57 protein-coding genes, 1 tRNA gene and 1 pseudogene (2 of these 59 only partly in view) are annotated in these 57,671 nt (G+C 33.9%); 29 read left to right on the top strand and 30 right to left on the bottom strand.

The window, feature by feature from the left end; all coding sequences use genetic code 11:
• The 12 genes from pyrF to H4O20_RS04930 all read right to left on the bottom strand — a co-directional run.
• A protein-coding gene (gene pyrF, locus H4O20_RS04985; protein ID WP_185098475.1) for an orotidine-5'-phosphate decarboxylase crosses the window boundary here: on the bottom strand, positions 1 to 461 show its 5' portion. The gene continues 361 nt to the left of window position 1, outside the view; only the first 461 of its 822 coding nucleotides appear in the window; its start codon is at positions 459 to 461; its stop codon lies off the left edge, out of view.
• Between the two features lie 128 nt (positions 462 to 589).
• The gene (prfA, locus tag H4O20_RS04980) at positions 590 to 1,666 is read right to left on the bottom strand and encodes a peptide chain release factor 1 (protein WP_139855050.1); all 1,077 of its coding nucleotides are present in this window, start codon (positions 1,664 to 1,666) and stop codon (positions 590 to 592) included.
• 124 nt (positions 1,667 to 1,790) lie between these two features.
• On the bottom strand, positions 1,791 to 2,795 hold the full coding sequence (locus H4O20_RS04975) for a DUF3078 domain-containing protein (RefSeq protein ID WP_185098474.1): 1,005 nt from the start codon (positions 2,793 to 2,795) through the stop codon (positions 1,791 to 1,793).
• A 10-nt stretch (positions 2,796 to 2,805) separates the two neighbouring features.
• On the bottom strand, positions 2,806 to 3,984 hold the full coding sequence (locus H4O20_RS04970) for an AIR synthase related protein (RefSeq protein WP_185098473.1): 1,179 nt from the start codon (positions 3,982 to 3,984) through the stop codon (positions 2,806 to 2,808).
• A 76-nt stretch (positions 3,985 to 4,060) separates the two neighbouring features.
• Complete coding sequence (locus H4O20_RS04965) at positions 4,061 to 5,575, bottom strand: carboxypeptidase regulatory-like domain-containing protein (protein ID WP_185098472.1); 1,515 nt, start codon at positions 5,573 to 5,575, stop codon at positions 4,061 to 4,063.
• Between the two features lie 30 nt (positions 5,576 to 5,605).
• A complete protein-coding gene (locus H4O20_RS04960) occupies positions 5,606 to 7,051 on the bottom strand; it encodes a CsgG/HfaB family protein (RefSeq protein ID WP_185098471.1) in 1,446 nt (481 codons plus the stop codon).
• Positions 7,052 to 7,058: 7 nt separating this feature from the next.
• On the bottom strand, positions 7,059 to 7,421 hold the full coding sequence (locus H4O20_RS04955) for a curli assembly protein CsgF (protein WP_246051398.1): 363 nt from the start codon (positions 7,419 to 7,421) through the stop codon (positions 7,059 to 7,061).
• 123 nt (positions 7,422 to 7,544) lie between these two features.
• Positions 7,545 to 8,336, bottom strand: coding sequence for a CsgE family curli-type amyloid fiber assembly protein (locus H4O20_RS04950; RefSeq protein WP_139855044.1), 792 nt, complete (start codon positions 8,334 to 8,336; stop codon positions 7,545 to 7,547).
• Positions 8,337 to 8,340: 4 nt separating this feature from the next.
• Complete coding sequence (locus H4O20_RS04945; protein WP_185098470.1) at positions 8,341 to 8,853, bottom strand: hypothetical protein; 513 nt, start codon at positions 8,851 to 8,853, stop codon at positions 8,341 to 8,343.
• Positions 8,854 to 9,040: 187 nt separating this feature from the next.
• A complete protein-coding gene (locus H4O20_RS04940) occupies positions 9,041 to 10,318 on the bottom strand; it encodes a hypothetical protein (RefSeq protein WP_185098469.1) in 1,278 nt (425 codons plus the stop codon).
• Positions 10,319 to 10,948: 630 nt separating this feature from the next.
• Entirely contained in the window at positions 10,949 to 13,135 is a 2,187-nt protein-coding gene (locus H4O20_RS04935; RefSeq protein WP_139855041.1) for a glutamine synthetase III, read from the bottom strand.
• Between the two features lie 137 nt (positions 13,136 to 13,272).
• Positions 13,273 to 14,226, bottom strand: a complete 954-nt coding sequence (locus H4O20_RS04930; protein ID WP_139855040.1) for a calcium/sodium antiporter — start codon at positions 14,224 to 14,226, stop codon at positions 13,273 to 13,275.
• A gap of 151 nt (positions 14,227 to 14,377) precedes the next feature.
• Between H4O20_RS04930 and H4O20_RS04925 the strand changes: the two genes are divergently transcribed.
• The 3 genes from H4O20_RS04925 (at position 14,378) to H4O20_RS15125 (ending at position 16,665) form a co-directional block, all read left to right on the top strand.
• On the top strand, positions 14,378 to 14,734 hold the full coding sequence (locus H4O20_RS04925; protein ID WP_139855039.1) for a BlaI/MecI/CopY family transcriptional regulator: 357 nt from the start codon (positions 14,378 to 14,380) through the stop codon (positions 14,732 to 14,734).
• Between the two features lies 1 nt (position 14,735).
• Positions 14,736 to 16,451: a M56 family metallopeptidase gene (locus H4O20_RS04920; RefSeq protein WP_185098468.1), complete on the top strand. Its 1,716-nt coding sequence runs from the start codon at positions 14,736 to 14,738 to the stop codon at positions 16,449 to 16,451.
• A 61-nt stretch (positions 16,452 to 16,512) separates the two neighbouring features.
• On the top strand, positions 16,513 to 16,665 hold the full coding sequence (locus tag H4O20_RS15125) for an SsrA-binding protein (protein ID WP_139855037.1): 153 nt from the start codon (positions 16,513 to 16,515) through the stop codon (positions 16,663 to 16,665).
• On the opposite strand, the gene H4O20_RS04915 is transcribed toward H4O20_RS15125, so the two are convergent.
• On the bottom strand, positions 16,662 to 17,174 hold the full coding sequence (locus tag H4O20_RS04915) for an adenine phosphoribosyltransferase (protein ID WP_185098467.1): 513 nt from the start codon (positions 17,172 to 17,174) through the stop codon (positions 16,662 to 16,664). The genes H4O20_RS15125 and H4O20_RS04915 overlap by 4 nt on opposite strands.
• A 73-nt stretch (positions 17,175 to 17,247) precedes the next feature.
• Between H4O20_RS04915 and H4O20_RS04910 the strand changes: the two genes are divergently transcribed.
• Positions 17,248 to 17,321, top strand: a tRNA-Arg gene (locus H4O20_RS04910).
• A gap of 186 nt (positions 17,322 to 17,507) precedes the next feature.
• Complete coding sequence (locus tag H4O20_RS04905) at positions 17,508 to 17,666, top strand: hypothetical protein (RefSeq protein ID WP_179951778.1); 159 nt, start codon at positions 17,508 to 17,510, stop codon at positions 17,664 to 17,666.
• Here the strand turns inward: H4O20_RS04905 and H4O20_RS04900 are convergent.
• The 3 genes from H4O20_RS04900 to truA all read right to left on the bottom strand — a co-directional run bounded on the left by H4O20_RS04900 (position 17,663) and on the right by truA (position 19,692).
• Positions 17,663 to 17,938 carry an ATP-dependent Clp protease adaptor ClpS gene (locus tag H4O20_RS04900; RefSeq protein ID WP_185098466.1) on the bottom strand — a complete coding sequence of 92 codons (276 nt, stop codon included), beginning with the start codon at positions 17,936 to 17,938 and terminating at the stop codon, positions 17,663 to 17,665. The two genes, H4O20_RS04905 and H4O20_RS04900, sit on opposite strands and share 4 nt — an antisense overlap.
• Before the next feature lie 113 nt (positions 17,939 to 18,051).
• Positions 18,052 to 18,882, bottom strand: a complete 831-nt coding sequence (gene prmA / locus H4O20_RS04895) for a 50S ribosomal protein L11 methyltransferase (protein ID WP_185098465.1) — start codon at positions 18,880 to 18,882, stop codon at positions 18,052 to 18,054.
• Positions 18,883 to 18,939: 57 nt separating this feature from the next.
• Positions 18,940 to 19,692 carry a tRNA pseudouridine(38-40) synthase TruA gene (gene truA, locus H4O20_RS04890; protein ID WP_185098464.1) on the bottom strand — a complete coding sequence of 251 codons (753 nt, stop codon included), beginning with the start codon at positions 19,690 to 19,692 and terminating at the stop codon, positions 18,940 to 18,942.
• Between the two features lie 149 nt (positions 19,693 to 19,841).
• On the opposite strand from truA, the gene H4O20_RS04885 reads away from it, so the two are divergent.
• Positions 19,842 to 20,336 carry a metallophosphoesterase gene (locus H4O20_RS04885; protein ID WP_185098463.1) on the top strand — a complete coding sequence of 165 codons (495 nt, stop codon included), beginning with the start codon at positions 19,842 to 19,844 and terminating at the stop codon, positions 20,334 to 20,336.
• Between the two features lie 121 nt (positions 20,337 to 20,457).
• Here H4O20_RS04885 and H4O20_RS04880 read toward each other — a convergent pair whose 3' ends face one another.
• Positions 20,458 to 20,868: a DUF4293 domain-containing protein gene (locus H4O20_RS04880; protein WP_185098462.1), complete on the bottom strand. Its 411-nt coding sequence runs from the start codon at positions 20,866 to 20,868 to the stop codon at positions 20,458 to 20,460.
• A 202-nt stretch (positions 20,869 to 21,070) separates the two neighbouring features.
• Here H4O20_RS04880 and rho point away from each other — a divergent pair, with 202 nt between their 5' ends.
• Complete coding sequence (gene rho / locus H4O20_RS04875) at positions 21,071 to 22,783, top strand: transcription termination factor Rho (protein ID WP_185098461.1); 1,713 nt, start codon at positions 21,071 to 21,073, stop codon at positions 22,781 to 22,783.
• A 355-nt stretch (positions 22,784 to 23,138) separates the two neighbouring features.
• Here the strand turns inward: rho and H4O20_RS04870 are convergent, their stop codons facing one another.
• Positions 23,139 to 24,041 carry a T9SS type A sorting domain-containing protein gene (locus H4O20_RS04870; RefSeq protein ID WP_185098460.1) on the bottom strand — a complete coding sequence of 301 codons (903 nt, stop codon included), beginning with the start codon at positions 24,039 to 24,041 and terminating at the stop codon, positions 23,139 to 23,141.
• A gap of 160 nt (positions 24,042 to 24,201) precedes the next feature.
• Between H4O20_RS04870 and H4O20_RS04865 the strand changes: the two genes are divergently transcribed.
• Positions 24,202 to 25,959: a M14 family metallopeptidase gene (locus H4O20_RS04865; RefSeq protein ID WP_185098459.1), complete on the top strand. Its 1,758-nt coding sequence runs from the start codon at positions 24,202 to 24,204 to the stop codon at positions 25,957 to 25,959.
• Here H4O20_RS04865 and H4O20_RS04860 read toward each other — a convergent pair.
• Positions 25,921 to 26,550, bottom strand: coding sequence for an NUDIX hydrolase (locus H4O20_RS04860; protein WP_139855869.1), 630 nt, complete (start codon positions 26,548 to 26,550; stop codon positions 25,921 to 25,923). The genes H4O20_RS04865 and H4O20_RS04860 overlap by 39 nt on opposite strands.
• Positions 26,551 to 26,557: 7 nt before the next feature.
• On the opposite strand from H4O20_RS04860, the gene pyrE reads away from it, so the two are divergent.
• Positions 26,558 to 27,199, top strand: coding sequence for an orotate phosphoribosyltransferase (gene pyrE / locus H4O20_RS04855; protein WP_185098458.1), 642 nt, complete (start codon positions 26,558 to 26,560; stop codon positions 27,197 to 27,199).
• A gap of 45 nt (positions 27,200 to 27,244) precedes the next feature.
• The gene (locus H4O20_RS04850) at positions 27,245 to 27,637 is read left to right on the top strand and encodes an SRPBCC family protein (RefSeq protein WP_139855867.1); all 393 of its coding nucleotides are present in this window, start codon (positions 27,245 to 27,247) and stop codon (positions 27,635 to 27,637) included.
• A gap of 64 nt (positions 27,638 to 27,701) precedes the next feature.
• On the opposite strand, the gene H4O20_RS04845 is transcribed toward H4O20_RS04850, so the two are convergent.
• Complete coding sequence (locus H4O20_RS04845; protein WP_185098457.1) at positions 27,702 to 28,433, bottom strand: biotin--[acetyl-CoA-carboxylase] ligase; 732 nt, start codon at positions 28,431 to 28,433, stop codon at positions 27,702 to 27,704.
• 89 nt (positions 28,434 to 28,522) lie between these two features.
• Here H4O20_RS04845 and rsfS point away from each other — a divergent pair, with 89 nt between their 5' ends.
• The 6 genes from rsfS (at position 28,523) to H4O20_RS04815 (ending at position 33,342) form a co-directional block, all read left to right on the top strand.
• Positions 28,523 to 28,894 carry a ribosome silencing factor gene (gene rsfS / locus H4O20_RS04840; protein WP_139855865.1) on the top strand — a complete coding sequence of 124 codons (372 nt, stop codon included), beginning with the start codon at positions 28,523 to 28,525 and terminating at the stop codon, positions 28,892 to 28,894.
• A 15-nt stretch (positions 28,895 to 28,909) separates the two neighbouring features.
• Entirely contained in the window at positions 28,910 to 30,865 is a 1,956-nt protein-coding gene (gene ftsH / locus H4O20_RS04835) for an ATP-dependent zinc metalloprotease FtsH (protein WP_185098456.1), read from the top strand.
• A 115-nt stretch (positions 30,866 to 30,980) separates the two neighbouring features.
• A complete protein-coding gene (locus H4O20_RS04830) occupies positions 30,981 to 31,601 on the top strand; it encodes an LUD domain-containing protein (RefSeq protein WP_185098455.1) in 621 nt (206 codons plus the stop codon).
• Position 31,602: 1 nt separating this feature from the next.
• Positions 31,603 to 32,436 carry a phosphatidate cytidylyltransferase gene (locus H4O20_RS04825; protein WP_185098454.1) on the top strand — a complete coding sequence of 278 codons (834 nt, stop codon included), beginning with the start codon at positions 31,603 to 31,605 and terminating at the stop codon, positions 32,434 to 32,436.
• Positions 32,426 to 33,076, top strand: coding sequence for a phosphatidylserine decarboxylase family protein (locus H4O20_RS04820; RefSeq protein WP_185098453.1), 651 nt, complete (start codon positions 32,426 to 32,428; stop codon positions 33,074 to 33,076). The genes H4O20_RS04825 and H4O20_RS04820 overlap by 11 nt, the downstream gene beginning before the upstream one ends.
• Positions 33,076 to 33,342, top strand: coding sequence for an acyl-CoA-binding protein (locus tag H4O20_RS04815; protein WP_139855860.1), 267 nt, complete (start codon positions 33,076 to 33,078; stop codon positions 33,340 to 33,342). Before H4O20_RS04820 ends, H4O20_RS04815 begins: the two co-directional genes overlap by 1 nt.
• 1 nt (position 33,343) lies before the next feature.
• Here the strand turns inward: H4O20_RS04815 and H4O20_RS04810 are convergent, their stop codons facing one another.
• Both H4O20_RS04810 and H4O20_RS04805 read right to left on the bottom strand, forming a co-directional pair.
• Positions 33,344 to 33,586 carry a hypothetical protein gene (locus H4O20_RS04810; protein ID WP_139855859.1) on the bottom strand — a complete coding sequence of 81 codons (243 nt, stop codon included), beginning with the start codon at positions 33,584 to 33,586 and terminating at the stop codon, positions 33,344 to 33,346.
• Positions 33,587 to 33,804: 218 nt separating this feature from the next.
• Positions 33,805 to 36,435 (bottom strand): valine--tRNA ligase, encoded by a 2,631-nt coding sequence (locus H4O20_RS04805; protein WP_185098539.1) that lies wholly within the window; start codon positions 36,433 to 36,435, stop codon positions 33,805 to 33,807.
• 127 nt (positions 36,436 to 36,562) lie between these two features.
• Between H4O20_RS04805 and H4O20_RS04800 the strand changes: the two genes are divergently transcribed.
• A complete protein-coding gene (locus H4O20_RS04800; RefSeq protein ID WP_165147106.1) occupies positions 36,563 to 36,958 on the top strand; it encodes a DUF1573 domain-containing protein in 396 nt (131 codons plus the stop codon).
• Positions 36,959 to 37,019: 61 nt separating this feature from the next.
• Here the strand turns inward: H4O20_RS04800 and H4O20_RS04795 are convergent, their stop codons facing one another.
• A complete protein-coding gene (locus H4O20_RS04795) occupies positions 37,020 to 38,345 on the bottom strand; it encodes an aspartyl protease family protein (RefSeq protein ID WP_185098452.1) in 1,326 nt (441 codons plus the stop codon).
• A gap of 115 nt (positions 38,346 to 38,460) precedes the next feature.
• Here H4O20_RS04795 and H4O20_RS04790 point away from each other — a divergent pair, with 115 nt between their 5' ends.
• Together H4O20_RS04790 and murB are read left to right on the top strand one after the other, a co-directional pair.
• On the top strand, positions 38,461 to 39,651 hold the full coding sequence (locus H4O20_RS04790; protein WP_139855856.1) for a pyridoxal phosphate-dependent aminotransferase: 1,191 nt from the start codon (positions 38,461 to 38,463) through the stop codon (positions 39,649 to 39,651).
• Positions 39,651 to 40,664 carry a UDP-N-acetylmuramate dehydrogenase gene (gene murB / locus H4O20_RS04785; protein ID WP_185098451.1) on the top strand — a complete coding sequence of 338 codons (1,014 nt, stop codon included), beginning with the start codon at positions 39,651 to 39,653 and terminating at the stop codon, positions 40,662 to 40,664. Before H4O20_RS04790 ends, murB begins: the two co-directional genes overlap by 1 nt.
• Here the strand turns inward: murB and H4O20_RS04780 are convergent.
• On the bottom strand, positions 40,661 to 41,287 hold the full coding sequence (locus H4O20_RS04780) for a fasciclin domain-containing protein (RefSeq protein ID WP_185098450.1): 627 nt from the start codon (positions 41,285 to 41,287) through the stop codon (positions 40,661 to 40,663). The genes murB and H4O20_RS04780 overlap by 4 nt on opposite strands.
• 89 nt (positions 41,288 to 41,376) lie before the next feature.
• On the opposite strand from H4O20_RS04780, the gene H4O20_RS04775 reads away from it, so the two are divergent.
• The 4 genes from H4O20_RS04775 (at position 41,377) to gap (ending at position 44,407) form a co-directional block, all read left to right on the top strand.
• The gene (locus H4O20_RS04775; protein ID WP_139855853.1) at positions 41,377 to 41,598 is read left to right on the top strand and encodes a membrane or secreted protein; all 222 of its coding nucleotides are present in this window, start codon (positions 41,377 to 41,379) and stop codon (positions 41,596 to 41,598) included.
• A 77-nt stretch (positions 41,599 to 41,675) separates the two neighbouring features.
• On the top strand, positions 41,676 to 42,770 hold the full coding sequence (locus H4O20_RS04770) for a glycosyltransferase (protein ID WP_185098449.1): 1,095 nt from the start codon (positions 41,676 to 41,678) through the stop codon (positions 42,768 to 42,770).
• Positions 42,761 to 43,327 (top strand): RNA polymerase sigma factor, encoded by a 567-nt coding sequence (locus tag H4O20_RS04765; RefSeq protein WP_185098448.1) that lies wholly within the window; start codon positions 42,761 to 42,763, stop codon positions 43,325 to 43,327. Before H4O20_RS04770 ends, H4O20_RS04765 begins: the two co-directional genes overlap by 10 nt.
• A gap of 81 nt (positions 43,328 to 43,408) precedes the next feature.
• A complete protein-coding gene (gene gap, locus H4O20_RS04760; protein ID WP_185098447.1) occupies positions 43,409 to 44,407 on the top strand; it encodes a type I glyceraldehyde-3-phosphate dehydrogenase in 999 nt (332 codons plus the stop codon).
• 34 nt (positions 44,408 to 44,441) lie between these two features.
• On the opposite strand, the gene lpxK is transcribed toward gap, so the two are convergent.
• Complete coding sequence (gene lpxK, locus H4O20_RS04755) at positions 44,442 to 45,449, bottom strand: tetraacyldisaccharide 4'-kinase (protein ID WP_185098446.1); 1,008 nt, start codon at positions 45,447 to 45,449, stop codon at positions 44,442 to 44,444.
• A gap of 112 nt (positions 45,450 to 45,561) precedes the next feature.
• Between lpxK and H4O20_RS04750 the strand changes: the two genes are divergently transcribed.
• From H4O20_RS04750 to msrA, 3 genes are all read left to right on the top strand, one after another.
• Positions 45,562 to 46,677, top strand: a complete 1,116-nt coding sequence (locus H4O20_RS04750; RefSeq protein WP_185098445.1) for a Nif3-like dinuclear metal center hexameric protein — start codon at positions 45,562 to 45,564, stop codon at positions 46,675 to 46,677.
• Positions 46,678 to 46,680: 3 nt separating this feature from the next.
• Positions 46,681 to 47,463 carry a zinc ribbon domain-containing protein gene (locus H4O20_RS04745; protein ID WP_139855847.1) on the top strand — a complete coding sequence of 261 codons (783 nt, stop codon included), beginning with the start codon at positions 46,681 to 46,683 and terminating at the stop codon, positions 47,461 to 47,463.
• Positions 47,464 to 47,571: 108 nt separating this feature from the next.
• Positions 47,572 to 48,243 carry a peptide-methionine (S)-S-oxide reductase MsrA gene (msrA, locus tag H4O20_RS04740; protein WP_139855846.1) on the top strand — a complete coding sequence of 224 codons (672 nt, stop codon included), beginning with the start codon at positions 47,572 to 47,574 and terminating at the stop codon, positions 48,241 to 48,243.
• A gap of 34 nt (positions 48,244 to 48,277) precedes the next feature.
• Here the strand turns inward: msrA and H4O20_RS04735 are convergent, their stop codons facing one another.
• Positions 48,278 to 49,078 carry a bifunctional 2-polyprenyl-6-hydroxyphenol methylase/3-demethylubiquinol 3-O-methyltransferase UbiG gene (locus H4O20_RS04735; protein ID WP_185098444.1) on the bottom strand — a complete coding sequence of 267 codons (801 nt, stop codon included), beginning with the start codon at positions 49,076 to 49,078 and terminating at the stop codon, positions 48,278 to 48,280.
• A 154-nt stretch (positions 49,079 to 49,232) separates the two neighbouring features.
• Here H4O20_RS04735 and H4O20_RS04730 point away from each other — a divergent pair.
• Both H4O20_RS04730 and H4O20_RS15120 read left to right on the top strand, forming a co-directional pair.
• Positions 49,233 to 49,390, top strand: a pseudogene (locus H4O20_RS04730) (lmo0937 family membrane protein).
• 50 nt (positions 49,391 to 49,440) lie between these two features.
• Positions 49,441 to 49,572: a hypothetical protein gene (locus H4O20_RS15120; RefSeq protein ID WP_260402634.1), complete on the top strand. Its 132-nt coding sequence runs from the start codon at positions 49,441 to 49,443 to the stop codon at positions 49,570 to 49,572.
• 56 nt (positions 49,573 to 49,628) lie between these two features.
• Here H4O20_RS15120 and H4O20_RS04725 read toward each other — a convergent pair whose 3' ends face one another.
• From H4O20_RS04725 to H4O20_RS04710, 4 genes are read right to left on the bottom strand one after another with little or no spacing between them, the layout of a single operon-like run.
• Complete coding sequence (locus H4O20_RS04725; RefSeq protein WP_221442715.1) at positions 49,629 to 49,898, bottom strand: GNAT family N-acetyltransferase; 270 nt, start codon at positions 49,896 to 49,898, stop codon at positions 49,629 to 49,631.
• A 43-nt stretch (positions 49,899 to 49,941) separates the two neighbouring features.
• Positions 49,942 to 53,598: a metallophosphoesterase gene (locus tag H4O20_RS04720; RefSeq protein ID WP_185098443.1), complete on the bottom strand. Its 3,657-nt coding sequence runs from the start codon at positions 53,596 to 53,598 to the stop codon at positions 49,942 to 49,944.
• Between the two features lie 24 nt (positions 53,599 to 53,622).
• On the bottom strand, positions 53,623 to 55,971 hold the full coding sequence (locus H4O20_RS04715; RefSeq protein WP_185098442.1) for a hypothetical protein: 2,349 nt from the start codon (positions 55,969 to 55,971) through the stop codon (positions 53,623 to 53,625).
• Entirely contained in the window at positions 55,968 to 57,146 is a 1,179-nt protein-coding gene (locus H4O20_RS04710) for a Pycsar system effector family protein (RefSeq protein WP_185098441.1), read from the bottom strand. Before H4O20_RS04710 ends, H4O20_RS04715 begins: the two co-directional genes overlap by 4 nt.
• 249 nt (positions 57,147 to 57,395) lie before the next feature.
• Between H4O20_RS04710 and H4O20_RS04705 the strand changes: the two genes are divergently transcribed.
• Positions 57,396 to 57,671 carry the start of a hypothetical protein gene (locus tag H4O20_RS04705; protein ID WP_185098440.1) on the top strand. 414 nt of this gene lie beyond the right edge of the window, so the window shows 276 of its 690 coding nt (coding positions 1–276); the start codon lies at positions 57,396 to 57,398; its stop codon lies beyond the right edge, outside the window.

The raw sequence follows: 57,671 nt of genomic DNA, 5'->3' as shown, positions 1-57,671 counted from the left end.
AAAGCACCTTCATTTGAAGTAAGTGCAAGTAAAATTGTATACTTGTCTTTAAAATCTAGAAAAGGTTCTACAGAGTCTTTCCCCATATAGGGAGCAACAGTAATCGAATCGAATCCCAAGTCTTCAAAGAAAGCTTTTGCATACCTTGAAGATGTATTGCCTATATCACCGCGTTTTGCATCTGCAATGGTAAAGATTTCTGGATAATTTTTATTTAAATAAGAAATCGTCTTTTCCAGGGATTTCCATCCTTTTAAACCATAAGCCTCATAAAAAGCAGTATTTGGCTTATACGCCACTGCATATTGATGTGTAGCATCTATAATAGCTTTATTAAATGCAAAAATCGGGTCTTCTTCCTTTAAAAGAAATTCCGGAATTTTATCAAGATCTACATCAAGTCCAACGCAAAGAAAAGATTTCTTCCTTTTTATTTCTGAAATTAATTGTTGGGTAGTCATTAGGGTTAATTTAAATCTGATGAAAGTTTATGGTAAAGTATCGGTAAATTAAATAGAAGTGAAATTAACCAACTACGATTAATAGTTGGTTAATCCCTACTTTATAAGACTTGTAACGCTAAACTGTTTTAAAATGTTTCGCCTGTTTCTTTTAGCTTTTCTGTATTACTCACCAATTGCAATTCGTCTATTATTTCTTGGATATCTCCATTCATAATATTACCCAAGTTGTAAAGAGTAAGGTTTATTCTATGGTCGGTTACACGTCCTTGTGAGTAGTTATATGTTCTAATTTTAGCACTACGATCTCCACTTGTTACCATAGAACCTCTTTTAAGAGCATCTTCAGCTTGTTTTTTAGCCAATTCCATATCATACAAACGTGAACGAAGTACTCTAAAGGCTTTTTCCTTGTTTTTGTGCTGCGATTTTTGATCTTGACACTGGGCAACCAATCCTGTTGGAACGTGAGTTAAACGCACAGCAGAATAGGTAGTGTTAACAGACTGCCCACCTGGTCCAGAAGAACAGAAGAAATCTACCCTTACATCTTTTGGGTTTATTTCAATATCAAATTCTTCAGCTTCTGGAAACACCATAACCGTAGCAGCACTTGTATGTACACGTCCTTGAGTTTCAGTTTGTGGTACTCGTTGTACACGGTGTACCCCAGCTTCAAACTTTAGAGTGCCATAAACATCATCACCTTCAATTTCAAACTGAATTTCTTTAAAACCTCCGCTAGTACCTTCACTTAAATCTATAACGTTTGTCTTCCAACCTTTACCTTCACAATACTTTGTGTACATTCTGAAAAGGTCTCCTGCAAATATACTTGCTTCATCACCACCCGTACCCGCGCGAATTTCCATAACGGCGTTCTTAGAGTCTTCAGGATCTTTAGGCACTAAAAGGAATTTAATTTCCTCTTCTAATTGAGGCAAACGAGTTGACGCTTCGTCTAGTTGCAACTTTGCCATTTCAACCATTTCCGCATCACTTCCATCTGAAATGATTTCTTGAGCTTCATTAATATTATCAGTAAGTTCAAGATATTCTGATCTTTTATCCATCAAAACTCTTAAGTCTTTATACTCTTTATTCAATTGAATATACCTCTTTTGGTCACTGATTATATCTGGTTGAATGATAAGGTCACTCACCTCATCGAAACGCTGTTTTATTATTTGAAGCCTGTCTAACATATATTTTTATAATGAATGGCAAATTTACAATTTTTTAGTCGAAATTATTTCGATTGAAAAAATGAAATTATTTCTTGAAGAAACCTGAAGTTTCTAAATGTATTTTGTGGTATTTTAGAGCAAATTACGAGGTTTCTTTCGATTTAGATAACTTATCAAAATCGATAACCACTCCTACACCAAGTATTTGTTTCCACTGCACACTTGGGCCTTCAAGAATGATTTCTTCGTTTGTGATTTCATTTCTTTTGGACTCTACTTTAATATCATTATCATATCTGAGGTGAGATCCTAAAGTTGCTTTAACAAACTTGTTTACTTTCATATCTATATTCACCTCCCAATCAATATCAATATTGCCAAAACTATTGACATAATCGGTATATAATCTTAAATGACTATTCAATTTAATATTTTCGAAAATATTCTCCTCGTATTTATTGGTTAACAGTATACCTACTTCTTGCTTTATATTATTACCCTTACTCAACATATTTCCATCCATGTCGTAAATAGCTGGATTTACACCAAAAGCTCCTCTATTTGCCAGATGATCATCCATTACAAAAGTTGTTTTTAAAGTAAAAGGAGAAGCATAAAATGATAAATGTTCAATTTTTCTACCGTATTCCATCCCAACACCAAAAAACATATAACCAGGGGCTAAAAACCTAGATATAGCTTCATCCTTATCAGGGTATTTATAACCATTAGAAAACTGAGTGTTAAAGCTAAATCTTGCAGAATAAAACCAATTGCTTATAGAATCGGTTTGCAGCACTACGTTGGAATTTAAATCTATAACATCTTCGGTTTTTTTTACACCATTATCTTGTTGCTTATTTAAACCGTATTTGAGGTTTAATTCAGAGTTCCAAAACCATTTTTCTTGCTTATATTTTGCTATAGACTTAGTAGAAACAATACCTGAAATAGAATTTGTTCCTCCAGAATTCCAATTAGTAAAAGACACTTGATTTAGTAATAAGCCAACCTCATTTTTGGTTCTCCAACCTAAGTCGACAGTATCCTTTTTTTTTGTTTTTACCTTTAATGAATCTGTATGCGCTTTTAAATTATAAGAGTTAAGAATCAGTAAAGGAAAAATTAACCAAAGAGTATATTTCATTATAATCTATTTAATAAGTAAACGTGCCGTTTTCACCAGTTATTGTAAGCTTCTTTGTTTCTGAAGCCTCAACTCTACCCACTATTTGGGCGTCTATATTAAATGACTTTGAAATTTTTATGATCTTCTCAGCAATTTCTTCTGGAACGTATAACTCCATTCTATGCCCCATATTAAAAACCTTATACATCTCTTTCCAATCGGTCTTACTTTCAGCCTGAATTAGTTTGAAAAGTGGTGGAACATCAAAAAGATTATCTTTTATAATATGAAGGTTTTCTACAAAATGAAGAATTTTGGTTTGTGCCCCTCCACTACAGTGTACCATCCCATGAATTTCTTTCTTGGTAAACTGCGATAAAATTTCTTTAATTATTGGCGCGTAGGTACGAGTTGGAGACAAAACTAATTTTCCAGCATTTAGGGGACTGTTTTCAACAGTATCCTGTAGTTTTTTAGAGCCAGAATAAACTAACTCAGACGGCACTGACGAATCAAAGCTTTCAGGGTATTTATCACTTAGGTATTTTTCAAATACATCATGTCTAGCTGAAGTAAGACCATTACTTCCCATACCTCCATTGTATTCTTTCTCGTAAGTTGCTTGACCAAAAGAAGCCAAACCAACAATTACATCTCCTGGTTTTATATTTGCATTATCAACTACATCGCTACGTTTCATTCTTGCAGTTACGGTAGAATCTACAATGATAGTTCGTACTAAATCGCCCACATCGGCTGTTTCACCACCAGTTGAATAAATGTTTACACCAAATTGTTTTAATTCGGAAATCAATTCTTCTGTACCATTTATTATTGCAGAAATAACTTCACCTGGAACTAAGTTTTTATTTCTTCCTATGGTTGAAGAAAGCATAATATTATCTACAGACCCCACACAAAGTAGGTCGTCTATATTCATAATAAGCGCGTCTTGAGCAATCCCTTTCCAAACAGATAAATCTCCCGTTTCTTTCCAATACGCATATGCAAGTGAAGATTTTGTCCCAGCACCATCGGCGTGCATAATTAAACAATAGTCTTTATCACCCGTAAGATAATCGGGGACTATTTTACAAAAGGCTTTAGGAAATAAACCTTTATCGACATTTTTGATGGCGTTGTGTACATCTTCTTTACCGGCCGAAACACCTCTTTGTGCGTATCTATCTGAATTTTGTGAGCTCATTTAATAAAATTTACGGCAAAAATACGCATTAAAAAAAGCCCAGCAAAGTGGGCTTTTTGAAATATGGTTAATTAGTTTACTCCCAATCAGGCATAAATGCATTTTCAAATAGAAGAGTTCTACTTTCGCTATCACCTATTTCTAATTGATAAACATCTTTTTGAGAAATACCATCGTTAGAGGTATTCGTAAATATTACAAAGGCTTCATTTGGTGAGAATATAGGTTCTAAATCATTAGTACCATTAGGTTTTTCACCAGAAATATCTGTGGTTGTATTTGTTACCATATCGTATAGGAATATTCTAGAATTCAATCTTCTATAATCTAAAGGCTCAAAGCCATCCACATCATAGGAGTATACGATTTTGGAATTTGTTACAGAAATATCCAATCCTCCTGCACCACCAGGAAGTCCCGTAATAAGAGTATCTAACACTGTTCCACTAAAATCTATAGTAAAAATTGAAATATCATATCCACTTAAATTATTTGTTTTCAACACTATTAGATCGCTATTTTCACTAACAGCAATTTCAGAAATTAAAGAACCATCGGTAGTTTGATATACTAGTTCCAGGTCTTGTCCGCTTGATCGAATTCGATATAATTTATCCAATACTGGGAAGTATATACGATCACTCGTTGGAGGCCAAGATATATTTATTTCATTCAAATTAAAACCATTAGGCTTTACGTTTGAGGTAACTTTAACCTTATCGGTACCATCGCGGTTCATAGTATATATGTCGGCTTGGGCACCAGTTGTTTGCAGGTAAGCAATTCTATTTGCAGCAACATTTCTACGTGGCCTGTAACTATTTGTGTTTTCGGAAGTTAACTGAAATTCATTACCTTCTTCATCAGCTGAAAATATCACATTATTCCCATTGATATTTCTGACGAATAGAAATCTATTTTCTATGGGTGCTGGTTTCACCTTAAAAGTTCCAACAGGGCTTAATACAGGTGGATTATACTCATCTGCGGCTGTTACTTGCCAAAAATATTGTGCCCCAAGTATTAACTCTGGATATAAATATATAGTATCATTTAAATCGTCAAACCTTTCTACCACATCATTTTGGTCGTTTCGCAATTCTAATTCGAATGTTATTGGATCGCCTTCTGGATCTACTGAACTCCATTGAAATAGTGCTTCTACACCATCAATAACTTCATTTTCTGCTGGCATAAGTAATTCAGGTGCAGAAGGCGGTCTATTGTTTGCAGTGGAAACCTCCATATCGAAGATTACATTTACTGTTTTATTTGCTATAACAGTTGCTGGCTCATAACGGGCTAGATATCCATCTAAACGAGCTAAAACCGAATATTCACCCGCGGGTACGTTTTCTAAAATAAAATACCCAGCATTATCTGTAAACACCGTGCTAGTAACTGGACTTGTAGATATTCTTACATTTTGCAGTGGTTCGTTTGTTCCTTCGATTACAGCCTTCCCGATAATTTTACCGTAGGCGTTTTCGTCAATTCGGTCTTCGTTACAGCTAACCAAAACGACAAATAACAAGCATAAGAACTTTATATATGTAAAACTTCTTCTCATCTGTATGTTATATTTGTTCATTAATGTTATTTTCTTAAAACCACCCGATTATTAATTATTTAGCGGTGATATTTCAAGTTGATCCCCTTCATTATATATTTTCTTTTTTGATCTAGAAGAACCAAAGTTATAACTCAAACCTAAACTCATTGTATAGTAAAAGTCGTCCCGCCTTCCGTGAGGTAAATTGTCTATTTTATCTGAGAATGTAACATCCCACTCTCCATTAAGCACAAACGACACTCTTGGTGAAACATGATATTCCAATCCCGCTCCAAATTTTAAATTAAAGAAGCTATCCCAACGTTGAAGGTGGCCTATAGGACTATCATCTGCAAACAGCAAAATTCCTGGACCTGCGAAGAAAATAGGACTTAACCTATCATTTGGCAACATATTATACTCAACATTAAAGCCTTGAGTAAGCCACCAATGATTTATTTCTGGAGTAGAATTGAGCCTAAAGAATTGGAAGTCTGCCGCCACTCTTAATTCTGGAATTATAGAATATTTATACATGAGCCCAAATTTGTAATCTAATATTCCAGTTGAATAATCGCCATCAACTAAAGCCATTCCAGCATTAAAGTTAAACTGACTATTATAATTATTCTCTAAATACCTTCTTTCGTATAAACCCGTTGATTCTTCAACTTCTTTTTCAAGTAAATATTCATCTACTATCTCTTTATTTTTCTCACTTCCTTCTTTTGTAGACCACAATTTATCTTTAATACCTTCAATGATTAGCATTTCAACCGACTTCTCAATAGCTTCTTGAACTGCCATCTGTGCTGGTTCATTTTTGGTAAAACCAGTTTCAACTTCAAGTAATCGCTGAAAATTTACGTATTTGAAAAGACTAACATCTACAGCCTGTGATAAGACTGTTTTAGACACATATACTGTTTTCAGCACTTCCCCAGTATTTGTAGATACGGCACGTAAGTAAACCGTAATCCTATCTTGTCTATATTGTGTAGAACCTCCTACACCAAAATATTTTGCACCAGCACCACCAGTTAGGATATTGGAATCATAGGACACCACTCCACCTTCTAATAAAACACCAGCAAATAAAAGTGGAGGTAATCGTGTAGGAGAATTATCGTTAACCCTTCTGTGTTCCTCACGGGTGGATCGTATAATCTGACGTTCATTTAAAAGGTTACTAATATTTTCACGTTCTATAGGTCTAAACCACTTTGAATCCTCTAAAGCTTTAATTAAAATAGTTGTTGCACCTTGTGTAATTGCCGTACTAAATGTACTTCCATTTTCTATATTCTTATATTGTCCGGTTTGGTCTTTAAAATTATAAACACCAGCAATTATCGCTTCTTCTGGCTCGGGAAGAGTATAAAGGGTTTTCGTTTGCTTGGTAATTTCACCAATACGTGCTTCTTGTGGACCTAAGGGTTGGTTAAAATATGCGCCACAACCCCAAAATAAGAGTGAGAGAGCTACAATACAAAGCTTTGTAAGTGTATTCTTCATATAAACTTTAATTTGGTATGATTATTTGGGTTGCTTCACCTGTAATAATATTTAATACGTTTATCACTAATCCCCCCGATGAATCAAATACTTCATACTGGTAATCACCACTAATACTGGTCCCTTCAGGTGGAACATTGTCTTTGGTAAACTGATTCCCGCCGAATCCCCCGAAGCCACCTAACCGATCAAAAGCATCAAACTGAGAATCGTCCTTAAATGAGTTTTGAGCATTTGCTGAATTAAGCAACCATGCTCCATTAAAGGAATCTCCCCCTACAAAAGAAGGATTTATAGGCTTATACACTAACTGTTGCCCAAAGCTTACAGTAGAAAAAGTAATAAATAAGAAAAAAATAAAGTATTTCATCTTCATTCGTATTAGTTAATTTGTGTGAGATATTAAATCGCCAGTTTATTAAGGAAAAGATAAGTAATTTTTATTGAATTTTAACTAAAAATATTGAAAATCGCATTAAAAAATTAAAATTTTCTAGTAATATTTTTGAGTGTGTTTTCTCTCTTTGTATTGGTGTAAAAACCAATAAACTCTCCTTACCGCAATGTCGGCCATCTGTTTTAAATACTCAGTTTGAGGTCTAACAAAAAATTCCAAAACTTTTTCATTTGCAACTAAAACTTCTATTTTAGTGTTATTGTTTAACGACAAAACCTCTTTAATAGTTACAATTTCTGACCCGTTTATATTATTCAATCTGTAATTTTGATCAAACATTTTATAAAAATCCCTACCTGGTTTAGTTTTGGTATCTTCGGTAACAATTCCGCCAATCATAATACCATCCACAGGCTTTATACTAACATCAGGCGAAGGATTTACCGCCCTTTCTCTTTCAATACTATCGTTTTTTTGCAAGGCCAAATCCTCTTCTGTCGGATTAATTACTTTACGATCCATACCCAATGGTGTATCTTCGTCGTCATAAATTAATAGCAATACAATTACCCGTTGGTTTTCGCTCACATTTATAGAAGTGGTAGAAAGATTTTTTTTCTCCCCGATTTCAAGCACAAATCTGCCTCTTTGATCGTTTTTTGATGTATTTGAATTATTTTCTTGATTTTTAATTACAGAAAGAGTATAATGTAAACTCTGGTTTGATACAGTTTTATTTACAGCCAAACCAGTAATGTTATATGTATTTCCATACTGCTGTATATTAATTTCAGCTTCAATTTGGGAATTATACATTTGCGAGTGAGCAATGCTGGAGAAAAACAGCAACAAGCATATAAGTAGGCTATATTGTATATTTTTATACAAAATTTTAATTTTTTAAATTCCGAATAATTACTGTCTGATTTCTACCTTTCATAGTAACCATCATTTTATCGGACATTGAATTTTGGCTGCCAAGCCGAATTAAGTTTTGGTTTGCTCCAAATTGCACAACGTTTGCAGCATGTAAACCATTTTTATTGCTACTAATATCTGTAAAGCTATGATTATCACCTATTTGAAGAACTTCTTCGGAGATTTTATCTGCAGACACAAAAACACCTATATCATTTCGGTTACCAATTTGAAACAATCGCACATCACTTTGGTTTGATTTTGTAATAGAAAATGCTGTATTATCATTCCCAATTTGTTGAACAAAAACACTTTTACTAATATTACTTACAGGAAGATTTTGGGATGCTACGACATTATAAAGCGAAGGTTTAGCTTGAATTTTTTCTAAAGCTTTATTGTCCTTGTCTTTATATGTTTGAGCAGAAGACACATTTACAAAACAAAAATGAGCTAAGACTATAATTATAATATTGAAAGTTTTCATCTTTATATTTTTTAATGGTCTTGTTGAAGATATTGATTTTTTTGAAAATTAACAACTAGAACAAATCCTTATTAATTTTAATTTTTATAATCCCTTTTTAAAATAAGTATAAGAGCATTGTTTAGATGCTCTTATACCATTTTTATTATAACTGATAATATATGAGCTTATTAACTCGATAAATTATTTAGTTCTGAAAAGTAACATCAACGTTACCATTACCAATTTGATCTACATGACTCCAGTTTCCTAGACCTACTTGACCTACAAGGCTAAAGTTACTATTTCCATATTGATGGTTGTAACTTGTATGACCGAAACCAGCCTGTCCAACTAAACTTATGTTGTCATTACCAGATTGTAACACATCAGAATAATTAAACAAACCTACTTGAGCAACAATACTTGTATTATCATCACCAAATTGATTCACCATAGATGTATTAAATGCGCCAGCTTGTCCTACATAGCTATAGTTGTCATTTCCAATTTGAAAAACATCAGAGTCATTAAAGAAACCTACCTGACGCGTTGTACTTTCGTTATCATCACCTAACTGAATAGTCAAAGCATTGTTATCATTACCTAACTGATATGTAGTAGATTCATTATCGTTTCCATATTGACCTGTACCAGCCCAGTTATCGTTACCGATTTGATCAACATCACTATCATTAAGATCTCCAATTTGCTCAACGATAGAAGTATTGTCATCACCTATTTGATCAACATCACTAGTATTGGCAATACCATCCTGATAAACCATTGAGCTATTGTCATCACCTAATTGATAAACATCACTACTATTAAGGATACCATATTGTTCAACTTGTGAATCATTATCATCACCAATTTGAACTACATCGCTATCGTTAAACCAACCATCCTGCATTACTGAAGAAGTGTTGTCGTTACCACCTTGAAATACATCAGAGTCGTTAGCCCATCCGTCTTGCATTACAGAAGACGTATTGTCATCACCCCACTGCTCTACTGTCGAGCTATTGGAAAGACCAATTTGCAATACTGAACTCACGTTATCGTCACCCCACTGATCTACATAAGAGTCGTTATCAATTCCATATTGTTCAGTTGTACTTAGGTTATCATCACCATCTTGCCAAGTATATGCATCATTATCACTCCCAACTTGTAAGGTACCAGCGGTGTTGCGATCACCTTGTTGTAGCGTTCTAGCATCGTTATTGATTCCTAATTGTGCAGTACCTGCAACATTCAAATCACCTTCTTGATCTGTATCAGAATCGTTAAATGCCCCTAATTGTAATGTAAGGTTAGCATTAAGATCGCCTGTTTGGTCCACATCTGATGTGTTTAACAGCCCAACTTGAAAAGTTCCATTTGCATTTAAGTTTCCTGTTTGAGTAACAGTACTTGTGTTAAATTGAGCAAACATCGCTGTTCCACCCATTAGCGCCATTGCGCATAAGACTACTTTTTTCATAATTTAAAGATTTAAAGATTATTAATAATTGGTTAAAAATTCTTTTTCTTGCAAGGAAAAATTTCCTTGAGGTTTTTCAGGAACACGTGAAAGCATTCCATCAAAATTAAATTATGGGGATGGATGTAAAAATGAACTTAGTAAAAGAACATTTTAAAAAGTAGGGATTTTTTCTAATTTACAAAACGCTGGGGACAGGTTTGTTTTTTGAGGAGGAATTGCAGCTCGAGAAAACTTATCTCCTTTTGAACTACACAACAAATATGCAATAAATATTATTAAAAAACAAACAAATTTAATCTTTTTATGCAAATAGGGGGAAACAACTATTTTTAACAAATAAAGCCCTATTTCAATAATTATCTATTAATAAAACCCACAGCACCTAGCGTCCAATTAAATCTTAATTTTCTACGCTAAACAAAAGAAATTTAAAAAAGGTTTAAACTTAAAATAACCATAGACCTAATTAAGCAATCTTTAATACGAATATATTTCTTAGATTCATCGCTTTAAAAGTACACACAAGTAAATACCATTAACTGCGTAATAAAATACCAATTTTTTAAAATAAAAAACCGCTCAACAAAAGTTAAGCGGTTTAGAATGATCCTTATATAATAAGGTATGTTATTTTGTAAATAATAACTCTCTGTATTTAGTTAATGGCCAAAGCTCATCGTCTACTAAAAGCTCTAGTTTATCACAGTGATACCTTATAATTTGGAAATAAGGTTTTACTTCGTGACAATATGAAAGGGCACGTTTTTCGGCGTTTTCAATTTTATTAGCTTTTTTACGCTCTTCAATCATATCGGTAATACCTTTATTAATTTTAGCAAGGTGCTCACTTATTTGTTCAATAAGGTGCATTTGCTCTGTAGCAAACTTTTTGAAATCGGTGCCGTATATGTTTTTTAACCCTTGAACATTTTCTATCAATATGTTTTGATATTGAATAGCTGTAGGAATAATATGGTTTCTAGCAATATCACCAAGTACACGTCCTTCAATTTGAATACGCATAGTGTATTCTTCCATTTCAATTTCATAACGAGCCTCCATTTCCACTTTGCTCATAATCCCTAAACTTTCAAAAAGATCAATGCTTTTCTTAGAGATTTTCGCCTTTAATGCTTCCGGAGTTGTTTTGTGATTACTAAGTCCACGTTTTTTTGCTTCCTTCTCCCAGGCTTCACCATAACCATCACCTTCAAAACGAATTCTTTTTGAGTCTTTAATATACTCTCTAAGCACATTGAAGATGGCGTCGTCCTTCTTCATCTTTTTGCTCTTTATCAATCCGTCAACTTTTGCTTTGAAGTCGATAAGTTGTTTAGCAACAATCGCATTCAACACAGTCATAGGGTTTGCACAGTTAGCTGTTGAACCTACTGCACGAAATTCAAACTTATTACCTGTAAACGCAAAAGCTGAAGTACGGTTACGGTCGGTATTATCTAGTAAAATTTCTGGAATTTTACCTACAACATTTAACTTAAGCTCTGTTTTTTCTTGTGGCGAAAGTTTTCCATTAGTTACTTTTTCAAGCTCATCAAGAACCTCAGTTAATTGCGAACCAATAAAGGCCGAAATAATTGCTGGCGGCGCTTCGTTAGCCCCTAATCTATGATCGTTACTTGCACTTGCAATAGAGGCTCTAAGCAATTCTTCGTGATCGTTTACGGCTTTAAGCGTATTGATAAAAAAAGTTAAGAACTGAAGATTTTTCATTGGAGTACTTCCAGGTCCTAAAAGGTTTACTCCTGTATCTGTAGCTAACGACCAGTTATTGTGTTTTCCACTTCCATTTACATTTGCAAAAGGCTTCTCGTGAAACAACACCTTAAAATTATGCTTTTCGGCAATTTTATGCATCAAATCCATCAATAAGGAGTTGTGATCTACCGCAAGGTTTGTTTCTTCAAATATAGGAGCCAGCTCAAATTGATTTGGGGCAACTTCATTATGACGTGTTTTTACTGGAATACCCAATAACATACATTCAGTTTCCAAGTGTCTAATAAAGTTTAAAACACGTGCAGGAATTGAACCAAAGTAATGATCGTCTAATTGCTGTCCTTTGGCAGAAGAATGCCCAAGTAGCGTTCTTCCCGCCAATGAAATATCAGGACGAGAAGCTGCTAAAGCGCTATCTACTAAAAAGTATTCTTGCTCCCAACCTAGAGTGGCATTTACTTTAGTTACATTTTTATCAAAATATTTTGCCACTGCAGTAGCAGCATTATCAATAGAAAGTAATGCTTTAAGCAAAGGAGTTTTATAATCTAATGCTTCACCCGTATACGACACAAAAACTGTTGGTATACACAATGTCGTTCCGTAAATAAATGCAGGAGATGTTGGATCCCACGCGGTGTATCCACGAGCTTCAAATGTATTTCTAATCCCACCATTAGGGAAACTTGAAGCATCTGGTTCCTGCTGTACTAATTGACCGCCACCAAATTTTTCGATAGCGTGACCATCTTCCATTGTTTCAAAAAACGCATCGTGCTTTTCAGCAGTTGCGCCAGTTAAAGGTTGAAACCAATGAGTATAATGTGTAGCACCTTTAGCAATTGCCCATTCTTTCATACCTGTAGAGATATGATCGGCAATGTTTCTTTCTATTTTAGCGCCAGTATTAATAGCTGCCATAACACTATTAAATGAATCTTTGGTAAGATATTGACGCATAGCATCTCTATTGAAAACATTTTTCCCAAAGATTTCGGAACGCCTTGCTGGTTCTGTTACAGGAACTGGAACTCTATCGAAGGTCTTTTTTAGTGCGTGAAATCGCAATGTTGGCATCTTGTAGTTTTTTTTAGTTTGACATTGCAAAAATAAAAAAAACCAAGGCACACCCCTTCATTTTTAGATTTTTTTTGAAAAAAAATATGTTTCCCTGTGAAGACCCCCTAAAAAATAGGGGTTGAACCAGGAAAAGACTACTTTAAAATTGTTAAAGCAATAAAAACAGCATAAGCCGATAAAAGTAAAATCCCTCTTTTACGGCCAAGTTCGTAAGCTTTTGGAAGGAATGCTAAAGGCAAAAGTATCCCCGCAAAACCGATCATCCAGAATATGTCGTTTGTAAGCACCTCTTCGCTCATAACTGCTATAGGTTGAATAATAGCAGTAATTCCTAAAACTGAAGCAATATTAAATATGTTAGAACCTATAAGATTCCCAAGCGATAAAGCCTTTTCTTTTTTAAGTGCTGCAATTACAGAAGCAGCCAGCTCTGGGATACTTGTACCTACAGCTATCATCGTAACCGCGATTACTCGTTCTGTAACTCCAAAACTTTGTGCTAAAGAAACCGCTCCGTTTACCAACAATTCACTTCCGCCATATAATGCTACACCACCAATAACAAGCCAAAGAATAATCTTAAAATTAGATGTGGTTGCAAGACTTTCATCAACTTCTTCATCAACTTGCACTACCCCTCTATCCTTTCGAGCTTTTCGTATTAAAATCCACAGATAAACTACTAACATTAGTAGTAATGCAACCCCCTCGGAACGGGAGATTATATCTCCACTCTTTAGTATAAAATACAGCCCAATTGAAAGTATCATCATTACAGGCCAATTAAGCTTATAGAAATCTTTATCTATGGCCAAAGGTGAAATTATTGCCGTTATACCTAAAACAAGTCCAATATTTGCAATATTTGAACCGATTACATTTCCTAAAGAGATATCAGAAAACCCATTTAAAGCGGCTTGTAAACTCACTAACAATTCTGGAGCTGAGGTAGCAAATGAAACTACCGTTAGTCCTATAACCATTTTTGACAAATTCAATTTAAAGGAAAGCGCCACGGAAGACCGCACCAAAAATTCTCCTCCAATTACTAATAGTGTTAAGCCGATAAATACAAATAAATAATCCATAAACCTTATTGAGTTCGCGAAGATACTAATTATGAAAAAAGCACAAGTTTTGATAGTATTTTTTTTAACGAATACAATAAACAACTAAAAAAGAAGTTATATAACTACAAAACTAGTTGCCTAACTATAAAACTAGTTCTTATTTTTATCTATGGAAAACCTCACAAATAAAGAAGAAGAAGTAATGCAAGCCCTTTGGAAGCTTGAAAAGGCTTTTGTTAAAGAAATTTTACAGATTTTACCGAGCACTAATCATTACAACACAATATCTACTATAGTTAGAAATCTTGAAGATAAAGGCTATGTAGCTTTTAATGCTTTTGGCAAAACGCATCAGTACTATCCTATTATTTCTAAGGAAGAATACAGCAAGGGATTTATGAATCTCGCCTCTAAACGCTACTTTAATAATAGTTATAAAAACATGGTTTCATTTTTTGCTAAAGAAGAAAAAATAAGCGCGCAGGACCTTCGAGAGATATTGGAGTTAATTGAAAACAAAAAATAAAATGGAAACAATTCAATACATTTTAAAATCTGCTGGAATTCTTTCCTTATTTTATTTGGTTTATATTTTTCTATTAAAAAAAGAAACGCACTTTACGTTCAATAGGCTCTTTCTTCTTATCGGAGTCCTTGCTGCTACAATATTCCCTTTTATACAGTTTACCAAAACAATAATAATAGAAGCTCCCGCTTTAGCATCATTTCCTACCACTGAAACGGCTTCAGAAACTTTAACTTCCGCAGCATTTAACACAAACTATTCAATTGAGAATATACTATTGTACATATATGTATTAGGAGTAATAGTATTTTCATTAAGATTCATTTATCAGCTTATTTCTCTTTTTATTTTATTAGAAAATCATCCTTACAAGTTAAGTAACAATTGTAAGATAATTGAAGTATCTGAATCAATTTCACCCTTTTCATTTTTCAATTATATCGTTTACAATCCCACTCTACATACTAACAATGAACTTGCTATGATATTAGCACACGAAAAAGCACACATAGAACAACTACACACAATTGATGTATTGGCAAGTAATCTACTTCTTATTATACAATGGTTTAATCCATTAGCATGGGGCTATAAAAGTAGCATTGTAGAAAACTTAGAGTATTTAGCAGACCGAACAACCATTACTCGTATTAATTCAAAAAAGGAATACCAATTAGCATTGCTAAACACCTCATTAGCATCGCCTTTATCTGCCCCAACAAATAAATTTTATAATTCATTCATCAAAAAACGAATCATTATGTTAAACAAAGCAAATTCAAATAGACAAAACGCCTTTAAGGCTATGGTAGTAGTTCCCTTATTAACGATATTTTTATGGGGTTTTAATGTAAACGAAGTAAAAAAATACGTCGAAATTCCTTTAGAGAATAATAAGGTAAAAACAGAAAATATTAAAGAAGAAGCTTTACAACCTGTTTTAGACAAGAAGGATATAGCTGTTATTACAGGTATTGAGCCTGTAACTGAATCTATAGCTCAGAAAACACCAAAAGCTATGACTAAAAAACAATCACCATTACAGGAAACCTACCGTGTGAAAATTGACAAGAACACAACCGATGCTTCACTTCAAGAAATTAAAGAAGAGGTTAAAAGTAAATATGGTTTAGAATTAAGCTATGCTGCCATTCGCAATAATCTCAACGAAATTACTTCACTTACTCTTACTTATACCGGAAACGGAAACAATGGAAATTACCAAGTAAGCCAGGATAAGGGCATTGATGAGTTTTTCTTTTTTATCGATAAAGATGGGAAAACAGGGTTTTGGTCTGAAGCAGTCGAAAAACGACATAAAGAACGTATGCAAAGAAGAAAATTAAAGTCGCAAGAACGTTCCTTGGATATGAACGAACGCAAAATGGAAATGCAAGAACGCATACAAAAGAGAAAAATGGAAATTGAGAAACGCAGATCTAAAATGAAAAATACTCATCCTACTCCTTCAGCCTCTCCAAATAATGAAGCACAAGAAGTGCAGGGCCAAACGAAAGCAAAAAGACAGATAAATAAAAATAAAAAAGCAGGTAATACACTTTATTTCATCGATGGTATAGCCTCTACTAAAAAGCAAGTAGAATTATTGTTGCCAGAAAACATTGATAAAGTAAATGTTTTAAAAAGTGAAAAAGCGCTTAAGAAATATGGTGGCAAAGGAGTCAATGGCGTTATAGAAATTACCACAAAAAAATAGAAATCTTATAAATTTCATAAACCTTCTTAATAACTAGAAGGTTTTCTTATTTTTATACAATATGAAAAAGAGATTTTTTAAATTTTTAGCAAAGGTAAATAAGAAGATACTTCCTAGTTTCACCAAAAAGGGAGTGGATCTAGCTAAAGCGTCGAAGCTACAGATGGCGATTTTTGGTTTCAAACTATGGGTAACCAAAAATTCGTTAGATTAATACTTTAGTAAGGATTTTACATTTTGATTTTTTAATTTCTGTACGCCTTTTAAAAACTCTATTTCTAGTAAAAAATTACACTGCACAATTTCACCTCCAAGATTTTCGATAAGCTTACAAGCTGCTCTTGCTGTTCCACCCGTAGCTAGTACATCGTCGTGCAAGAGAACACGATCACCTTTCTTTATAGCGTCCTCGTGTATTTCGAGGGCATCCATTCCATATTCTAACTCATAAGGCTCTTTAAGAGTATTAAATGGAAGCTTCCCTGGCTTTCTTATAGGAACAAAACCAGCCTTAAGTTCTTTTGCTAGTAATGTTGCAAAGAAAAAACCACGCGACTCAATACCTACAACTTTATCTATCTTTTCACCTCCCAACAAAGCTACTAACTGCTGTAAACAATAGACGGTTGCATCAGGGTTTGCTAGTAGTGGAGTTATATCTTTAAAACGCACTCCAGCTTTGGGGAAATCCTCAATATTTCGAATATATTCAGTTAAATTCATTTTTTTATTGATTTTATTTGTCTTGCAATTTAAAAATAAATATATTTGCAGCCGCTAAAAGCAACAACAAAATGGCCTTGTGGCGCAACTGAATAGCGCACCTGATTACGGCTCAGGAGGTTCCAGGTTTGAATCCTGGCAAGGTCACAAAAAACCACACTCAATTGAGTGTGGTTTTTTCGTTTTAGGAGAAAATTTTTATATTTCACTTCTATAAATTCCTTCTGTCATTAACAAAGCCCCCTATCAATTAGCCGCCATATGTATCTTTTATGATTTCTTTTTAATTTATGTAATTCATTATCCGTAATTTAATACTCTAAAATAAACCTTATGACGAAAATTGTAAAAGATTCAGACGATAAAAAAGAAAGAGATTATATTTTGCAAGACAATAAAAAAACCCGCTATGGTGCAGGTTTTATTTTAATAGTGCTATTTTTATTAATTATTGGAGTAATTATTTCAGGCATTTACTTTGAGTGGTTTTAAATAATTTCAGCACTCAAACCAGCTTCCAACAACATTGTACAACGAGGTATTAATTCCTCATATTCTCCAGTTTTCACTGTACACTTACCTTTATAATGAACAATTATAGAGCATTGTTCTGCTTGCTCAGGTGTATGCTCGCAAGCAAATATTAAACAATTTATTACATGGTCGAATGTATTTACATCATCATTATAAAGTACTATTTCATTTTGATTGCTCTCCATTTCAGCAACATCTACATCTTCTTGTATTTTTTCTCTTGTACTCAAATCGTAAAATAATTTAACGTTAATAGTTATTCATTAGTAAAACCTTTGTCAAAAAACTCTGTTTAACCTTACAACAGATGTTTCAACTACTAAACTAATTAATAATAAGCTAATTACGAAATTAAAAATTTCGCAGCAACCCATCTATTTTTCTCTTTATTCTCAACGAAGGTCAGCCCCAAATTATTGCAAGTTTCTGTAATAATTGGCAAATCCTCTATGTAAAAACCACTTAAATATAGCTCGCCTTTAGCGTTTAAACACTTGACATAACTAGCCATATCATTTAATAAAATGTTTCTATTAATGTTAGCAATTATAACATCGTATTTTTGGTCTTTCAATAAATCTGCATCGCCTTGATATACCGAAATATTAGCACAATTATTTCGTTCTACATTTTCCATAGAATTTTCATAACACCATTCATCAATATCGATAGCATCAAGTTGTTGAGCACCTCGCATTTCAGCTAAAATTGCTAAAACAGCAGTACCACACCCCATATCAAGAACAGTTTTATCTTTAAAATTATTTTCTAATATAAACTGAAGCATCATATAAGTAGTTTCGTGATGCCCCGTCCCAAATGACATTTTAGGCTCGATAATAATTTCGTATTCAAACGATTTTGCAGGATGAAAAGGTGCACGTACCGTGCATTTTCCATCAACTTCAATAGGATCGAAGTTCTTTTCCCACTCTGCATTCCAATTTACCTGAGCTATTTCTGAAAAGGTATATTCAACTTTAAATTCATCAGAATCTAAAATATTTATATCACTCAAAACATCTTCATTCCACTCATCTTTCTGAATATACGCTGTAACACCTTCTTCTGTTTCAACGAAACTTTCAAAACCTGCATAACCTAATTCGGCAGTTAGAATCTCAGCTCCTGGTTGTAAAGGAGACACTTTAAAAATATATTCTATGTATATCATTGGTAAGTTTATTTGTCAATTTATCAATACTAATTGACTGTTAAAATTAATTTTATTTTATTCTATCGGAAGAAATATTTCTTCTGGATACTTCACTTTTGTAAGATACAATCCGTGAGCTGGTGCCGAAGCCCCTGCCTTAGATCTATTTTTACTATTTAAAATTGCTTGAAAATCTTCCGCACTCGTTTTCCCAAATCCAACATCCAATAAAGTTCCTACTATAGCTCGAACCATATTGCGCAAAAATCGATCTGCGGAAATTGTGAAGGTTAATTTATTATCAATCAATTCCCACCTTGCTTTACTGACAACGCAATTATATGTTTTCACATCAGTTTTAGACCGCGAGAAACATTGAAAATCTATATGATTAAATAATAATTCAGCAGTTTTATTCATTAAATCTACATCAGGAATTTTATTTAATTGATAAGCAAAATCCTGAGAAAAAGGATCTTTCCTCAATGATATCACGTACTCATATTCTCTTGCAACAGCATCAAAACGGGCGTGTGCGTTGTCTTTTACTTGAAAAATATTTACCACAGAGATATCCTTAGGAAGAAAGGAATTTATTCTAAAAACTAAAGCTTTTGTATCATTTATAGCTTCAAAATCAAAATGAGCAAATAGTTGTTTTGCGTGAACACCAGCATCTGTCCTACCCGCTCCCGTAATTTTTATATCCTCACGAAGTAAAGTAGATAGCGACTCTTCAATAACTTGCTGAACACTCATCTGCTTTGGTTGGCGCTGCCACCCAAAATAATTTTTCCCATTATATGCTATCTCAATAAAATATCGCAAACTTAATTGTTTTTACAATTTGCAAAATTACAACATACTACGGAGCTTCTTACTTTCAAAATTGAAAATATTAATTTCAATGCTATCAAGGCTTAGAGCTTGATTTTATATAAATTTGAAAACTATTACAATCAAGCAAATCCAACACTTTGAAAAAAATTCTCCTTCTTAGCGACACACATAGTTATATTGATGAAAAAATCTTGAAATATGTTAAACAAGCCGATGAAGTATGGCATGCTGGCGATATAGGAGACCTAGCTGTTACCGATGCTATAAAAGCATTAAAGCCACTTCGTGCTGTTTATGGCAATATAGATGATCATGAAGCGCGCAGAGAATTTCCCTTACACAATCGTTTTCTGTGCGAAAAGGTTGATGTTTGGATTACTCATATTGGAGGATATCCAGGTAAATACAATCCTTCAATTAGACAAGAGTTATACGCCAATCCACCAAAAATATTTATTTGCGGACATTCTCATATATTAAAAGTTATGCCCGATAAAACTACAGGTCTGCTCCATATGAATCCAGGTGCAGTGGGTAAACACGGATTCCACAAAGTAAGAACGATGTTAAGGTTTGAAATAGATGGCGAGAAAATTGAGAATTTGGAAGTTATAGAGTTCGAAAAGCGCTAGGAATTACTTTTTACTCAGCTAATAAACGATTTTCTACTTTCTTTTGACTTTGTGCTAAAAAGCAAAAAACCCCCTAAGGTGGCATCCTGAGGGGGTTTTGCACTAATATACCAAGATCGGTTTACCGTAAACGATCAACAGATTTTACGAGATCCTCGTCCTTTTTAATGGCCTTATTGGCCAGCACTAAAAATACGATAGAAATGATAGGAAAAAGAACCCCAATACCCTTCTCTGAAACAATAGTTTCTCCGGATAAAGTTAGTAATCGATAAACGAAAACTCCTAGTAATACAAAATTTGATACTATATTTAAACGGTTTAACACAAATTGCTGTTGCCGTTTTTTAAATGATATAATCGAAATAATCGCTAATGCTATAGACAAAAATATAAGTCCAAAAATCAAAGGCTCACTGCGTTCCATAATAATTTGCCCATCCGTTCCTACTACTTCAGGAAACCATAAATATAACCCACCCATTATAAGGGCTGAAACGATTAAAAAAACAGTTTGTATACGTTGTATCATTACTATTAACACAATTAAGCAGCAAAAATACATTATCTTTTTAAAAAAAATAACACTAGTTTTTAAAATATTGTTGTATTATTGCATTATCTATTCGTAACCACCTCAATAAAGGTTACTTAGTCTTCAAAAAACATTTTCAACTTACTTACCTTCTCAAAAGGAATTAAATAGTATAAATTTTAACTACAGCATTCATTACATGTTTGAAATTTCAGAATTAAAAAGTAAAAAGCTTCCTGAATTACAGGAAATAGCCAAAGAACTTAAAGTGCCAAAATTCCGCACACAAAAAAAATTAGATTTAGTTTATCAAATACTCGATTATCAAGCTGCTAACCCTAAAGCTGTTAAAGCTGTACTTGGGTCAGATGATTCTTCTTCATCTCCTAAAAAGGAAGAGAAAAAAACTGAGTCTTCAAAAAATAGTGGCAACAAAGAAAAGCAGGCAAATCCTAAAAAGGATGAAAGCAGAGGTAATAAACCTCAAACTAATAAGCCACAATCGCAAAAGAAACATCACGATAAGAAGAGTGACGACGATAAAAAGGATGATGTGAAGAAACCTTCTAAATCTGATAATAAAGATAGCGATAGAAAATCACAACACCAGAAATCTTCCCCTTCAAATCGTCCAAATAAATCAGACGACAGAGATAAAAATCAACGTACTGATAAAAACAACACAGACAACAGACAAAAACATCAAAGCCACAAACAAAAAGATGGCAATACACACGATAATCGCAACAACGGCAATAAAGATTCACGTAACCGTTACCGTGAGCCAGATTACGAGTTTGCAGGGATAATAGAAAGCGAAGGAGTTCTAGATATAATGCAAGACGGCTACGGATTTTTACGTTCTAGCGACTATAATTACTTATCTTCTCCTGATGATATTTATGTTTCACAATCACAAATTAGACTTTTTGGCTTAAAAACCGGAGATACAGTTTTAGGTGAAGTACGTCCTCCAAAAGAAGGTGAAAAGTATTTCCCTTTAATTAAAGTAAATAAAATTAATGGATTAAACCCAAATGTAGTTCGCGATCGCGTATCATTTGAACATTTAACGCCACTTTTTCCACAGGAAAAATTTAAACTAGCTGAAAAGCAAAGTACAATTTCTACAAGAATAATTGATCTTTTTGCTCCTATTGGAAAAGGACAACGTGGTATGATTGTTTCTCAACCAAAGACTGGGAAAACAATGTTGCTAAAAGATATTGCAAATGCAATTGCCGCCAATCACCCAGAAGTTTATCAAATTATTTTATTAATTGATGAACGTCCTGAAGAAGTTACCGACATGCAACGTAACGTTCGAGGTGAGGTTGTAGCTTCTACTTTTGACAAAGAAGCAACAGAACACGTTCGTGTAGCAAACCTGGTAATAGATAAAGCTAAAAGATTGGTAGAATGTGGTCACGATGTTGTGATTTTATTAGATTCTATAACTCGTTTAGCTCGTGCCTATAACACAGTTCAACCTGCAAGTGGTAAAATATTAAGTGGAGGTGTTGATGCAAATGCACTACATAAACCAAAACGTTTCTTTGGTGCTGCCCGTAATATTGAAAACGGTGGTTCATTAAGTATTATAGCAACAGCCTTAACCGAAACCGGCTCTAAAATGGACGAGGTTATTTTTGAAGAATTTAAAGGTACAGGAAACATGGAGCTTCAATTGGATAGAAAGATTTCAAATAGAAGAATTTTCCCTGCTATAGATCTTACCTCTTCAAGTACTCGTAGAGATGATATTCTGCTAGATGAAAACACAATACAGCGTATGTGGGTTCTTAGAAAATACCTAGCCGATATGAATCCTATTGAAGCTATGGAGTTTATTAACGATCGAATTAAGCAAACCAAGAACAATGAAGAGTTCCTAATTTCTATGAACGGCTAGAACTCTTTTCAATATAAATTTAAAATCGCCATTGAAGAAAATTTCAATGGCGATTTTTTTTGTTCGGAAGTCAATAATAACCTTAGCCCCCACGATTTATATTTATAATCAACACTATACCTATAATTATATCCCCAGCAAATCAATAAGCATTAACGCTACATTCTTTTAACATCAACTCTACCAATTACCACTCAACTCTTATAAGCTTAAATAAAAGCGGTTTTAGGCACAATCTACTCAAGATTAACATAGCTAGCCAATCCCATTAAATACAACTTTAGAAACGCCAATTTAGAAACAAAAAAATCCCGACCATAAGGCCGGGATTTTAATATTTAGAATTTTAAAATTCTTATTGCTTTACTACTTTTTGAGTAAGAGTACCTGAAGTAGTTTCAACTTTTAAAGTGTAAACACCTTGTGCAAAAGAAGAAGTATTGATAGTTCCGTTGCTGTATACAGCACCTACGTTTTTACCTAATACATCATACATAGCTACGTTAGTAACTTCGATGCTTGAAGGAATGTTCAAGTTAAGAACATCAGTAGTAGGGTTAGGGTAAACAGCGATCATTTCAGCAAGGTTGTCACCGATAGATGCAGCTGGCTCATCAGTTAAGTTCCAAGCAAAACTTGGGAAAGACTCACCAATTAATCCAGAGATGTTAGTCCAGTTCTGTGCTCCAGCACCAAAAAGATCAGATGGGTCAATTAACACAGGCTCTTCATTAGGAAAAGAAGACAAAGAACCAAACCAGTTCCAACGTCCATCATCAGCTGGTCCACCATCTACACTTGGGAAAACAGATACCCAGTAAACACCAGCAGGAAGTACAACTTGGTTACCACCATTTGCATCAGTAATGTTTATTTTGAATTCAGAAGAACCAGCTCCATCCTCAGTAAGCGTATATAAAGAAGGATCTATATCACCTAATTCTAAAACACCTGATCCAGCCACTTCTGGGTTTCCACCTGGAATAGCACCAGAAATCTCATAAATGTATACGTTAAATCCAGTAGTAAAAGGTTCAATTAAACCAAAGTTAGAGTTAAGACCGTAAACAGTAAGATCTCCAAGAGCAACATCAGAAGTTAAAGCAAAGTAATCAGCACAGTAAACACCAGTACCATCATCTCCTTTTGTAGAAATTAAACCTGTTGTGTTATCTGCGATACGATCAACAAGTACATTCTGACCAAAAGTCGCTGCGGTCATTAAAAGAGCCGAGGCTAAAAGAGTAATTTTTTTCATAATAAAAAGTTTTAAGTTTAATTAATAGAAGCAAATATAACCAACCAAATAAGATTTACAAATAATTTAGTGCTAATTTTTCTATTTTTACATTGTTAAATTTAAAGCAATCATAGGTTGAACACCGAATTTAACAAATTTCCTCATAAATTATTAGCAGATGAAAAATCACCTCTTAGCACTTAGTATTATACTTTTTGGTTATTCTATAAATCTAAACGGACAAACACAACAGAAGCAACTTCAGGCAATTATTGATTACCCAGATTTAAATAAAACTTCAACATACAACGAAAGCATTACGTTTTATAAAAATTTAGCTGTCAGAGATAAGAGAGTACATATTTTTGAAATGGGAGAAACCGATAGCGGACAACCTTTACATATAGTAATATATAATTCAGAGATTATCCAAAACAATCTAAACCACAGCTCATTTTCAAAAAATGATAAAAACCTTTTATTAATAAATAATGGAATACACCCTGGAGAGCCTGATGGTATAGACGCCACTATGCGGCTTTTTGGAGAATTATCCAAAAACAGTATTCCTAGTCCGAAAAACACAATTATAGCTACAATACCTATTTATAATATAGGAGGGGCACTAAATAGAAATAGCACAAGCCGAACAAATCAAAACGGCCCTAAGGAATATGGGTTTCGTGGGAATGCTAGAAACTACGACCTAAATAGAGATTTTATAAAATGTGATACTAAAAACGCAAAATCATTTGCTGAAATTTTTCAATGGCTCAATCCAGATCTATTTATCGACAATCACGTTAGCAATGGCGCAGATTACCAATACACACTCACCCACCTATTTACGCAACACAACAAACTAGGTGGTGAATTAGGTAGCTATCTTGAAACTTCATTTATTCCTGAATTTGAGAAATCTTTAAAGCAAAAACAATGGGACATCACACCTTATGTTAATGTATTCAACAATAAACCAGAAATCGGATTTTCACAGTTTATGGACTCTCCTAGATATTCAACAGGTTATAGCGCGTTATTCAACACTATGGGAATGATGGTAGAAACTCATATGCTAAAACCCTATAAAGATAGAGTTGAAGGAACTTATGAATTAATGAAAAGTTTTATAGCCATTGCAGATTCAAATGCCGCAAAAATTAATTCATTAAGACAAGATGCTATTAAAAAGTACAAAATTGGAAGCTACTACCCTATTTCTTGGAAGGTTGATTCAACCAAAACAACTTCACTTAACTTCAAAGGCTATGAAAGTGATTTTATACCAAGCAAAATTACAGGACAAAAACGATTAAAGTATAATAGAAATAAGCCTTTCGATAAAACTGTTACCTACTACAATAACTTTAAAGCAAACGATTCTATCAAAATTCCTTCGGCATATATAATTCCGAAGGGGTACTGGAATATTATCGAACTTTTAAAATTAAACAACATAACTTATTCAAAAATTGAATATGACACAATTATCACTTCCGAAGTTTATAGAATTGCCGAATACCGAACAGTAAAAAGTCCATACGAAGGTCATTATTTACATTATAACACCAAGGTGGATAAGACTACAGAGAACGTTACAGTAAACAAAGGAGACATTTTAGTTAAAACCCAGCAACCAGGGTTAAGATATATAATTGAAACTTTAGAGCCTTCAGCACAAGATTCATTTTTCAATTGGAATTTCTTTGACGCTATTTTACAACAAAAAGAAGGATTTTCTCCTTATGTATGGGAGGATTTGGCCGAGGAGTTTTTAAATAAGAATCCGAAAATCAAAGAAAAGTTTGAGACGAAAAAACAAAACCAACCTGAATTTGCACAAAATTGGTATTTGCAATTAGATTGGATTCACAAACAATCCCCTTATTACGAAAAATCACATCTTCGTTATCCTATCATTAGGGTGGGTAGTTAAATATTCTTTTGGAAAGAGAAGTTTAATGTTTTCATAAGAATTTTTTAAAGCATCCTGGGATTTTTCAAAATTTTTCCATTTTGCTTTTTTAATGCCCTCTTCAGGTTGAGGAGTTAAAGGGCCGTCGTAATCGGTATACATTTCATACCAGTGAGTAATTTTAAGTCGGTACTTATTGTTTCTAGTAAAAACGTGATACGTTTTCATTATAAAGTCACGAATTTCAAGACCTTCTACCCCTGTTTCTTCTTCTACCTCACGGATTGCAGCTTCCCTATAACTTTCTCCTTTTTCAATTTTTCCTTTAGGCAGATCCCATTTCCCGTTACGTCTTATAAAAAGAATTTCTTTTTTACTATTATAAACTAATCCCCCAGCCGCTTCTACTACTTTTATTTTTTTCCGAAGAAAACGTTCTAATTTTTCCGCATTCTTGTGATAAAGATTAACATAGAGAAGTTCGCCGTTGTTAATCTTTTTAACCAATTTTTTAAAACGCGCTTGCTTTAAAGGTATGGTTGTATAGTGTTCGCCAATATTTTTTTCCGTAGAAAGAATAATGGGAATTTCTTTTACAAAAACTTTATACATTTGTAGTATGATATTAAATAAGGAAACGGCACAAAAAACCGCAGCATTATTATTGCAAATTAATGCAATAAAATTACAACCACAAAACCCTTTTACATGGGCTTCGGGATGGAAATCTCCCATTTATTGTGATAATAGGATAACACTTTCGTATCCAACAATTCGAAATTACATTCGTGAAAACCTCGCTAAACAAATTGAAGAGACCTACGGAAAGCCAGAAATGATAGCTGGTGTAGCCACTGGAGCAATTGGTATTGGCGCCTTAGTAGCAGACTATCTTAACGTTCCTTTTTGTTACGTAAGACCGGAAGCTAAAGGTCATGGACGAAAAAATAAAATTGAGGGTCACCTTGAACCCAATACCAATGTTATTGTAGTTGAAGATTTAATTAGCACAGGAAAAAGCAGCCTTATGGCTGTAGAAGCACTTAAAGAAGCAAATGCTAATGTAAAGGGAATGTTTGCTATTTTTAGTTATGGCTTTAATATTGCAGAGGAAAACTTCAAGAATGCTAATGTAGAGTTAAGCACCCTTAGCAATTATGAATTGTTACTACAAGAAGCTGAAAAGTCGAAGTACATAAGCGCTGATGAAGCAAGATTACTTGGCGAATGGAGAACCAACCCTGAAACTTGGGGACAGTAGTTAGTAGTATAAAAATAAAAAATAACAGACTTAATAATTTTAATAATGAAATTAAACAGTAAAAAAGTAACGGTTCAAAAATCAGCTTCAGAGCTGTGCGAATTTTTGGCGGATGTAAAAAACTATGAAGGCTTGATGCCAGACACCATTAGTAAATTTGAAGTAATTAGAGACAATGCTTTCGTATTTGCGTTAAAAGGTATGCCTGAAATAGCTTTAGAAATTAAAGAAGTAGACAGCCCTAATAAAGTAGTTTTAGGAGCGATTAGCGACAAACTTCCGTTTACTTTAAAAAGCGATATTGAAAGTGTATCCGATACATCGTCTACTGCTGAATTACTTTTTGAAGGAGAATTTAATAGTATGATGGCTATGATGATAAAAAGTCCTATATCAAAATTTATTGAAACGCTAGCCTCAAACTTAGAAAAGCTGTAGACTTATTTATGGTAATATATATTGAGAACGGGGCTAAAGCAAAATTTTAGTTCCGTTTTTATTTTTAGAAAATAAGCTTAACTTCCTTTAATTGATAATTTTGAATTTTTTCGTTTTCAGTTTCTACTAAAAGCTCTCCCAAGTCGCTAACCCCTTTTATAATTCCATTAAACCGAAATCCTTTTTGATCTTCAAATACCGAAATAACATCTTTCCTAAACAGTCGATCTTCAAAAAGCTTTTTCTTTTCTACAAAATCTGCAACTGAAAGATTTTCCAAACTTTTAGACAACGAATTTAAAACTTCAAGTAAAACTTCATCTAAAATAAATTCCCTGCCAGATTCGAGCTTCATAGAACTCGCTTGAGGCAAATCCGGGAAAGATATTACATTAACATTTAGCCCAATTCCTATAATTGAATACTGTACATTACTGCCTTTAAGTACATTTTCAATTAAAATACCGCCAATTTTTTTTTTGGCTGACATTATGTCGTTAGGCCATTTTACAGAAAGATTTGGGATATTTAGGTTATTTAAAGCATCATAAATAGCTGTTGAAACTGCCATGGAAATAATAAAATGATATTCTGCTGCCAGCCCTTTAAAATCTTTAAACACACTAAATGTAAGGCTTTGTCCTTGTTTTGAAAACCAAGAAGCTCCCATTTGTCCACGACCGGAAGTTTGTTGTTTAGCTAGTACAACCGTAAGATCTGAAAGCAGGTTTTCACGCAGCAATTCCTTCATATACGAGTTGGTTGAATGGGTGGCATTAAGTTTGATTATCTTCAAAACAATAATTTAGTTTAGTATTACTTAATTTAAGCGGTTCAAGAAACAAAAAAGTAATAACTTTGCGAAATAGAAAAGAAAGATATTTAATGCAAAAAAAACAAGCAGGAACAGATCAACTTATTGCTCAAATAATACGAGGGATTGAAGATGTTAAGGGACAGGATATAGAAATCTTAGACCTAAGAGAGATAGAAAACACAGTATGTGACTATTTTATAATTTGCAATGGTACCTCTAACACACAAGTTAATGCCATTGTAAACTCGGTTCAAAAATCAGTAAGCAAAGAATTAAAGGAAAAGCCTTGGCACGTTGAAGGTAGCGACAACGCCGAGTGGATACTTATGGACTATGTTCACGTAGTTGTACACGTTTTCCAAAAGCATATCCGTGAATTTTATGATATTGAAGGACTTTGGGGCGATGCAAAATCGGTTAAAATAGAAACAACTCATTAAAAAGAAGACTGCCTTATGGCTCAAGACAATAAAAACAAGAAAAACGAATCCAAAAAACCTAGGCCAAATTATTATTGGATTTACGGTGCTATAATTTTATTATTTTTTGGATTACAAATCTTTGGTGGTGGTAGCTGGTCTCAGCCTGCTAAAACCAATCAAGCGCAATTTGAAGAATTTTTAAAGGCTGGTGACGTTGAACGCGTTGAAGTAATCAACAAGAAAATTGCTAAGGTGTATCTTACTGAAGAAGCCAAAGCAAAAGAAATACACGCTCCTAAAGGAAATGCACCCTCTTTTTTAGAGCCAGGCACAAATGACGCAACTTACCAGTTTGAATTTGGAGACTTACAGTTATTTCAACAAGATTTTCAACAAATAAAAGCTGAAAACGATTTAACTACTAGTTTAAATTTCGATACAGATACAAATGTATGGGGTGATATCTTGATGGGAATACTTCCATTTGTAATTATTATTGCAATTTGGATATTCATTATGCGTAGAATGTCTTCTGGAGCTGGAGGTGGTGGTCCTGGTGGACAATTGTTCAACATAGGAAAGTCTAAGGCTAAACTATTTGACGAAAAAACCGATATCAAAACTTCTTTTAAAGATGTTGCAGGATTAGAAGGTGCAAAGGAAGAAGTTCAAGAAATTGTAGACTTCCTAAAAAACCCAGAGAAATACACGTCTCTAGGAGGTAAAATCCCTAAAGGTGCATTACTAGTTGGACCTCCAGGTACAGGGAAAACTCTTTTAGCTAGAGCCGTTGCAGGTGAAGCAAAAGTACCTTTCTTCTCACTTTCAGGTTCAGATTTCGTTGAAATGTTTGTGGGTGTAGGTGCTTCTCGTGTACGTGATTTATTTAAACAAGCTAAAGAAAAATCTCCAGCAATTATATTCATTGATGAGATTGACGCAATTGGTCGTGCACGTGGAAAAAACAATTTTTCAGGTGGAAACGACGAGCGCGAAAACACATTAAACCAGCTTTTAACCGAAATGGATGGGTTCGGAACAGATTCTAATGTTATTGTACTTGCTGCAACAAACAGAGCTGATGTTCTTGATAAAGCTCTAATGAGAGCCGGTCGATTTGACAGGCAAATTTATGTTGATCTTCCAGACGTTCGCGAAAGAAAAGAAATTTTTGAAGTGCATTTACGTCCTTTAAAAAAGGGAGAAGACTTAGACACCGATTTCTTATCAAAACAAACACCAGGTTTCTCCGGAGCTGATATAGCAAACGTTTGTAATGAAGCTGCTTTAATTGCTGCTAGAAAAGGTAAGCAGTCTGTTGGTAAACAAGATTTCCTTGATGCGGTAGATAGAATAGTTGGTGGTCTTGAAAAGAAGAACAAAATAATGACTATGGACGAGAAACGTGCCATTGCATTCCACGAAGCTGGTCACGCCACTGTAAGTTGGATGCTAGAGCACGCTGCTCCATTAGTTAAAGTAACAATTGTACCACGCGGACAGTCTCTAGGAGCTGCTTGGTACCTACCGGAAGAAAGACTGATTATTCATCCAGAACAAATGTTGGATGAAATGTGTGCAGCCCTAGGTGGTCGTGCCGCAGAGAAAGTTATATTTAACCGAATTTCTACAGGAGCATTAAGCGATCTTGAAAAGGTTACTAAACAAGCTCGAGCAATGGTTACTATTTACGGTCTTAACGATAAGGTTGGAAACCTAACCTATTACGATAGCAGTGGTCAATCTGAATACAACTTCTCTAAGCCATACAGCGAAAAAACCGCTGAACTTATTGATCAGGAAATTTCAAAACTTATTGAAGAACAGTATGATCGTGCGGTTAGAATCCTTGAAGAAAATAAGGATAAACTTACAGAACTAGCAAATGTGCTCTTAGAAAAAGAGGTTATTTTCAAGGACAACCTTGAGAAAATATTTGGAGAGCGTCCATTTCAAAAACCAGAAGAAGCTCCAAGAGTGACAACATAATTATGTTGTCACTTTAGAGTTGTTACGAATAATTACAGAACTAGTTGCTATACTTCAAAATGTATTTTATATCTTTGAAGTAAACGCATTTATAAACTCCTCAATTACTTGATTAATGAGTCTATTAAAAAGGCTTTTAAATCCAATATATAAAAAAACAGAAGCTAAGACTAAAACGTCTGAGTTGCCTGAGCACAGCACCTATTATCCTGAGCAAAAACTTCCTGTAGATGAGAAATTTACTTTCAATTTCAAAAACAACGGAGGTAAATTTTTATATTGTGAAAACTGGGAAGAGATAAAAGAGGCTTTTGATAATATTCTTTTAGAAAATGATTGGTATGAGCAAGATGTTTTCTGCTTTAATGAAATGCTTTCTGAAAAATTTGATGGCTTTAACCTCAACTTTGTAAAAAATACTAATTCAACCTTTTTTCTTACTACTTGTGAATCGCTTGTAGCTAAAAACGGTTCTATTCTACTTTCGTCTAACCAGATAAAAGAAAAAAAATTAAGCGAGTTTCCTTTTAACATCGTAGTTTTTGCAACTACAAGTCAGATTGTTGAAACCATAAGTGAAGGTTTGCGAATTATTAAAAACCAAAGCTTAAAACACATCCCAAGCAACATTACTACTATTCAGGACTTCGACACTGAAAAAGAAAAAGAAAAGGATTTTATGAGTTATGGAAGTAGCACAAAAAACCTATATTTGTTGCTATTGGAAGACTTATAATATGAAAGAAACACTCGTAAGGACCCTTTCGGGCGTATTATACATTTCGATTATTATCATAGCAATGTTTACCTCGCGCGAATGGTTTATGGGGTTATTCTTCATACTTGCAGTGATTACCTTAAGCGAATACTTAAAACTTGTACACTTAACTAGCTACCTAGCTTATTTTTTACTAGCAGCTGGTTTTTATTTTTTAAGTTATAATGTCTTCGACGATAACGCCATCTACCTTTTACTCATTCTAAGTGGTTTTGTAAATTTATTTCTTCTTAAAGACGTACTTTGGACAAGCAAAATCCCAATGTTTGAAAAGAAAAAATACATTACAGTGGTATTTTATATCATTAGTGGTTTTGTGTTTTTAACACTAATTCCCGTAATGAATATCGACGGTAGGTTTATACCAGAACTTATTGTGGCTGTTTTTATATTAGTATGGAGCAATGACACCTTTGCCTATCTAATTGGAAAGAATTTCGGTAAACATAAACTCTTAGAGCGTATTTCACCTAAGAAAACTATAGAAGGTTTTATAGGAGGTATGCTAGGAGCTTTGCTAGCAGGATATATTATATTTAAGGTCCTAGAACATTATAGCCAATTAGACACCTTAAAATATCCGCTATGGATGTGGATTGTAATGGCATTAATTGTAGCTATATTTGGAACGATTGGCGATTTAATTCAATCGAAATTTAAAAGGCAAGCCGGAGTTAAGGATAGTGGAATTATAATGCCAGGTCACGGTGGATTATATGATAGATTAGACAGTATAATTTATGCCAGCCCATTTGTATATGCGTTTTTATTAATAGTTGACAATGTTTCATAAAGAAGGTTTTAAAATTATAATTATAGCTCTGGTAATTGTTATCGGACTAAGCCTATTGGCCAATGTTTTTATTCTACATCCAACTATTCGTGGAGGAGTGATTATTTCATTAATTATTTTATTGCTACTCATCCTGCAATTCTTCAGAAATCCTAAGAGAAACTTCTCTCCAAACTCTAACCAAGTGTTATCCTCGGTAGATGGAAAAGTTGTTGTTATTGAAGAAGTTTTCGAAAAAGAATACTTTAAAGACAAACGTTTACAGGTTTCGGTATTTATGAGCCCAATTAACGTTCACGTAACCCGCTATCCTGTGGGAGGAACAGTTACGTATAGTAAATATCATCCAGGAAAATATTTGGTTGCTTGGCACCCTAAAGCTTCTGAAGAAAATGAACGTACAACTGTTGTTGTAAAAAATGATGTAATTGGTGAAGTTCTATTCCGACAAATTGCAGGAGCATTAGCTAAAAGAATAGTAAACTACGCCGAAGAAGGACAAAAAGTAGAACAAACAACAGATAGTGGTTTTATTAAATTTGGTTCGAGAGTAGATATTTTCCTACCGCTTGATGCCAAAATAAAAGTAGAATTAAACCAAAAAGTAAAAGGTGGAATTTCAATAATTGCTGAAAAATAATGACATCGGAAGAGTTAGATATCGCCTTTAAAAATGCAGTAAAAAGCATTAATGAACATAAAGACCCGTTTCCTGCCGATGTATTATTACGCTTATACGCATACTACAAACGCGCTACAAATGACGACCACCCCCCAAGTGGACGAAAGGCCCATATCTCGGCTTTTAAAACAAATGCGCTATTCCAAACTCGTGGCTTAACACCTGATGAAGCTAAGGAACTTTACATTAAAGCTGTGAAGCAGTACTTTCTGTATAGAAAGTAAATTATGACTGCTGGGCTTTATTGAATTTTATTTCATAAGTCTCAATAGCTGCGCGGATTTTATCTACATTATCCGACGCCATTTGATGTGCTAACTCCATAGCCTCTTCCAATTCTTTATCTGGGTGTTGAAACAAATCGGTAATAACATGATTAATTTTATCTAGAATACTTTCTTGACTGTTCTTAATGTCTTCTAATTTTTGAAGCATTGCTTTCATTTCATTATATTTAGCCTGATCCATAATTATCTATTTTACAACAAGATACAAACTAAATCTGTTCAAAATAAAAAAATTAACCTCGATTTAAAACTAATTAAGAAAACGCTATAAAATAATAATCCTAAAAGACTCACATATTTTAAGTTATAAATTCTATAAAAAAACGACCCCGAATGGGGTCGTTCAATTTAAACATTTATGGTTTTCAGGAATTTAAACCTATTAGTTTTGCCTTTAATTTATTTTAAACCAGCTAGACTCGCTTTCAAGGTTTCAATCTTTGCAAGGGCATCAGCTTCTTTTTGCTTTTCTAAGGCAACTACCTTTTCAGGAGCGCCATTTACAAAGCGTTCGTTCTTCAATTTCCCTTGAACACTTTTTAAGAAACCTTCGGTATATTTTAATTCCTCAGTTAGTTTTGCTATCTCTTCTTCAACATTAATAGCGCCTGCTATCGGAATAAAGTACTCGTTACTCTTTGCACGGAAAGTTAGTGCACCGTCAAGCTTTTCTGTAATGTAGTTAAGTTCAGAAATATTTCCTAGTTTAGAAATTACAGCGTCAAAATCTTTTGAAGCGTTATCGTTATTTAAAACTGACAGCTCAATTGTATCTTTAAAAGAAATATTCTTTTCTTTACGAATTGTTCTTATACCTGAAATTACTTCAGAAGCAAAATCGAAATCTTTAATAATCTTTTCGTCGAAAGGCTGAGCTTTTGGCCATTCTGAAACTATCAAAGCTTCAGAAGTATCACGCTTAGTTATGTGTTGCCAAATTTCTTCTGAAATAAAAGGAACAAATGGATGTAGAATTTTTAAATTATCTTCTAGCACTGAAATTACTTCCTCATAAGTTTTCTTAGCGATTTTCTCACCGTAAGGTGGTTTTACCATTTCTAAGAACCAAGAGCAGAAATCATCCCAAACCAACTTGTAAGTAGCCATTAAAGCATCACTTATACGATATTTACCGTAGTGATCCTCAATCTCCGCAAGTGTTTTTTGAAATTTACTTTTATACCAGTTTAACGCTATAACATCACTTTGCGACTGTTCCTTATCTGGACAAACCTCCCAGCCGTCGATTAGTCTATAGGCATTCCATATTTTATTAACGAAACCACTCCCCTGTTTACACAAGTCTTCATCAAACATCAAGTCGTTTCCTGCAGGTGAACTTAAAAGCATTCCCACACGTACGCCATCTGCACCATAAGTTTCCATTAAATCTATAGGGTCTGGGGAATTACCTAAAGACTTACTCATCTTTCTACGCTGTTTATCGCGAACGATTCCAGTTAGATATACATTTGTAAAAGGCTTTTCATTTCTATATTCGTAACCAGCAATAATCATTCTTGCCACCCAGAAAAATAAAATTTCAGGAGCAGTTACTAAATCGTTTGTTGGATAGTAATAATTGATTTCTTTATTGTCCGGCTCTAAAATTCCGTTGAAAACACTTATTGGCCACAACCAAGAAGAGAACCAAGTATCTAATGCATCTGGATCTTGAGTTAAATCTGAAGCCTTTAATGCGTTGTTATTCGTTTTTTCTTGAGCAAGTATTAAAGCTTCCTCAATATTTTCAGCAACTACAAAGTCTTCTTTTCCATCGCCATAGAAATACGCTGGAATTTGTTGTCCCCACCACAATTGTCTTGAGATATTCCAATCGCGTACGTTTTCCATCCAATGACGGTAAGTGTTTATAAACTTCTCTGGAACTAGGTTTACATCTTTTTCAAGAACTGCATCTAAAGCAGGTTGAGCAAGCTCCTTCATTTTTAAAAACCATTGATCACTCAACTTTGGTTCTATAACAGCTCCTGTACGTTCACTTGTACCTACTTTGTGCATATGGGTTTCAATTTTTGAAACCACTCCCATTTCTTCAAGCTCTTTTACAATTTCTTTGCGAACTACAAAACGATCTTTTCCTTCATAATGCAATCCAAAACTATTTAGAGTTCCATCGTCATTAAGAATATCTACAATCTCAAGATTGTGCTTATCGCCAAGAGCTTTATCATTTTCGTCGTGAGCAGGAGTTACTTTTAAACAGCCTGTACCAAATTCTACATCTACATATTCATCTTTAATAATAGGAATCACTCGGTTGCAGATAGGAACAATTGCTTTTTTACCACGTAAGTGTGCAAAGCGTTCGTCATTAGGATTAATACAGATGGCGGTATCACCCAATATTGTTTCAGGACGAGTAGTAGCGATAGTTAAGGTATCCTCACTACCTTCAACTTTATAGTTTAAGTAATAAAGATTCCCTTGTTTTTCTTCGTAAATAACCTCTTCATCAGAAAGTGTAGTTTTGGCTTCTGGATCCCAATTTACCATTCGGTAACCGCGATAGATATTTCCTTTTCTATACAAGTCTACAAACACTTTTATAACAGAAGCAGACATTTCTGGATCCATTGTAAACTTAGTACGTTCCCAATCACAAGAAGCACCAAGTTTTTTAAGTTGTTCAAGGATAATTCCTCCGTGTTTATGCGTCCACTCCCAAGCGTGCTCTAAAAACTCTTCTCTCGAAAGGTTCGCTTTATCTATCCCTTCGGCTTTAAGTTTAGCAACTACCTTGGCTTCTGTTGCAATTGAAGCGTGGTCTGTTCCTGGCACCCAACAAGCGTTAAAACCTTGTAATCTTGCACGACGAATTAATACATCCTGCAAAGTATTATTAAGCATATGCCCCATATGCAGTACTCCAGTAACGTTTGGAGGTGGAATAACAATAGTATAAGGCGTTCTTTCATCTACCTCAGAATGGAAGTAATTATTCTCCATCCAGTAGTTATACCACTTATTTTCAATCAGTTTCGCGTTATATTTTGCTTCTAATGCCATACTTTGGTCTAGTATTTGTACTATGAATGGCAAAAGTAAATATATCTGTAGGATAATAAAAGGATTAAGTTATTTTGCAGAATCTTTAAAAGTTCGATACTTTTACAAATATTAAAAACCAAAAATCATGAAAAAATTAGCTCTAATGGCACTTGTTGCCTTTATCGGTTTTACCGCTCAAGCACAACAAGCAAAAATTACTTTCAATGAAGACACCGTAGATTACGGAACTATCGAAAAAGGTAGTGACGGTTTACGTGTATTTGAATTCACGAACACTGGTGATGCCCCACTTATTATTAGTGATGTAAAATCTAGTTGTGGTTGTACTGTACCAAAAAAACCTGAAGGACCAATTGCTCCAGGCGCAAGTAGCAGTATTCAAGTGAAGTACGACACTAATCGTGTTGGACCTATTAGAAAAACAATTACTGTATATTCTAACGCAAGCGAGCCTATGGTAGCCTTAAAAATTAAAGGTACCGTAAAACCAGAAGCGGCAAGTGTACTTGAAAAAAGTTAAATAAACATACTTGAAAAAAGTATAATCCGGCTGGAAAATAAATTCTTCAGCCGGATTTTTTTTAGAATAAACTTTTGAGATTGAAAGCTACTTTTTGAATTTCACCATCTCTTTTTATATCCAAAGAAATTCGCTTGTCTTCTTCACTAGAAAACAAAGAGATTAATTGGTATAATTTATATCTATACGCTGGCTTGCCATTAACGTTAACTATCTCATCATTTTCGACTATTCCGGCTAAGGCAGCAGGCGAACCTTCTCTTACATCCACAACTATATAAATTGGTACAAGTGTAAAATTAAACTCGGTGGTTATAGAAATACTATTTCTAGTTAAGGCCTCACTCCTACTATCGCTATTTGTGTTTATAGCGGCTTGGCGTTCCTCTTTCACTAACTCCATTCCTGCGTGCTCTAAAGTCAATCCACTCATATTATAATGAAAAGGTTTCTTGAAGTTTCGGTTTTTCTTAAAACGAACAAGGCTACCGCCATAATCGAAAGTTACTGTAAACCTACTCAAAAACCCACCTCCTATAGTTCCGTCTCGATCTTCGTAGAAGCGAGCTTTTAAAACAGCAACTTCTTCAGGAAACGAGGTATTCACATCTTTTAATAAGTAATCACCCAATATTAATTTTGGTACCCGCGCACGCTTACCAAAAATATTTCCACTTAAGCCCAGCCCTAAAAAATCATTAAAATAGTTTTTAGGATTTTCATTTATAAATCCCAACTCGTCAAACAACCACAAAACATCACTAGAACCAGAGTCTATCAATAAGGTTACTTCTTCTTGTATAGTTTCTGAAGCTACTTGTAGGTTGATATATGGCTTGCCATTTACAAAATTGAGCTTAAGATCTTCACACTTTTTGCACTTTTTAAAAGTATGTTTTTGAGGATCGTAGATGGTTATTACCTCGGATGCATAATTAATTTTTACTACGAAATTTTTAAAAAATTCATTTCCCAATATACCGTGAATGGGCACTCCCATTCTAGGAGAGAAATTTAGAGAACTATCGAATATCACGTAAAGCGCATGGCTTTTATCAACAGCTTCTCCTACTTTTATACGATTGTTTAAGCTCTTTAATGCTTCAACCATTCCCCCTGCCCCTAGACCTTGTAACTGAACTGGTGATGTGTTTTTCAACTGAACACTATCTGCAGCTTCTAAACTAAAAAGGATTGTAGATTTTACACCAGTATCGAGAATGAAAGACAATGGCGTACCATTAATTTCGATTTCGATTACTGCTAGGTTATTTACTATTTTAAATGGAATTCGGTTTTTTTTAGCCTTGTTTTCCAAAATAAATCCCGCCTGCGCCATCAATGAAGAAGAGCACAGCAACAAAATTATAAACAATGGCTTATACAAATTGATAAGGGTATTAATGAATATCTCTTGAAGATATAAAAAAAAGGCGAATGTTAATCGTCTCAGATTAGTTTTATAAAATATATTTTGCAACTTTGCTGCTAAAAATTTTATTATGCCATCAGTATCAACAAAAGGGAAAAACATGCCGGAATCTCCAATCCGCAAACTAGTTCCTTTCGCCGAAAAAGCTTATAAAGCTAATAAAACTGTTTACCACTTAAACATCGGTCAACCTGACATAAAGTCGCCGGAAATAGCAATGAAAGCAGTTTCCGAACACAATCTAGAAATTCTTGCTTACACTCGCTCTGAAGGATCGGAGGAGTATCGCAAAAAGATTTCTGCATACTATCACAGAAACAACATTCCAGCTGAAGCTAATGATATAATTGTAACTACGGGAGGTAGTGAAGCTTTGCTTTTCGCAATGGGTAGCATTGCAGATGTTGGAGACGAAATAATTATTCCTGAACCATTTTATGCAAATTACAATGGTTTTGCAACTGCATCTGGTATTTCAATTGTTCCTGTAATTTCAAAAATTGAAGACAACTTTGCCTTGCCTCCAATTTCAGAATTTGAAAAGCTAATTACTCCAAAAACAAAAGCTATTCTTATCTGTAATCCAGGAAACCCAACTGGATATCTTTATTCAAAAGAAGAAATTCAAACGTTAGCAGAAATCGTAAAAAAACACGATTTATTTTTAGTGGCAGATGAAGTTTATAGAGAATTTACATACGATGGATCTAAGCACTATTCAATTCTAGAAGAGGAAAGCTTAGCACAACACGGAATTATTATTGATTCGGTCTCAAAAAGATACAGCATGTGCGGTGCTCGTATTGGCTGTATGGTTTCAAGAAACAAAGAAGTTATTGCTACAGCATTAAAGTTTGCTCAAGCTAGATTGAGTCCTCCTACCTTTGCTCAAATTGCTAGTGAGGCAGCTCTAGAAACGCCACAGAGCTATTTTGACAATGTAATTACGGAATATCAAGACAGACGTAATACTTTGGTTAATGCTTTAAAAGCTATTCCTGGGGTGACTGTAGGTGAACCAAAAGGTGCTTTTTATTGTATCGTGCAATTACCTGTAAAAAACAGTGACGCTTTTGCACAATGGTTGCTTGAAGAATTTGACGATAACGGTGAAACCATCATGGTTGCTCCTGCCGCTGGTTTTTACTCTACTCAGGGCGTAGGATTAAATCAAGTGCGTATCGCTTATGTGCTAAATAAAGAAAGCTTAATTAGAGCAGTGGAAATTCTAAAAATTGCTTTAGAGAAATACAAGGATTAATGCGAATTGAAGAGAACAAATCGCTTAAAAATTACAATACCTTTGGTATCGATTGTACGGCTCGCTACTTTGTTTCGGTTGAAACAGTGGAAGAGTTAAAAGAAGTACTATCCCAAAAAAAATCAGACGAAATATTCATTCTTGGTGGGGGTAGCAATATGCTACTTCCCGCCAAATTGAATTCGTTTGTTATTCATTTAAACTTAAAAGGAATTGAGGTTTTAGATGAAACCCAAAGTGAAGTAATAATAAAAGTAATGGCTGGTGAAAACTGGCATGAATTTGTTCAATACTGCATAGCTAACGATTTTGGCGGGTTAGAGAACTTGTCATTAATTCCAGGAAATGTAGGTACAGCCCCTATTCAAAATATTGGTGCTTATGGAGTAGAATTGAAGGATACTTTCGAAAGCTGTACCGTTCTTGAAATTGAAAACTTAAATGAAAAAGAGTTTTCAAATGAAGAATGTAAATTCGGCTATCGAAATTCAATTTTCAAAAATGAGGCTAAAGGAAAATACATTATTACAAGTGTAACTTTTAAGCTCACAAAAAAGGACCATAAATTGAGTATTTCATACGGAGATATTCAGAAAGTATTAGCTGAAAAAAATATTCTGAATCCTAGTATTAAAGATGTCTCTGATGCAGTTATTGCCATTCGACAATCAAAACTTCCTGACCCTAAAGTATTAGGTAATAGTGGCTCTTTTTTCAAAAACCCCATAGTAGACAAAGTTACTTTTGAAGAATTCCGAAAAAAATATCCTGAGGCACCATTTTATGAAGTTTCACCTACAGAATTTAAAATACCTGCAGGCTGGCTAATAGAAAAATCTGGTTTCAAAGGAAAACGTTTTGGAGATGCTGGGGTTCACAAAAAGCAAGCGTTGGTATTGGTTAATTATGGCGAAGCTACAGGCAAAGAAATCTGGCAACTTGCAATGGACATTCAGAAAAAAGTAAAAGACTTATCTGGTATTACAATAGAACCCGAAGTAAATATATTTTAATCGGCTTTAAGCACTCCATCAATAACGTAGCTTGTCCCGTTAGAGCCTTTTTCTCCGCCTTTTAAAACATTAACCTTCATCCCTTTATTATCGGAGATAATAATCTTGTCATCCACTTTAGTTAATGTTAAATTTGTTCCTGACAAAGTTTTTAATTTGAGTTTGCCTGATTTACTAATACTTTCTGATAAAGATTCTCGAGAATGCTCTCCTTCTACGATGTGGGACCTTAAAAGGTCTTTTAACTTATCGAGATTTTCTTGTTTTGAGTAAAGCTTATTGTTTTTAAGGGCTAAGGAATCTATAGCTGTATTGGAAGGCCCAAAAACCGTATAAACCCCACCATCTTTAGTAAGTTGAGTAGCCATTTCTGCGGTAACAATTAAACTAGCAAATCTTTTTAAATCTCTTTCATTCATAATTTGCGACATAATACTTTTTGATATCGCTACATCCTCTGGAGTTAACGCTTTCTTAGGAGCTCTATTTAATTCAGACTTTTGAATTTCTTCGTTCGTCGTATTAACAGGTTCAAAACTATTAACTTCTTGGTTTTCATTTTTACAAGACGCTGCAAGAAAAATAAATAGAAAAACAAATATTAATGGGAGTAATTTTTGCATTATGAAATTGTTTAAATGAAACCTAAAAATACTTAAAATCTGAGTGAAACAATAAGAAAGGTTGTATTTTTGCAGTCAAATATATTGTCATGAAACTATTACTTATAACATTAGTATTATTACTATTAGGTGTTGCAGGAATTGCAATAAAAATCTGGGCTAAAAAAGATGGAAAATTTGCTGGAACTTGTGCTAGTCAGAATCCGTTTTTGAATAAAGAAGGAGAGTCTTGTGGGTTTTGTGGTAAAACTCCAGATCAATTTGCAAACTGCTCTGAGGACACACACAAATTGGAAGCTTCTAATAAATAATCAATTTAGAAATAAAACTCTTTAATCAACAATCTTAATCGCTACAGCAGCTTTAGGGGTTTCAATCGGATAAATTTATGGTGCTACTTTACGTTTTCGGCGCTGTTGCGTTGATTAACTGTGCTTATTATCTTCTTTTTTCAAAATTTTCATTTTTAAAACCTACCGAAAAGGTTGTTTCGGTAAAACATCCTGTTTCTCTTATAGTTTGCGCCAAAAACGAAGCTGAAAATCTTAAAAAACATATTCCGTTATGGCAACAACAGGATTATCCTGAATATCAAATCATACTTATTAATGATGCTTCTATAGATGATACTTTAGAAGTAATGGAATCGTTTGCTGATAGTGACCCTCGAATTCAAATTGTAAACGTAAGAAACAACGAAGCTTTTTGGGGCAATAAAAAATACGCACTTACCTTAGGGTTAAAACGCTCTGTAAACACTCGTTTAATCTTTACTGATGCCGATTGCTATCCTGCTTCAAATAAATGGCTGGAGAGAATGGCGACGAGGTTTACTGACCAAAAGCAGCTGCTTCTTGGATACGGAGCCTATGTAAAACAACCCGGTTTATTAAATAAATTAATACGGTTTGAAACATTGATGACCGCTGTTCAGTATTTTTCTTACGCTGAAGCCGGAACACCATATATGGGGGTAGGTCGTAATCTAGCCTACACTAGCACACTTTATTACGAAAACAATGGGTTTATGAGTCATATAAAATTTCCTTCAGGAGATGACGACCTTTTTGTTAATGAAGCAGCAACAAAAGACAATGTAGAAATATGTGTAGAACCAGAAGCGTTTACATATTCTATTCCGAAGAAAAAATTTAGCAGTTGGATAAAACAAAAAAAGAGACACTACTCCACAGCCAAACTTTACAAGACTAAACATCGATTTTTACTAGGAGCTTATTACCTTTTTAATCTTCTTTTCTGGCTATTAGGTGCTGCAACATTATTTACCGAGTTTTGGATTCTTGGATTGGTAATTATATTTATCAGACTTGCATTTCAACATCTTATTATCGGCTATGCAGCTAAGAAACTTAAGGAACAGGATTTAATACCGTTCATACTGTTTTTTGAATTGTTTTTAATCTTCTCTCAATTAAGTATCTTTATTTCCAACAGAGGAGAAAAAAACCCGAGATGGAAATAACTTCAGAAGAAATAATACAACAAATACAAAGTGCGAAAAAAGGAAAGCAAGGAGCTTTTAAATTCTTGCTAGATTTTTACTGGAATGACGTTTACGGATTTCAACTTAAAAGAGTACGTAACGAACATGAAGCTGAAGACATCACCATCGAAACTTTTGCTAAGGCATTTGATAAAATTGATACCTTTAATGAGAACTACACTTTTTCAACTTGGTTGATTACTATTTCAAAAAACATTCAAATAGACAAATCAAGGAAAAAGAATGCTTCTATAAATTCACAAACTACCGATACATTTAACGATCACGCCCATAAAATTGTTGACCACTCGCCTACTCCGGAAGATAATTTAATTCGCGAACAAAATCTTGCGGAATTGTTGCGTTATATTAAACTGCTAAAACCTCATTATCAAGACGTGATTAACCTTAGGTATTTTCAGGAAATGAGTTATAATGAAATTTCTGAAACCCTTGAAGAACCTCTTAATAATGTAAAGGTGAGATTGCTTAGGGCTAGGAAACTCTTAGCAGAAATCATTACCCAAAAACAATAGGCGAATTTCATAGTATTTTAAGTTTTCTTCTTTATTCTTAACCTCTAATTAGTATTTCATTTTCGTACTTTTGTTAGTTATATGAAAACAAAGACAACTATCGGCATTAATGGTTTTGGGCGCATTGGCCGAAACCTATTTAGATTATTAATTAATCATCCAACTATTGATGTTGTTGCCGTAAACGACTTAGCAGATTCTAAAACATTAAGTCATCTTTTAAAGTACGACAGCATTCACGGTGTATTAAAAGAACCTATTTCATTTACTAACGATGAAATTACTGTAGCTGGCAAAAAAGTAAGGTTCACTTCAGAAAAAAACATCGAAGCTATCTCCTGGGGTGCTATTGATGTTGTTATTGAGTGTACAGGGAAATTCAAAAAAAGAAATCAACTAGAGTATCATTTGAAGAATGGAGCAAAAAAAGTGATTCTTTCTGTTCCTCCTCTTGAAGATGATATTAAAACTGTTGTCCTTGGCGTAAACGATTCTATATTAAATGATGACGATATCATTATTTCAAATGCTTCTTGCACTACAAATAATGCAGCTCCAATGCTAAAGGTCATTAATGAACTTTGTGGAATTGAGCAGGCATATATTACTACCGTTCACTCTTATACTACAGACCAAAGCCTACACGATCAGCCTCATCGCGATTTACGCCGTGCAAGAGCTGCTGGGCAATCTATTGTGCCAACAACTACTGGTGCCGCTAAAGCCTTGACGAAAATTTTTCCAAATCTCGCCGATGTAATTGGGGGTTGTGGAATTAGAGTTCCAGTTCCAAATGGATCTTTAACCGATATTACCCTTAACGTAAAAGAAGAAGTTACAATTGAGGAAATAAATAACGCTTTTAAAGTTGCTTCAGAGAACTCCATGAAGGGAATTCTTCAATACACCGAGGACCCTATTGTTTCAATCGATATTGTTGGCAATACCCACTCGTGTATTTTTGACGCTGAAATGACTTCGGTTATAGGGAAAATGGTGAAAATTATTGGATGGTACGATAATGAAATCGGCTATTCTTCAAGAATCATCAATTTGATAGAAAAAATTTCAGCTAAATAGATATACATTTATTCGACTCAAAGATTAATAAGTTCTAGTGAAATTCACGCAAACTCTTATTGATTCTGCTTTTGAAATTTGCTTCTTCCCCATTCATAATTACCGTTTGAATTGGTAAATAATAAATCTCTGTAACATCTTTTAAAGACGTTAATCGCATAAAGTCTTTTTCAGTGGTTAAGATTAGTTTGTGAGTTTTAAGACTCTCAATTTCTGAAGTTGTAAAATTATGATGATCTGGGAATGATTTTTCCTCAAACGTTAAGCCTCGCTTTTTTAAATAAGAAATTAATGGCTTAGGATTGGCAATACCTGTCACCAATAAAAACTTTTTATCGTTTAAATACTCTATGGGCTTGGATTGATTTGCAGCTTTTATTTCTGAACCATATCCAATTTTTGAAAAATAAACCTCTTGTTTTGATGTAGGATTTAATTTGCGTTTAATGTTTTCAATATTCGATGGGGAAATATTATTAGGACATTTAGTAACTACTATAACGTGCGCTCTTTTAGCACCGATTCTTGGCTCTCGAAGGTTTCCTGCGGGTAAGACACAATCATCGGCATACAAGCTGTCGTACGGCGTAAGTAAAATATTGAAAGACGCTTTTACTTTTCTATGTTGAAACGCATCATCTAATAAAACCAGTTCTGATGTAGGTTGTAACTTTTCAATACCCGTTTGCCTGTCTTCACAAACGGCTACCGTAATTTCTGGAAATTTCTTTTTAAACTGAAGGGGTTCATCCCCAACTTCTTCAACTTTGCTATTCAATAAAACCTCACGATATCCTGAAGTTTTTCTTTTATATCCTCTACTTAAAACCGCAAGTTTATGATTTTCTTTTAGAAACGACACTAGCAATTCAATCATCGGTGTTTTTCCAGTGCCTCCAGTAGAAAGGTTTCCAACACAAATAACGGGAAGATTATAAGCTTTACTTTTCAGCCACCCTTTATTGTAAAGGAAATTACGACCTGCAGTAATGCCACCGTACAAAATTGAAAATGGGAATAATAATTTCCGAAGTGATTTCATTCAACGAAAATACTAATTCCAGAGTAAGTGCAAATCTGAAAATTCAATATTTAAGAATTAAGTGCCTTTTTGTATTTTCAATAATCCGTTATCTTTACAGAAAATAATAAAAATGAAGGTAAAAGAAGTTATTGGTTTGCTAGAAGAGCTATCTCCCCTAGCATATTCTGAAGATTTTGACAATACCGGCTTACTTGTAGGCGATAAAAATGCAGAAGTTTCAGGAATTCTAGTAACATTAGATACACTGGAAGCGGTTGTTGATGAAGCAATCGAGAACAATTGTAACCTCATCGTAAGCTTTCACCCTATTGTCTTTTCAGGGTTGAAAAAGATTACGGGAAAAACCTATGTTGAGCGTGTAGTTCAAAAAGCAATTAAATACGATATTGCTATATTTTCAAATCACACAGCGCTAGACAATTCATGGAATGGTGTAAACACTATGATTTGTGAAAAGTTAGGGTTAAGAAATCGCAAAGTCTTAATCCCACAAAATGAAACTATAAAAAAACTCATCACTTTTGTTCCTAATGAAAGTGCTGAAAAAGTTCGAAATGCCTTATTTGAAGTTGGTGGTGGAAATATAGGAAATTACGACAATTGCAGTTTTAATATAAAAGGAATTGGCAGTTTTAAAGGTAATGAAGATTCAAATCCTGTACTTGGTTTAAAAGGTGAACTTCGTTTTGAAGAAGAAACTCAAATAGGAATCACTTTTGCTAAGCATTTACAAAGTAAAGTTTTAAAAGCCCTTTTTGAAGCGCATCCTTACGAAGAAATTCCCTACGAAATAACCACTCTAGAAAATCATAATCAACAGATAGGGATGGGAATGATTGGAGAGTTTGAAACAGAAAAGTCTGAAACCGAGTTTCTAAAATTTCTGAAAACTACAATGAAAACTGACTGCGTACGTCATTCAAAATTGTTAAACAAACAAATTAAAAGGGTTGCAGTACTTGGAGGAAGTGGAAGTTTTGCTATTGACGCTGCAAAAAAAGTTGGAGCAGATGCATTTGTATCGGCAGATTTTAAATATCACGACTTTTTTAGGGCTGAAAACGCTATAGTTTTGGCGGATATTGGTCATTATGAGAGTGAACAGTACACAAAAGACCTTTTACATTCTTTCCTTAAGAAAAAAATCACTAATTTTGCACCCTCCTTGTCGGCAGGCAGGATTCTTATATCGCAAATAAATACCAATCCAATTAGTTATTTATAATTTATGGCAACAAAAACTGAAGTTACGGTTGAAGAGAAGTTGAGAACACTTTATGATCTACAACTTATTGATTCAAGAATTGATGAAATCAGGAATGTTCGTGGAGAGCTTCCTTTAGAAGTGGAAGATCTTGAAGACGAAGTAGCTGGAATGAACACTCGTTTAGAAAAGCTAAAGGCCGATCTTGAAGTGATTGAAGACCAAATTAAAGAAAAGAAGAATAATATTGAAGAGTCTAAAACTCTTATCAAAAAATATTCGACTCAACAAGATAATGTTCGCAACAACAGAGAGTACAACTCGTTGAGCAAAGAGATTGAATACCAAGAATTGGAAATTGAACTTTCTGAAAAGAACATTAAGGAATTCCGTGCTCAAATAGAGCAAAAAAATCAAGTTATCGAAGAAACTCAAAATCGCTATAACGAGCGTTCTGAGCACTTAAAGCACAAACAAGCAGAACTTGATGAAATCTTGAAAGAAACTGAAAAAGAGGAGCAAACTCTTATTAAGGAATCTGAAAAGTATGAGGCTAAAATTGAGCCTAGACTTTTTAAAGCTTACAAGAGAATTAGAAGTAATGTAAGAAACGGACTAGCAATTGTTGCAGTTGAAAGAGGTGCTTCTGGAGGATCTTTCTTTACTATCCCGCCACAAGTTCAAGTAGAAATTGCAGGACGTAAAAAAATCATTACAGACGAACACAGTGGTCGTATTTTAGTTGATCCAGATTTAGCTAACGAAGAGCGCGAAAAAATGGAGGCAATGTTTGCCAAACTGAAATAAGCGAATTCATTAAATATAACAAAGCCTTCACATAAAGTGAGGGCTTTTTTTGTACCTTCAATCTTGATTTTTGATGATATATCAAATTCACTTCTGAAAATATTTACTATGAAAAGATTATCGATTTTAATTATAAGCATCTTTTTTTTCTCTTTACAAGGAGCCTGTAAACCTTCAAATAAAAATAACAAAGAAATTGAAACTATAGCTCAAAAAGAACAATCCCCCGTTCAAACTGAATCCATTAACGGCCTTAAAAAAGCCTATTTCGCCAGTGGTTGCTTTTGGTGTGTAGAAGCAATTTACGAAAGTGTTATAGGTGTTAAAGACGCCATTTCAGGATATAGCGGCGGAACTGTTGATAATCCTACCTATCAAAACCATAAAGACCACGCAGAGGCAGTTGAAGTAATTTACGACCCTGAATTGATAAGCTATAGCCAACTTGTTGATGTTTATTTTGGTTCCCAGAATATCACACAAATAAACGGCCAAGGGCCAGACCGTGGAACATCTTATCGTTCTATAATATTTTATCAAAACGAGGATGAAAAGAAAATCATTGATGATAAGATATCTCAACTCAATAAAGAATTAGAAGGAGAAAAAGTTGCAGCTCAAGTATTGCCTTTTCAAAAATTCTGGAAAGCCGAACAATATCATCAAAACTACGAGCGCAATAATCCAGGCAATCCATACATTCAGAATGTTTCTATTCCAAGGTTAAACAAATTCAAGAAAAAACACCCTGAATTGCTTAAGGAAAAGCAAAACCACTAATGACTAAACTTTATACTATAATTTTAATTAAGGGTTAGACTTTCTTTACTGCCTTAATCTCAAAAATAAGAGGATACAATTTGTTAGGAAGCTCGAATAATCCTTTTGCATTTTCTATTAATTCTGGAAAAACATTATAGGGAGTTGCATCGTGCTCTTTTAAGTATTCAATGTGTAAGCCAGCTTCTGCTAATGAAGTGATCACTTCTCCTAAGCCGTGATTCCAACCGTATTCCTTACTAATCATATCAGAATTTGTATTGGCGTAAGTACCTTTATATTCTTCGTATATAGGTTCTTTTTGTTGATAGCCATACTTCATTACAGGTGGCGAAACTCTATAATCGAACATCCAGCCAATAGGATGAAATTCTACAATGTAAAAGAACCCTCCTGGTTTGAGCCGTTCCGAAATCATTTCTGCCCAAGGTTTTAAATCTGGCAACCAACCGATAGTTCCGTAGCTAGTGAATACTATATCAAACTTTTCTGAAATATAACCTGAAGCTTCTAATACATTACAGCATATAAAATCTGCGTTAAGATTCAATTGTTTATTTAATTCCTTTGCTAGCTTAATACCTTCATCTGAAATATCAATACCTGTACAATTCGCCCCCATTCGTGCTAAGCTTAGGGTGTCTTGCCCAAAATGGCATTGAAGGTGAAGAATACTCTTCCCTGAAACATCACCTAATGTACTTACTTCATATTTGTTGAGAGAAGATTTTCCGGAAATGAAATCTTTCAAATTATAAAAGTCACTGCTTGCGTGAACCCCTACTTTCTTATTCCAAGTTTCCCTATTAGTATCAAACTCTTTTTTAAACTTCACAGCATTACTTTTTATAAATGTAAAGAAAAGCAAAAATTAAAATTGATAAAATTTTAAGTTATTTTTTGTTATTTTCGTTAAAAACGGGTTAAAAACGTTATGAATCAATATTTTATATTGTAGTTTTATGAAACTAACTTAAAAACTAATTGTTATGGGAGACATTATCTGGCTTGTTGTTGTCCTTCTAATCTTAGGATGGCTCGTAGGTTATTTCGGCTTTGGAGAAGCTGTAGGAAGTTTAATTCACATTTTATTGGTCTAGCAGTTATCGGTATATTATATCGTTTAGCTACAGGCCGCAAACCTTAATACCTATCAATTCAAATCTCAATTATTAATTTTAAAACCAACAATCAATTATGAAGAAAGTTTTTTTAATTTTATTTGCCGCAGGTTTAATGAGCACTAGCTTTGTTAGTTGCCGAGAAAATAAAACTGTCGCAGACGATATAGAAGACGTCGCAGACGATATAGGTGACGCAGTAGATTAATCAACCCCTTAAATATAAAAAGCCCTTTTAAAGTATATTAAAAGGGCTTTTTATATTTAAGCAACTATTTCACTCCACTGGGGATGCTTGTCAATATACTTTTTTGTGAAAGGGCATAAAGGCTTCACTTTCAACCCTCGTTCTTCAACATGCTTTAATACTGCCTCGGTTAATTTACTGCCTACACCCTGACCTGCCAAAGCTTTAGGCACTTCAGTATGAGTTATAGATATAACCTCATCCATTAGGCTGTATTCAACAATTGCCAACTCTCCGTTTACACTTGCCTCAAACCTATTCTTTTCTTTATTGTCGATCACTTCCATATTAAATCTTATTTTAAATAATTCAACTCTCTAAAATAACCATTTAAAATCCAAATCCAAGTCCAAAAGCAACTCGAGCTCCATCTTTACTATTAAAGACACCTATATTTGCCGACATTAATTCTGCTCCATTAACAAAAAATCCACCACCATACGTAGTATGCCACTTTTCAGAATAGTCGAAGTTTGGCATCCAAACTCTTCCGTAGTCAAAGCTACCGTAAACCCCTAATTTGATTGGAGCAAGCGGAGTTTTTAATTCCCCAAAAGAATAACGCAAATCGGTGTTTTGATAGTAAGCAGATTTTCCTGTAAATCGTTGGTTTCTATATCCTCTCAAACCATCTGTTCCCCCTATTGAAGCAGCGTGATAAAATTCGTAATCGTCTCCTATATTCAAGTGACCTTTAAGTGTTGTTGCTAACACTAACTTCCCAGATGGAATTAACTTGTGTGCAATTCCCCATTTTGAAGTTACATAACCAAATGTTTTATCTTCATCGAGGTTACTCTTAACTCCAGCTTCTAAACTGAATGCCATTCCCAATGTCGGGTATGCTCTACTATCTGAATTTGCAAATTCATAAAGTAAACTAGTACCTACAAATTGTACTTCATCAAAAATATAGGTGGGTAAGTAAGGATTATTATCAACAAATCGGTTCTCTGTTTTGTGAACTTCGATATTCTCATAAGACCCCCTTACACTAATTTTCCTTCCACCATGTGACTTCCAACTAAACGCAGGGGCAATGGAGAAACCCCTAATTTTAACTCGATTGTAATCCTTTCCAAAATTTTCTTGAAGATTATTTGTTTCGTTTCCGTATCCAAAAAAATTCTGAGTGAAATTAGGACTTTGAAATTTTAGGTCTAATAAAAAGTTTATTTTTTTAATCACATTGGCAAACTCCCCTCGATAGTTTAATTCATAACCATTTGTTTCAAAATAATAAGCCCCTAAAATTGTATGCTGACTTGTAAATGGGTTTCGTTCAAATCCGTAAGTTGTGTAAGTATTCGACAAACCTAATTTTAATCCATCGTCGGGATTTGCTCCTATGGTGGGTAAAATTTGATTAGTATTATTTTTTAGTTTTTTATAATCAAAAACATTGGTTTTGTAATCATCTGTAAGTTTAATTCTAGCCTTTCTTGCTTTTGAAACATCATTAGGCATTGTTTTGTAATCGTATATAATCACATTTCTTCCATCTTCCACAACATAATCGTCATTATTTTGCCCTCCAATTAATCTAATTTTAATTTTATTACTTTTTCCAAGAACTTCAAATGTATCATCGTCATCCAATCCGTAAACCCAAATTTCCCTTGTTGTTTTTGGTGAAAACACTCTAGAGTGAAAACGATCTTTAATAGTATCATCTTTTTTACGAAAAATCTCAACAATAACCTCATTATTTTCAGCAGTTTTAACCCTTATATAATCATCCTTATTTGTTCCTGTTAGAACCCCATATTTTGATGTAAGTTTATAATACCTATCTGCAATTTTCTGAAGATTTTCCCGGCGTTTTCTCAAGTTAAATTTAATTTTATCCAAACCTTCATCTTGAACTTCTTTTGGCATATGTGAAAAGGCTAAATCGATTACCTCATCTGTAACATTTTCAGTTATATATTGCACTTCTGCATCCCAATCATCTTTATCCACATCTACTAGAAAAGCCATATCTAATGGGTAAGGCTCAATATTCACACCTTTTACATCTTTTATATCCGGACCGTATTTTTGAATCATCCTTGCACCAGGTATAAGTGCAATAGCAGCAGATAATAATAAACCTTCAGACATTACAGAAAAGGCTTGATCTCGATCTCTTGGAAGGGGTTTGTAAATTGTTTTTCCTTTTTTCTTAAACTCCATCCAACGCCATTGATCTTGATGCCTGTCCCAGTCTCCAATCAGCATATCGAATAGTCTAGCTCTTAAATAACTTTTTTGGTCAATCACTACATCTTCATCAGAGTAGAGATCTTCCATCATATCTAAGGTACTTATAACTTCCCCCGTGAATTTCTCACCTGCCAAATGCATATGTCCTTCGGAAGCGTGTTCTTCAAGTAGATATAGTTCATTCCCGAATTCTTCATTAAATTCTTTTAAAGCATTTTGTTTTGGTATGTAGAATAATTGCGGATTTAAATGATAAACTCCGGCAGCGTCAGATAGGGTTCCAATTACTAGTGGCGCATAAGGATGAGATCCGGTAAATGCATCTTTCACAAGTTTTTCAGAAAGTGTATTTTCGAACTGTCCTCCTACATAATTATCTTTAAAAGCTACAGCCTGTATGTATTGAGTAGCACTTTTTTCTACAGCACGCATTACAAATTGCCTACCGTCTTTGGCTTCTAACCGCAAGGATCTGGATTGACTTCCACCACCTTTTCTCACAGGCTTTAATCCTCCGAATAAAGTATCTAAATTCACCACTTGCGCTTTTACTTCTTGGCCAAAATACTTTCGATATCGCTCACCCAACAGAAACCTATGAAACCCTGACTTCTCAGTATCTTCCTTTTTATAAACAGAAGCAGAAATTGAATCTTTAAAGGTATTTTGGTATTCTGGAACTTCAAATTTCGAGGGTGTATTGATAGTTTTTCTAAAAATTACCTTATTCGATTTGGCATCAACAAACTGAACATTTGAAGACATATTAGCCTTAATATTTAAAACTGCATAACCCCTTCCTGCAAATCCAAAATCACCCTTTTTTCGCACTCTAACTGCATTGGTTTTTATTCCAGAACCACTGATTATTTGTGTGAGGTTATTTGAATTTATTAACTGCAAATTATGGTCATGACCTGAAAGAAATACAACATTTTCATTTTGTTGAGCCGCGGCAATCAAATTTTTAGTTAATTCGAAGTAGAATTTATTGGAGATATCCGCATTGGAAATACCACTTGTGCTTCTTATTAGATTTTTTAAATTTCCCAACAGTGGCAAGGGCTTAATAAAGTCGATAAAACTATATTGCCCTCCGTGTGATCCATTTGTAAACGCAGAGTGATGTATGGCTACTAATGTGGTTTTTCCGCGTGCTTTTTTAATCTCATCTCTAAACTCTTCCAAAAAAAGAGATCGTGTTTTAATCTCACAATTGTCGTTAATTGTGGGATGCCTATTCCAATTTGTAATATACCAGTGTGAATCTACTATTAGTAATATTGTATCATCATCTAACTTCACTTTCTCAATAGGGCATCCATTTTCAGGTAAAAAAGTATTTTTCCCTAAAGCTTTTTCAACAAATTTTTCTTGTTTTTTTAACCCTTTAACCCCACTATACCAATCGTGATTTCCCGGAATAAAGATTACCCTCCCTGGAAAAGTTTTAGCTACATCAGTTTGAGATTGAATTATTTCTTTCGCTTTCTGCTCTTTAACTCCGTTTTTAGTTGGAAACCCTTTTGGGTAAATATTATCTCCTAGAAATAATAAAACATCTTCTTCACCTGCGTATTTAAAGTTTTCTTGCATTGCTCGTAACGCCAAAGAAGTTGATCCATCTTTTTCGAAACCCCCAGCGTCTCCAATTAAAAAAATATTTCGAGTCTCAGAATTAACACCTCGTAATTCTGTGTCTATTCCATCTTCAGGAGTGAAGTTGAAGGTAGCGCAAGAGTTTAAAGTAACAACAAGTAAAATAAGTAGTATTTTCTTCATATAAACTAGAAAATTTATAAGATATTAGGATGTTCTTTCGAGATCCTTTGTGGTGAATAAATTCTCGGCTTTCTCCAAATCTTGATTCAAATCTGCTCTAATAGCCTTTATTCCAGAAGCACCTTGAAGCTCTTCAATTTCAACTATTTCTATATTGTCACTAATATAGTTTTTGGCTTTTAAAAATTCGAAATACTTTAAATATTCCTTTTCAATAGCAGAACTTGAATATACAACGCATAATTTATGTGACTGAGTTAAACGTTCATTTGTATTTTTAATATGAGCTTTATCAATTCGCTTTTTTATAATCTCATATCGCACATTATACGCCCCATCTACATCAAATTGCTTTTCATCCATTCTATAACGAATGTTTAAAGGAACATCGTGAGCAAGAATTAAAGAGGCTACTTTCAATTTTAAAGGAAAGTCCTTTTGAGCTTTATAAAACATAGCTTCCATTTCACACGCTACTTGCAATTGCCAAACACGAAGATTGTATAAATCTGTAAGGTGAAATGTTTTATCTTGAGTAATAGACTGCCCTATATAAATATTGTGCTCTACCCCATCTGTTTTAAATTTCTCAAAGTAATGAGGGAACATATTTTGAGCCTTCCGTTGTTGCTTATCGATAAAACTAGACAATTCTTTATTAATCTTGTCAATTGTATTGTCATAGTTCTTACGCGCTCTGTAAAATGACCTTAAATTTTCATCTAAACAATCGTAGAACCTCTTAATATCATCAACCTCCTCATTCGATTTAAGAAGGTGATCGAACAATGGAAATATTTGAGACGAATAAAAATTGTTGATCTCCTGTTCGGTACTCGTATGAAGGTTTAATTTAAGTTCGAATAAAAAATTATCGATTTGATAAACTAACTGTTCGTAAAAAGGAAGTTTTTTTTCTTCAATACGTTTTTCTAAAATTCGTTTTGTTTGGCTTAACTGTTCTTTGTAATCTTTTTGAACCGCTTCATTTCTTGCATTGGAAGAACCTACAATATCAATTTGACCATATAGCGGAATAACGTTTTCGAAAGCTATTTCCTTGAACACAGCATTCTCACCACTGTTTCTATTCTGAATGTATCTGTTTGCTTCCTCTTCAAATCGCCACTGAACTGATGGATGAATAGATGTACACTCTTGTTGTATTACGGCGCTAATTTCATTTTTAAACTCAGTTATGGTTCTAGCCGAATAACTTAAAATGAAAGGCATTAAAGTCTCTAACTTCACCATATTTATAGCGTTAAGCTGATTGGCATTGTAAGTAGCAAGTTCTAAAATAAACATCATCTGCCCTTCAATCACAATTGGCATTAACACCGCACTCTTCAAGCCTTGATCGATTAAGGATTTACTTAAGCTATTTCCTCCAGTTGACTCATTATAACGTTCAACATTAGAAATAACAACCGTTTTATGCTCTTTAAACAGGCGATTATAAACATCATTACAAGCGTATTCCTTACAATTTATAGTATCATTTGACGCTATCGTCAACATTTTAAAGTTTAAATCATAAGGAGGTCGAAGTTGGTTTCTGTCTAAAATATAACTTCCAAGCTGTAAATCGGGAATACCAAAAATCTTACGAATGTCTTCAACTAAAAACTTATAACTTTCATTATTAGGACGAATCATATGAGTTTTAAAACCGTCGATAGTGTTATCCAAAGTAGTGTCAATCATATTTATGATACCGAATCCCTCCATCGTCCAAGAACCTTCGGGGAAATATTTCATCCATACATTTTTATCTTCTGCATTGGCTAATAATTCGTCAACTACTTCTTGAGTAATTTCAACAGCACTTTCGTTAGGGTAGATCTCTACATAATCGGCATTAAATGTTACGCGATAGTTTTTCTCTTCGCCATTTTTCAATTTAATTTTTAAGTTTTTCGGCCTGTAAAAATCAATATTAAATTGATAATATGAATTCAAAATAATGGCATAAGGAATAAAGTCGTACCCCTCAATATGGTCCCGAAAAACTTCCTTTAAAACATTGTGATTTTGACGATTTGAGTCTTCTAGTATTTTTGCTAACCTTCTACTTTTATAAAAACTAAAATTAGACAATGGATCAATTGCCGCTTTAATTTCGTTGTTACTTAAGGCTGGAGGAAACAAATACCCCATAAGCTGATCTATCACCTCTTGATGCTGTTCATATTCTTCATAGGAAGATATTCCTTCTGTAAGAATAAGGTTTTCTTTAAAGTGATTTAAAACTTGACTTGCTTGAAATTGTTCTATTGAGTTATCAGACTTTAGTAATTCTAAACACTTGTCTCTAAGAAACCTAAAAGACAACATAGACACAAAAGGTCCTGAAGTTAATACATTACTCATACTAAATCTTTTAAGGGTTTCATAAAATTGTAATAACTAATAATAAATGATAAAGCCGAAATAATAATACCAAACATAAATACAGTATAGGTAATTCTTAAAAGTCTGTATTTACGCTCTAAAACTAATCCTAAATAATATAAGTCTTTGGTAAGTGAATTGTAAAGAACATCTTGATTTTCCATTAAATAATCTATTCCCCATTCAAAATCTTTTAATCCCATTTTATGGAAGTTTCCAAAAAATAAAATGTTAGTTTGCTTATTCATAATCATCTCCTTTGTTACATTGACACTAGAGATATTTGGTCGTGTTGAAAGCACAGACAATACAACCGAGGTAACGCTAAATAACATTAAAATCAAAGTAGGCCATACCAAGAAAGCATTCGATAAATTGTCTAGCTTTGGAACAAGATTAGAAAGTGCCACTGAAATAATAATGGCATTTACAGAAAGTAAAATATTGGCTTTCGTATCTGCTATGGCACTTAACTCAATGTGATTTTTTAAGGTTACACGAAACATTGTCTCTACCCCTCTACCAAATTTATTCGAGCTTAGTTTTGAAGCCTGTTTTGCTTTAATTTTATCAATCTTAGCATTTAATTCACGAAGATTTAAAGTCTTTAAAGGTTGCCATTTTAATTTTGCTGAATCTGAATAAAACTTATGCCATTCAAAGAATTCTTTATTTCCTTCAAGCCACTCCAAGTCAGTAAAAGAAGTGTTTAATTTTAAAGCATTTTCTTTTCTTAAAAGATTAGAAATTTCAAAATAACTTTCGGAAGCTACGTGACTACAATCGGCATCCTTTATTAATTTCTGAAGATTTGTTTTAGGTTTTAAATCTTTTATCGAAACAAGAATTAAGTCTGTAACAAGGTCTATAACATCTTTAGACACCTGATTGGATTGCAAAAACTCCTGAGCAATTTTTACACTTACTTCTTCGTGACCTTTATCAACTTTTACGAAGCCGGTGTCGTGAAACCAAGCAGCCAGCTTTAAGATTTTCGTTTCCTCCTCAGAACATCCCTCCCATTCAGCGAGTTGAGAGATATCTTCAACCACTCGCCTAGTGTGATTTATATTGTGATAAAAATTTACTGTAGACAATCTTGTTTCAAATAAATTTGAAACAAATTGTTCGGCTTTTTCAATTATATCTTCCACTCAATTTTATTTAAATTATTGAAGTCTTTTCTAATAATAGTTATTAGCAAGTTAAGGTATTTTGTCTTTTAATAGCCTTAAAACTTACGCAAACACTATTCAAATAATAAAAGATTAGTATTAAATTATAGTTTAATTTTAAATTTCAAAACTACTTCTTACTAAATCAAAAGACTATTTAAGGATAAAATAAAGTACAAATCGACTAAGCGTCTCTTGTTTTGCTATTTTTACAAGAAATAACACGCTATGAAAAATATACTTTTACTTATCTTATTTACAGTCTCTTTAGTATCCTGCAAAAATAACAATAAGTCAACTGAAAACGTTAACCAAAACCAGTCTATTTCTATTGAAAACCTAAGCACTGCAGAAAAAATTGCAAATGCAAGCGGCTATAAAAACTGGAAAGACATTTCAGAAATAGCTTTTACTTTCAATGTAAATCGCGGCGACAATCATTTTTACCGAGCTTGGACTTGGAATCCAAAATCCGGAGATGTTACCATGACTTCAGCAAACGAT

The sequence above is a fragment of the Aequorivita sp. 609 genome (assembly GCF_014212065.1).
GTDB classification, from domain to species: Bacteria; Bacteroidota; Bacteroidia; order Flavobacteriales; family Flavobacteriaceae; genus Aequorivita; species Aequorivita sinensis.
Note: the sequence above shows the minus strand (reverse complement) of the source record. Positions and strands in the feature narration are given on the sequence as shown.

Bases quoted from the DNA above. Each gene is read 5' to 3' on its own strand.
- prfA (WP_139855050.1), bottom strand. From the start codon at position 1,666: ATGTTAGACAGGCTTCAAATAATAAAACAGCGTTTCGATGAGGTGAGT.
- H4O20_RS04975 (WP_185098474.1), bottom strand. From the start codon at position 2,795: ATGAAATATACTCTTTGGTTAATTTTTCCTTTACTGATTCTTAACTCT.
- H4O20_RS04970 (WP_185098473.1), bottom strand. From the start codon at position 3,984: ATGAGCTCACAAAATTCAGATAGATACGCACAAAGAGGTGTTTCGGCC.
- H4O20_RS04965 (WP_185098472.1), bottom strand. From the start codon at position 5,575: ATGAACAAATATAACATACAGATGAGAAGAAGTTTTACATATATAAAG.
- H4O20_RS04960 (WP_185098471.1), bottom strand. From the start codon at position 7,051: ATGAAGAATACACTTACAAAGCTTTGTATTGTAGCTCTCTCACTCTTA.
- H4O20_RS04955 (WP_246051398.1), bottom strand. From the start codon at position 7,421: ATGAAATACTTTATTTTTTTCTTATTTATTACTTTTTCTACTGTAAGC.
- H4O20_RS04945 (WP_185098470.1), bottom strand. From the start codon at position 8,853: ATGAAAACTTTCAATATTATAATTATAGTCTTAGCTCATTTTTGTTTT.
- H4O20_RS04940 (WP_185098469.1), bottom strand. From the start codon at position 10,318: ATGAAAAAAGTAGTCTTATGCGCAATGGCGCTAATGGGTGGAACAGCG.
- H4O20_RS04935 (WP_139855041.1), bottom strand. From the start codon at position 13,135: ATGCCAACATTGCGATTTCACGCACTAAAAAAGACCTTCGATAGAGTT.
- H4O20_RS04930 (WP_139855040.1), bottom strand. From the start codon at position 14,226: ATGGATTATTTATTTGTATTTATCGGCTTAACACTATTAGTAATTGGA.
- H4O20_RS04925 (WP_139855039.1), top strand. From the start codon at position 14,378: ATGGAAAACCTCACAAATAAAGAAGAAGAAGTAATGCAAGCCCTTTGG.
- H4O20_RS04920 (WP_185098468.1), top strand. From the start codon at position 14,736: ATGGAAACAATTCAATACATTTTAAAATCTGCTGGAATTCTTTCCTTA.
- H4O20_RS15125 (WP_139855037.1), top strand. From the start codon at position 16,513: ATGAAAAAGAGATTTTTTAAATTTTTAGCAAAGGTAAATAAGAAGATA.
- H4O20_RS04915 (WP_185098467.1), bottom strand. From the start codon at position 17,174: ATGAATTTAACTGAATATATTCGAAATATTGAGGATTTCCCCAAAGCT.
- H4O20_RS04905 (WP_179951778.1), top strand. From the start codon at position 17,508: ATGACGAAAATTGTAAAAGATTCAGACGATAAAAAAGAAAGAGATTAT.
- prmA (WP_185098465.1), bottom strand. From the start codon at position 18,882: ATGATATACATAGAATATATTTTTAAAGTGTCTCCTTTACAACCAGGA.
- H4O20_RS04880 (WP_185098462.1), bottom strand. From the start codon at position 20,868: ATGATACAACGTATACAAACTGTTTTTTTAATCGTTTCAGCCCTTATA.
- rho (WP_185098461.1), top strand. From the start codon at position 21,071: ATGTTTGAAATTTCAGAATTAAAAAGTAAAAAGCTTCCTGAATTACAG.
- H4O20_RS04870 (WP_185098460.1), bottom strand. From the start codon at position 24,041: ATGAAAAAAATTACTCTTTTAGCCTCGGCTCTTTTAATGACCGCAGCG.
- H4O20_RS04865 (WP_185098459.1), top strand. From the start codon at position 24,202: ATGAAAAATCACCTCTTAGCACTTAGTATTATACTTTTTGGTTATTCT.
- H4O20_RS04860 (WP_139855869.1), bottom strand. From the start codon at position 26,550: ATGTATAAAGTTTTTGTAAAAGAAATTCCCATTATTCTTTCTACGGAA.
- pyrE (WP_185098458.1), top strand. From the start codon at position 26,558: ATGATATTAAATAAGGAAACGGCACAAAAAACCGCAGCATTATTATTG.
- H4O20_RS04850 (WP_139855867.1), top strand. From the start codon at position 27,245: ATGAAATTAAACAGTAAAAAAGTAACGGTTCAAAAATCAGCTTCAGAG.
- rsfS (WP_139855865.1), top strand. From the start codon at position 28,523: ATGCAAAAAAAACAAGCAGGAACAGATCAACTTATTGCTCAAATAATA.
- ftsH (WP_185098456.1), top strand. From the start codon at position 28,910: ATGGCTCAAGACAATAAAAACAAGAAAAACGAATCCAAAAAACCTAGG.
- H4O20_RS04830 (WP_185098455.1), top strand. From the start codon at position 30,981: ATGAGTCTATTAAAAAGGCTTTTAAATCCAATATATAAAAAAACAGAA.
- H4O20_RS04825 (WP_185098454.1), top strand. From the start codon at position 31,603: ATGAAAGAAACACTCGTAAGGACCCTTTCGGGCGTATTATACATTTCG.
- H4O20_RS04820 (WP_185098453.1), top strand. From the start codon at position 32,426: ATGTTTCATAAAGAAGGTTTTAAAATTATAATTATAGCTCTGGTAATT.
- H4O20_RS04815 (WP_139855860.1), top strand. From the start codon at position 33,076: ATGACATCGGAAGAGTTAGATATCGCCTTTAAAAATGCAGTAAAAAGC.
- H4O20_RS04810 (WP_139855859.1), bottom strand. From the start codon at position 33,586: ATGGATCAGGCTAAATATAATGAAATGAAAGCAATGCTTCAAAAATTA.
- H4O20_RS04805 (WP_185098539.1), bottom strand. From the start codon at position 36,435: ATGGCATTAGAAGCAAAATATAACGCGAAACTGATTGAAAATAAGTGG.
- H4O20_RS04800 (WP_165147106.1), top strand. From the start codon at position 36,563: ATGAAAAAATTAGCTCTAATGGCACTTGTTGCCTTTATCGGTTTTACC.
- H4O20_RS04790 (WP_139855856.1), top strand. From the start codon at position 38,461: ATGCCATCAGTATCAACAAAAGGGAAAAACATGCCGGAATCTCCAATC.
- murB (WP_185098451.1), top strand. From the start codon at position 39,651: ATGCGAATTGAAGAGAACAAATCGCTTAAAAATTACAATACCTTTGGT.
- H4O20_RS04780 (WP_185098450.1), bottom strand. From the start codon at position 41,287: ATGCAAAAATTACTCCCATTAATATTTGTTTTTCTATTTATTTTTCTT.
- H4O20_RS04775 (WP_139855853.1), top strand. From the start codon at position 41,377: ATGAAACTATTACTTATAACATTAGTATTATTACTATTAGGTGTTGCA.
- H4O20_RS04770 (WP_185098449.1), top strand. From the start codon at position 41,676: ATGGTGCTACTTTACGTTTTCGGCGCTGTTGCGTTGATTAACTGTGCT.
- H4O20_RS04765 (WP_185098448.1), top strand. From the start codon at position 42,761: ATGGAAATAACTTCAGAAGAAATAATACAACAAATACAAAGTGCGAAA.
- gap (WP_185098447.1), top strand. From the start codon at position 43,409: ATGAAAACAAAGACAACTATCGGCATTAATGGTTTTGGGCGCATTGGC.
- lpxK (WP_185098446.1), bottom strand. From the start codon at position 45,449: ATGAAATCACTTCGGAAATTATTATTCCCATTTTCAATTTTGTACGGT.
- H4O20_RS04750 (WP_185098445.1), top strand. From the start codon at position 45,562: ATGAAGGTAAAAGAAGTTATTGGTTTGCTAGAAGAGCTATCTCCCCTA.
- H4O20_RS04745 (WP_139855847.1), top strand. From the start codon at position 46,681: ATGGCAACAAAAACTGAAGTTACGGTTGAAGAGAAGTTGAGAACACTT.
- msrA (WP_139855846.1), top strand. From the start codon at position 47,572: ATGAAAAGATTATCGATTTTAATTATAAGCATCTTTTTTTTCTCTTTA.
- H4O20_RS15120 (WP_260402634.1), top strand. From the start codon at position 49,441: ATGAAGAAAGTTTTTTTAATTTTATTTGCCGCAGGTTTAATGAGCACT.
- H4O20_RS04725 (WP_221442715.1), bottom strand. From the start codon at position 49,898: ATGGAAGTGATCGACAATAAAGAAAAGAATAGGTTTGAGGCAAGTGTA.
- H4O20_RS04720 (WP_185098443.1), bottom strand. From the start codon at position 53,598: ATGAAGAAAATACTACTTATTTTACTTGTTGTTACTTTAAACTCTTGC.
- H4O20_RS04715 (WP_185098442.1), bottom strand. From the start codon at position 55,971: ATGAGTAATGTATTAACTTCAGGACCTTTTGTGTCTATGTTGTCTTTT.